The sequence below is a fragment of the Paenibacillus sp. FSL H8-0048 genome, assembly GCF_038002825.1.
Taxonomy (GTDB): domain Bacteria; phylum Bacillota; class Bacilli; order Paenibacillales; family Paenibacillaceae; genus Paenibacillus_AQ.
Genome location: NZ_JBBODF010000001.1, coordinates 4,033,005 through 4,090,675, shown reverse-complemented (window position 1 = coordinate 4,090,675; position 57,671 = coordinate 4,033,005). Strand labels below are relative to the sequence as shown.

Annotated in this window: 42 protein-coding genes, 1 tRNA gene, 1 pseudogene and 2 riboswitches (2 of these 46 cut by a window edge); of the genes and pseudogenes, 31 read left to right on the top strand and 13 right to left on the bottom strand. The window is 54.3% G+C overall.

What is annotated here, in order from left to right:
- Nucleotides 1-233: the 5' portion of a hypothetical protein gene (locus NSU18_RS17320; protein WP_341014947.1), read on the bottom strand. 223 nt of this gene lie to the left of the window's left edge; the window shows 233 of its 456 coding nt (coding positions 1-233); its start codon is at nucleotides 231-233; its stop codon lies beyond the left edge, outside the window.
- A gap of 67 nt (nucleotides 234-300) precedes the next feature.
- A pseudogene (locus tag NSU18_RS17315) lies at nucleotides 301-593 on the bottom strand (SDR family oxidoreductase); the annotation flags it as partial.
- 126 nt (nucleotides 594-719) lie between these two features.
- Here NSU18_RS17315 and NSU18_RS17310 point away from each other — a divergent pair.
- The 3 genes from NSU18_RS17310 (at nucleotide 720) to sdaAA (ending at nucleotide 2,872) form a co-directional block, all read left to right on the top strand.
- Nucleotides 720-1,130 (top strand): GNAT family N-acetyltransferase, encoded by a 411-nt coding sequence (locus NSU18_RS17310; RefSeq protein ID WP_341014945.1) that lies wholly within the window; start codon nucleotides 720-722, stop codon nucleotides 1,128-1,130.
- A gap of 150 nt (nucleotides 1,131-1,280) precedes the next feature.
- Complete coding sequence (gene sdaAB / locus NSU18_RS17305) at nucleotides 1,281-1,997, top strand: L-serine ammonia-lyase, iron-sulfur-dependent subunit beta (RefSeq protein ID WP_341014944.1); 717 nt, start codon at nucleotides 1,281-1,283, stop codon at nucleotides 1,995-1,997.
- Nucleotides 1,994-2,872 (top strand): L-serine ammonia-lyase, iron-sulfur-dependent, subunit alpha, encoded by an 879-nt coding sequence (gene sdaAA, locus NSU18_RS17300; RefSeq protein ID WP_341014942.1) that lies wholly within the window; start codon nucleotides 1,994-1,996, stop codon nucleotides 2,870-2,872. Before sdaAB ends, sdaAA begins: the two co-directional genes overlap by 4 nt.
- 38 nt (nucleotides 2,873-2,910) lie before the next feature.
- Here sdaAA and NSU18_RS17295 read toward each other — a convergent pair whose 3' ends face one another.
- Nucleotides 2,911-3,213 (bottom strand): hypothetical protein, encoded by a 303-nt coding sequence (locus NSU18_RS17295; protein ID WP_209877347.1) that lies wholly within the window; start codon nucleotides 3,211-3,213, stop codon nucleotides 2,911-2,913.
- Nucleotides 3,214-3,285: 72 nt separating this feature from the next.
- Between NSU18_RS17295 and NSU18_RS17290 the strand changes: the two genes are divergently transcribed.
- Nucleotides 3,286-3,483 carry a YwbE family protein gene (locus NSU18_RS17290; protein WP_036732721.1) on the top strand — a complete coding sequence of 66 codons (198 nt, stop codon included), beginning with the start codon at nucleotides 3,286-3,288 and terminating at the stop codon, nucleotides 3,481-3,483.
- Here the strand turns inward: NSU18_RS17290 and NSU18_RS17285 are convergent.
- Nucleotides 3,470-4,285 (bottom strand): HNH endonuclease, encoded by an 816-nt coding sequence (locus NSU18_RS17285; protein WP_341149634.1) that lies wholly within the window; start codon nucleotides 4,283-4,285, stop codon nucleotides 3,470-3,472. The genes NSU18_RS17290 and NSU18_RS17285 overlap by 14 nt on opposite strands.
- A gap of 295 nt (nucleotides 4,286-4,580) precedes the next feature.
- Between NSU18_RS17285 and NSU18_RS17280 the strand changes: the two genes are divergently transcribed.
- The 11 genes from NSU18_RS17280 to NSU18_RS17230 all read left to right on the top strand — a co-directional run bounded on the left by NSU18_RS17280 (nucleotide 4,581) and on the right by NSU18_RS17230 (nucleotide 21,097).
- Nucleotides 4,581-5,594 carry a LacI family DNA-binding transcriptional regulator gene (locus NSU18_RS17280; RefSeq protein ID WP_341014939.1) on the top strand — a complete coding sequence of 338 codons (1,014 nt, stop codon included), beginning with the start codon at nucleotides 4,581-4,583 and terminating at the stop codon, nucleotides 5,592-5,594.
- Between the two features lie 109 nt (nucleotides 5,595-5,703).
- A complete protein-coding gene (locus NSU18_RS17275) occupies nucleotides 5,704-7,047 on the top strand; it encodes a glycoside hydrolase family 30 protein (protein WP_341149633.1) in 1,344 nt (447 codons plus the stop codon).
- Nucleotides 7,048-7,518: 471 nt separating this feature from the next.
- On the top strand, nucleotides 7,519-10,746 hold the full coding sequence (locus NSU18_RS17270) for a cellobiose phosphorylase (protein ID WP_341149632.1): 3,228 nt from the start codon (nucleotides 7,519-7,521) through the stop codon (nucleotides 10,744-10,746).
- Nucleotides 10,747-11,307: 561 nt separating this feature from the next.
- Nucleotides 11,308-11,973, top strand: coding sequence for a hypothetical protein (locus tag NSU18_RS17265; RefSeq protein WP_341149631.1), 666 nt, complete (start codon nucleotides 11,308-11,310; stop codon nucleotides 11,971-11,973).
- Between the two features lie 161 nt (nucleotides 11,974-12,134).
- Nucleotides 12,135-13,124 (top strand): ABC transporter permease, encoded by a 990-nt coding sequence (locus NSU18_RS17260; protein ID WP_341014930.1) that lies wholly within the window; start codon nucleotides 12,135-12,137, stop codon nucleotides 13,122-13,124.
- Between the two features lie 18 nt (nucleotides 13,125-13,142).
- Nucleotides 13,143-14,033: a carbohydrate ABC transporter permease gene (locus NSU18_RS17255; protein ID WP_340757437.1), complete on the top strand. Its 891-nt coding sequence runs from the start codon at nucleotides 13,143-13,145 to the stop codon at nucleotides 14,031-14,033.
- Nucleotides 14,034-14,132: 99 nt separating this feature from the next.
- Nucleotides 14,133-15,815 carry an extracellular solute-binding protein gene (locus tag NSU18_RS17250; RefSeq protein ID WP_341014928.1) on the top strand — a complete coding sequence of 561 codons (1,683 nt, stop codon included), beginning with the start codon at nucleotides 14,133-14,135 and terminating at the stop codon, nucleotides 15,813-15,815.
- A 65-nt stretch (nucleotides 15,816-15,880) separates the two neighbouring features.
- On the top strand, nucleotides 15,881-17,779 hold the full coding sequence (locus NSU18_RS17245; protein ID WP_341014926.1) for a cache domain-containing sensor histidine kinase: 1,899 nt from the start codon (nucleotides 15,881-15,883) through the stop codon (nucleotides 17,777-17,779).
- Nucleotides 17,776-19,359, top strand: coding sequence for a response regulator transcription factor (locus tag NSU18_RS17240; protein WP_341014925.1), 1,584 nt, complete (start codon nucleotides 17,776-17,778; stop codon nucleotides 19,357-19,359). The genes NSU18_RS17245 and NSU18_RS17240 overlap by 4 nt, the downstream gene beginning before the upstream one ends.
- Nucleotides 19,360-19,564: 205 nt before the next feature.
- Nucleotides 19,565-20,368, top strand: coding sequence for an aminoglycoside N(3)-acetyltransferase (locus NSU18_RS17235; protein ID WP_341014923.1), 804 nt, complete (start codon nucleotides 19,565-19,567; stop codon nucleotides 20,366-20,368).
- Between the two features lie 93 nt (nucleotides 20,369-20,461).
- Nucleotides 20,462-21,097 (top strand): histidine phosphatase family protein, encoded by a 636-nt coding sequence (locus tag NSU18_RS17230; protein ID WP_341014921.1) that lies wholly within the window; start codon nucleotides 20,462-20,464, stop codon nucleotides 21,095-21,097.
- A gap of 778 nt (nucleotides 21,098-21,875) precedes the next feature.
- Here NSU18_RS17230 and NSU18_RS17225 read toward each other — a convergent pair.
- The 4 genes from NSU18_RS17225 to serS all read right to left on the bottom strand — a co-directional run bounded on the left by NSU18_RS17225 (nucleotide 21,876) and on the right by serS (nucleotide 31,438).
- Nucleotides 21,876-23,144 (bottom strand): MFS transporter, encoded by a 1,269-nt coding sequence (locus NSU18_RS17225; protein WP_341014919.1) that lies wholly within the window; start codon nucleotides 23,142-23,144, stop codon nucleotides 21,876-21,878.
- 5 nt (nucleotides 23,145-23,149) lie between these two features.
- Nucleotides 23,150-24,055: an ArsR/SmtB family transcription factor gene (locus tag NSU18_RS17220; RefSeq protein ID WP_341149630.1), complete on the bottom strand. Its 906-nt coding sequence runs from the start codon at nucleotides 24,053-24,055 to the stop codon at nucleotides 23,150-23,152.
- A 255-nt stretch (nucleotides 24,056-24,310) separates the two neighbouring features.
- Entirely contained in the window at nucleotides 24,311-29,440 is a 5,130-nt protein-coding gene (locus NSU18_RS17215) for an S-layer homology domain-containing protein (RefSeq protein WP_341149629.1), read from the bottom strand.
- A 717-nt stretch (nucleotides 29,441-30,157) separates the two neighbouring features.
- Complete coding sequence (gene serS, locus NSU18_RS17210) at nucleotides 30,158-31,438, bottom strand: serine--tRNA ligase (RefSeq protein ID WP_341149628.1); 1,281 nt, start codon at nucleotides 31,436-31,438, stop codon at nucleotides 30,158-30,160.
- A 406-nt stretch (nucleotides 31,439-31,844) separates the two neighbouring features.
- On the opposite strand from serS, the gene ssuE reads away from it, so the two are divergent.
- The gene (ssuE, locus tag NSU18_RS17205; protein WP_341014913.1) at nucleotides 31,845-32,414 is read left to right on the top strand and encodes an NADPH-dependent FMN reductase; all 570 of its coding nucleotides are present in this window, start codon (nucleotides 31,845-31,847) and stop codon (nucleotides 32,412-32,414) included.
- Between the two features lie 89 nt (nucleotides 32,415-32,503).
- On the opposite strand, the gene nrdG is transcribed toward ssuE, so the two are convergent.
- Together nrdG and NSU18_RS17195 are read right to left on the bottom strand one after the other, a co-directional pair.
- On the bottom strand, nucleotides 32,504-33,031 hold the full coding sequence (nrdG, locus tag NSU18_RS17200; RefSeq protein WP_341149627.1) for an anaerobic ribonucleoside-triphosphate reductase activating protein: 528 nt from the start codon (nucleotides 33,029-33,031) through the stop codon (nucleotides 32,504-32,506).
- On the bottom strand, nucleotides 33,028-35,013 hold the full coding sequence (locus NSU18_RS17195; RefSeq protein WP_341149626.1) for an anaerobic ribonucleoside triphosphate reductase: 1,986 nt from the start codon (nucleotides 35,011-35,013) through the stop codon (nucleotides 33,028-33,030). The genes nrdG and NSU18_RS17195 overlap by 4 nt, the downstream gene beginning before the upstream one ends.
- Before the next feature lie 308 nt (nucleotides 35,014-35,321).
- Nucleotides 35,322-35,552: riboswitch (cobalamin riboswitch) on the bottom strand.
- A gap of 341 nt (nucleotides 35,553-35,893) precedes the next feature.
- Between NSU18_RS17195 and NSU18_RS17190 the strand changes: the two genes are divergently transcribed.
- The 3 genes from NSU18_RS17190 (at nucleotide 35,894) to NSU18_RS17180 (ending at nucleotide 37,190) form a co-directional block, all read left to right on the top strand.
- Nucleotides 35,894-36,202 (top strand): MTH1187 family thiamine-binding protein, encoded by a 309-nt coding sequence (locus tag NSU18_RS17190; protein ID WP_341014908.1) that lies wholly within the window; start codon nucleotides 35,894-35,896, stop codon nucleotides 36,200-36,202.
- A gap of 48 nt (nucleotides 36,203-36,250) precedes the next feature.
- Nucleotides 36,251-37,030: a sugar phosphate isomerase/epimerase family protein gene (locus NSU18_RS17185; protein ID WP_341014906.1), complete on the top strand. Its 780-nt coding sequence runs from the start codon at nucleotides 36,251-36,253 to the stop codon at nucleotides 37,028-37,030.
- Between the two features lie 88 nt (nucleotides 37,031-37,118).
- Nucleotides 37,119-37,190: transfer RNA gene (locus tag NSU18_RS17180), tRNA-Thr, on the top strand.
- 188 nt (nucleotides 37,191-37,378) lie between these two features.
- Here NSU18_RS17180 and NSU18_RS17175 read toward each other — a convergent pair.
- Both NSU18_RS17175 and NSU18_RS17170 read right to left on the bottom strand, forming a co-directional pair.
- The gene (locus NSU18_RS17175; RefSeq protein ID WP_341014904.1) at nucleotides 37,379-38,092 is read right to left on the bottom strand and encodes a hypothetical protein; all 714 of its coding nucleotides are present in this window, start codon (nucleotides 38,090-38,092) and stop codon (nucleotides 37,379-37,381) included.
- 537 nt (nucleotides 38,093-38,629) lie between these two features.
- Nucleotides 38,630-40,189, bottom strand: a complete 1,560-nt coding sequence (locus tag NSU18_RS17170) for an IS1182 family transposase (protein WP_341149625.1) — start codon at nucleotides 40,187-40,189, stop codon at nucleotides 38,630-38,632.
- A 514-nt stretch (nucleotides 40,190-40,703) separates the two neighbouring features.
- On the opposite strand from NSU18_RS17170, the gene NSU18_RS17165 reads away from it, so the two are divergent.
- Nucleotides 40,704-41,126: an ASCH domain-containing protein gene (locus tag NSU18_RS17165; protein WP_341014903.1), complete on the top strand. Its 423-nt coding sequence runs from the start codon at nucleotides 40,704-40,706 to the stop codon at nucleotides 41,124-41,126.
- A 376-nt stretch (nucleotides 41,127-41,502) separates the two neighbouring features.
- On the opposite strand, the gene NSU18_RS17160 is transcribed toward NSU18_RS17165, so the two are convergent.
- A complete protein-coding gene (locus tag NSU18_RS17160; RefSeq protein ID WP_341014901.1) occupies nucleotides 41,503-41,880 on the bottom strand; it encodes a hypothetical protein in 378 nt (125 codons plus the stop codon).
- 748 nt (nucleotides 41,881-42,628) lie between these two features.
- A riboswitch (cyclic di-GMP riboswitch) is annotated at nucleotides 42,629-42,721 on the top strand.
- An 81-nt stretch (nucleotides 42,722-42,802) separates the two neighbouring features.
- On the opposite strand from NSU18_RS17160, the gene NSU18_RS17155 reads away from it, so the two are divergent.
- The 11 genes from NSU18_RS17155 to NSU18_RS17105 all read left to right on the top strand — a co-directional run.
- Entirely contained in the window at nucleotides 42,803-45,946 is a 3,144-nt protein-coding gene (locus NSU18_RS17155; RefSeq protein ID WP_341149624.1) for a choice-of-anchor A family protein, read from the top strand.
- A gap of 802 nt (nucleotides 45,947-46,748) precedes the next feature.
- The gene (locus NSU18_RS17150) at nucleotides 46,749-47,714 is read left to right on the top strand and encodes an alpha/beta hydrolase (protein WP_341018484.1); all 966 of its coding nucleotides are present in this window, start codon (nucleotides 46,749-46,751) and stop codon (nucleotides 47,712-47,714) included.
- Nucleotides 47,715-48,229: 515 nt separating this feature from the next.
- Nucleotides 48,230-49,744, top strand: coding sequence for an HD-GYP domain-containing protein (locus tag NSU18_RS17145; RefSeq protein ID WP_341149623.1), 1,515 nt, complete (start codon nucleotides 48,230-48,232; stop codon nucleotides 49,742-49,744).
- A gap of 301 nt (nucleotides 49,745-50,045) precedes the next feature.
- Nucleotides 50,046-50,435 carry a NusG domain II-containing protein gene (locus tag NSU18_RS17140; RefSeq protein ID WP_036700638.1) on the top strand — a complete coding sequence of 130 codons (390 nt, stop codon included), beginning with the start codon at nucleotides 50,046-50,048 and terminating at the stop codon, nucleotides 50,433-50,435.
- Entirely contained in the window at nucleotides 50,419-50,982 is a 564-nt protein-coding gene (locus tag NSU18_RS17135) for a Gx transporter family protein (RefSeq protein WP_209994599.1), read from the top strand. Before NSU18_RS17140 ends, NSU18_RS17135 begins: the two co-directional genes overlap by 17 nt.
- Nucleotides 50,983-51,001: 19 nt before the next feature.
- Nucleotides 51,002-51,868 (top strand): ATP-binding cassette domain-containing protein, encoded by an 867-nt coding sequence (locus tag NSU18_RS17130; RefSeq protein WP_341149622.1) that lies wholly within the window; start codon nucleotides 51,002-51,004, stop codon nucleotides 51,866-51,868.
- Nucleotides 51,844-52,752: an energy-coupling factor transporter ATPase gene (locus NSU18_RS17125; RefSeq protein ID WP_341014895.1), complete on the top strand. Its 909-nt coding sequence runs from the start codon at nucleotides 51,844-51,846 to the stop codon at nucleotides 52,750-52,752. Before NSU18_RS17130 ends, NSU18_RS17125 begins: the two co-directional genes overlap by 25 nt.
- On the top strand, nucleotides 52,739-53,536 hold the full coding sequence (locus NSU18_RS17120; protein WP_341149621.1) for an energy-coupling factor transporter transmembrane component T family protein: 798 nt from the start codon (nucleotides 52,739-52,741) through the stop codon (nucleotides 53,534-53,536). The genes NSU18_RS17125 and NSU18_RS17120 overlap by 14 nt, the downstream gene beginning before the upstream one ends.
- Nucleotides 53,537-53,557: 21 nt before the next feature.
- On the top strand, nucleotides 53,558-55,483 hold the full coding sequence (locus tag NSU18_RS17115) for a peptidase U32 family protein (RefSeq protein WP_341149620.1): 1,926 nt from the start codon (nucleotides 53,558-53,560) through the stop codon (nucleotides 55,481-55,483).
- A 168-nt stretch (nucleotides 55,484-55,651) separates the two neighbouring features.
- Nucleotides 55,652-56,935: an aspartate aminotransferase family protein gene (locus NSU18_RS17110; protein ID WP_341014891.1), complete on the top strand. Its 1,284-nt coding sequence runs from the start codon at nucleotides 55,652-55,654 to the stop codon at nucleotides 56,933-56,935.
- Nucleotides 56,936-56,952: 17 nt separating this feature from the next.
- On the top strand, nucleotides 56,953-57,671 hold the 5' portion of the coding sequence (locus tag NSU18_RS17105) for a UbiA-like polyprenyltransferase (protein ID WP_340990868.1). The gene runs 166 nt beyond the window's last position; the window shows 719 of its 885 coding nt (coding positions 1-719); it begins with the start codon at nucleotides 56,953-56,955; its stop codon lies beyond the right edge, outside the window.

Below are 57,671 nucleotides of genomic sequence, written 5' to 3'. Positions count from 1 at the left end.
CGGAACATGCGCAGCAGCGCATCGGCCAGGATGGCAGCCGGCAGGCCGTAGGCGTAGATGGCATAAGGCACCGATACCGGCCAGCCGGACGGAATTCCGTTCTCATAGCCATGGATCAGCATGAACAGGGAGAGCAGGATGAAGGTCAATCCGGCGGCCGACAGCTTAGCTAGAGCGTACATGCCCGCATTCAGGCGGACAGAAGGCAGGTTGAAATCGTTGTGTTGATTCATCGCTATACATCCTTTCGGGGTGGGGGATGAACACGGCCGGAGTGACCGGCTGAAGCCTGGACATAGATCAACTGGCAACCATGTCCCCGCCGTTAACATGAATGCAGGTGCGGGTTACATAAGAAGCATCGCCGCTGGCCAGGTACACATAGGCTCCTGCCAGTTCGTAAGGCTGTGCCGCACGCTTGAACGGAATCTCTGTGCCGAAGACACTGACCTCCTCCGCAGAGAAGCTGGCAGGAATCAGGGCGTCCAGACCGGACCGGGAGCTACGCTGTTGACGCGGATGCCGCTGGCGGCGAGGGACAAGGCGAGAGAACGGGTGAAGGAGACGATAGCGCCTTTGGTGGACGAATAGTCATACACAGGGTTGATCGGGGGTTACTCCTCCTTGCTGGCTCATCTCTTCCGTATATGGGTATGCATGCGCCCAGAAAAGCGTGCGGCGTGAAGCGGAGTCATTAACATAGAAATGGGGGAGAATGCATGATATATAGAGCAATGACAGGGGACGATTACGAGGCGGCTTACCGGTTATGGGAGAATACGGACGGAATGGGTCTCAGTGAAGCCGACTCGCGTGAGCATATTATCCGTTATCTGGAGCGGAATCCGGGGATCAGCCAGGTGTGCGTGAAGGAGGACGGCACCCTTATGGGCACAGCGATGTGCGGGCATGACGGACGCAGAGGCTATATGTATCATGTGGCAGTCGACAGTGGCAGCCGGGGAAGCGGTACAGGCCGTGAGCTGGTGAGGCGTTGCCTCGCGGAACTGCGGGAAGCGGGCATAACGAAATGCCATCTCATGGTGATCGAAGATAATGCCCTTGGCCGCAGCTTCTGGACAGGTATCGGCTGGCAGGAGCGGGACGGGCTATTGCTTTTCTCAAAATAAAAGAACAGCGGATAATAGATCACAATTCATGTAATAGTGTAGCTTTGGTGCGGACGCAGTATAATATATAGGTGCTGTATAATGAACAGATGTACATCAATACATCATTCGCTGTACATGGCCGAATTTAGATAGCGGGAGACCAGAACTATGAGATTTAAAGATGTATTCTCAATTATAGGTCCGGCCATGGTCGGGCCTTCCAGTTCTCATACAGCGGGAGCCGCGCGGATCGGACGGGCGGCAAGGCAGGTGCTTGGTGAGCTGCCGGGAGAGGCCGAGGTTACGTTCTTCGGTTCTTTTGCCGCGACTTATCAGGGACACGGGACAGACCGGGCGATCGCCGGGGGGCTGCTTGACTTCGCCACGGACGACCACCGGCTGCCGGATTCCATTGAGCTTGCGGCCGAAGCCGGGATGAGTATCTCCTTCGGTCAGGGAACGGGGCTGTTTCCCCATCCCAATACGGTCCGTCTGCGTCTTACAGGCAGGGAGAGCGGGACGGAGATGACCCTTACCGGCACATCCATCGGCGGCGGCAATATTGAGATTGTGGATATTGACGGCTTCAGTGTGAAGCTGACCGGCATGTACCCGACGGTACTTATTCAGCATATGGATTATCTGGGTGTGCTGGCCAGTGTTACGGATGTCATGCGGGAGGGACAGTTCAATATTGGACATATGTCACTCGACCGGAAGAACCGCAGCGGGGCGGCCTTGACGGTGCTGGAGCTGGATGAGTCAGCCACGGCGGAGCTGCTGGAGAAGCTGCGGGCGCTTCCGGCAGTGAAGAGCGTCAAGGTAGTCGATTTGAACGGCAATAGACAAGAACAGACACAGAAGGGGAAGGACATCACAACATGAATTTTCAAACACTCAGCCAGCTGGCTGTACTATGCGGGGAGCGGGAGCTTGGGATCGGCGCTCTGATGCTTGAGGAGCAGAGCGCCGAATCCGGCCGTTCCAAGGAGCAGGAGTTCGCCACCATGCGCGAGTATTACGGGGTGATGAAGGAAGCGGTGCAGCGCGGCATGACCGAAGACACCACCTCACGCAGCGGCCTGACAGGCCTGGATGCCCAGCGGGTGGCCGCCTATAATGCAGCGGAAGAGCCTTGTCTCGGGGGGCCGGCAGGCCAGGCGATGGCGTATGCCCTTGCCGTCTCTGAAGTGAACGCCTCTATGGGCCGGATTATTGCGACACCGACTGCCGGCTCGTGCGGAATTATCCCCGGTGTGTTCCTGAGCTGTCAGGAGCGCTTCGGCTGGGACGATGACTATATGGTTTCCGGTTTGTTCGCGGCCGGAGCGATAGGGTATGTTATTGCTAATAATTCTTTTGTATCGGGTGCGGAGGGCGGCTGTCAGGCCGAGGTGGGTTCAGCGATCGGCATGGCCGCAGGAGCGTTGACCGAGATGCGCGGCGGGACTCCGGCACAGGCTGTACATGCGGTAGGTCTCGCGCTCAAAAATACACTGGGGCTGATCTGTGATCCGGTAGGCGGACTCGTGGAGATTCCATGCATTGTCCGCAACGGCTTCGGTGCCGTTACGGCGCTTGCAGCGGCGGATATGGCCTTGGCCGGCGTCCGCAGCGTGATTCCGTCCGATGAAGTGATTAAGGTTATGCTGGAGGTCGGCTCTGCGATGCCTGAGAAGCACCGGGAGACGGCCGGAGGCGGGCTGGCCCAGACCCCGACCGGCCGCCGGATTATGAAGGATCTGCGGAACCCGAAATAACCGACCGGTCACAGGCGCTCCGCAGTCTGTCGTTGAATTCAGAGCATGCGGAAACGTTCCAGGTGCTCCCATAGGCCCTCCTGCCGGAGAATCTCTGCCTGCTTCGGGCCCATGAGGTCGAAGTGGGGGAACGGCTGGCGGTTATGAATATACCGCGCCGGGAGACCGTGCTTCCTGCACCACTCCCGCAGGCGGGGCAGATCGCTGCAGCCCACCTTGGTGACTGTTGTGATCTCAGGGTATCGTTTATCGATCCAGTAATGGGTCAGGAATGCAATTTCCCCTGCGGAGACGGCCTGTTTCCAGCGGGTTAATTCCGCCCGGTTGATTCCAAAAGCCATGGCTATTCATCCTTATCTGTAAGAGTAAGTAGACGATATATTACGCAAATATTAACGGAAGGAGAGTGTATTATGAACGGACAAGTAAGAGCGGATATCCGCCCCGGCATTCAAGTAGACATCGTGCTGAAGCAGGATCAGGCGACCGGCAAGCTCACGCACGGCACAGTGAAAGACATCCTGACCAACTCGCCCCGCCATCCGCACGGGATCAAGGTGCGGCTCTCGGACGGCCAGGTTGGACGGGTCAAGAACATTACCGGCTCATGAATTGCTCCACCGACTGGTCGGCCTTCGTCTGATTGCATAAATTGCAGGCGCAGACGCAGTTATCCGGCGTAGTATGCCCGCCCTTGGCGCGGGGAAGCAGATGGTCGATGGTATCCCCGTATTGGCCGCAGAAATAACAGGTATAGCGGTCCCTCGTCAAAATATAGACGCGGAAGTCCTTGTTGCTGTACAAGCGGCGGATCGTACGCCGGTTCACGACGACGGCCGCATGCTCCTTGACCAGCGTCACGGCAAGCTCAAGGTCGATCTCCTGATGCCAGCGGCGGCCTTTATCGCTGTGTCCGCGCATGAGAATCATGCCCTTGGCCGAAGGGATCAGGGCAGAGGCATCCTGCGGATCGGGCTTCGGCCCGCGCTGCTGTGGAAGGCTGCGCCCGGTCTCGGCGGCATGGCGGGGCCGTGGCTTGCCCTTAAGGCCGGCCGCGCCCGCGCTGCCTCTGGCGTCCCGGGTACGTTCCGGCCGGGCGGCTTGCCGTGGCTGGCCCATGGGCGGCTGTGTCTTCCCGGGAGCAGCTGCCCCGGAGACAGCGGCCGGCCCTTTGTCCCGCTTGAGGGGACCGGCCGGTCCGGCCTGGCGCTCCGGCAGGGCAGGCTCTAGGCTTGCCCGCACCGGCGGCAAGGAAGCCTCGGCCTCGCGGAGCTTGCGGCATTCCCGGCAGGCTCCGCGCCGGGACAAGCCCTTGGCGCGCTTGCCTGTGCGCCTGCGGAATTCAGCGAGCGGCTTAAGCTGGTGGCAGTACGCGCATTTTTTGGATGGAGGTAGAGTTGTCGTCTCAGTCATAAGTGTACTTGGCAGAAGCAGCCTTAAGCCGCAACCGTCCAATCCTTTCTGTATTGTGAATGATAAATGATTCAGTAGTTGTCCTAATTGATACTAGTATAGCGTAAACCGCAGACATTCACACAGGCAGGCACATCATGCGGATTTATCGGAGGGTGAACTGGGCTGCGGATTCAGACTGTGACGCTGCTGCCTGAGGTCCAAGGATATTTTATGCTGGACGGCTGTGCCGAAAGAAGTTAGAATGTCAGTGAACATAAAAGGGCTTTCATTGAGCTGCGGGAGTGAACCGGAAATGACCACAATATACGACATTGCCAAAAGGACCGGCTACTCGCCAACCACAGTGTCCAAGGCGTTCAATAACTATTCCGATGTGCGGGAGAAGACGCGTGAGGAGATTCTGCGTACCGCCCGGGAGATGGGGTATCTTCCCAATGCGCATGCACGTACACTGACGACCAAGAAATCCTGGACCATCGGTGTGCTGTTTGTGGAGAATACGGGGGCGGGGATCCGCCATCCTTTTTTCAGCGCAGTGATTGAGAGCTTCAAGCAGGTTGCCGTAGCCAAGGGCTATGCCCTCATGTTCATCTCGAAGGATGTCGGCGGCAAACAGAGCGGATATCTGGAGAACTGCCGGATTCGCGGCGTCGACGGGGTGGTAGTATTCCTCTCCGATTACGATGACCCGTATTTCCGGGAGCTGCTGGAGAGTGATATTCCGACCGTGGTGCTCGATTTCGAGACAGAGCTGTCGCATACCGTCTGCTCGGATAACATGACCGGTGCCCTGCAGGCTGTGGAGTATCTGGTCAGTCTTGGACACCGCCGGATTGCCCACATCTCTGGAGGCGGGAACACCTATCCGGGACAGCAGCGGGAGCTGGGGTACAGAACGGCGATGGAGCAGCAGGGACTTGAGGTGCCGGATGAATATGTGGCAGAGGGAGCCTTCTACGCGCTGGAGAATGGTTATGGTGCAATGAAGCGTCTGCTGGCGCTGCCGGAGCGGCCGACGGCTGTTTTTGCTTCGGGTGACTTGCTGGCCTTGGGTGCGGTGATGGCGGCTAAGGATCAGGGGCTTGCGGTACCGGAGGATGTCTCGGTGATGGGCTATGACGACATTGAGCTTGCCGGATACGTCACGCCTGCGCTGACCACTGTGCGCCAGAACACCGAACTTCTGGGGACCCGGGCGGCGGAGCTGCTGCTGGCATCTATGAACGGTCCAGGTACGGCTCAGGAAGCACTTGTGCTGCCTGTAGAGATTATCGTGAGGGATTCCTGCGCACCGCCGCGCATGTGATGAAGATGCGTTCATTCAGGAATACCTTTTTTTTCGGCAAAATCGAAACCGGTTTCGATTTCTTTCGTCCCTGATGCCGCTTGGCCAAAATAATAAAGGAGCGATGAACATGACAACAGTACAAACCGTAGTGACCGCCAAAGATACAGGGGATCGCCTGAGTCCCAAGGAAGGCATTCAGTTTAGTGCAGAGGGCGCCGCGGCAAAAGCAGATATCGTGCTGCGGCCGGAGCAGGCGTATCAGACCATTATTGGTTTTGGCGGCGCATTCACAGAAGCAGCGGCGTATACCTTGTCCCGGATGAGTCCCGCGAAGCGCACAGAGGTCATCCGGCGGTATTTCGACCCGGTGGACGGGCTGAATTACAGTATGGGCCGTGTGCATATTCATAGCTGCGACTTTGCACTCGGTAATTATACGTATGTGGAGGATGGGGATACGGAGCTTAAGACCTTCGATATCTCGCGTGATCATAAGTGGGTTCTGCCGCTGATTAAGGATGCCATGGAGGTGCGGGGCGGACCGTTCACCATGCTGGCCTCCCCGTGGAGCCCGCCTGCCTGGATGAAGACCAACGGAGAGATGAACAACGGCGGCTCACTGAAGCCGGAGTATGCGCAGGTCTGGGCTCGGTATTACACCAAATTCATCGAGGCTTACCGCAAGGAAGGCGTTCCGGTCTGGGCGGTCTCTGTGCAGAATGAGCCGGCAGCGGTGCAGACCTGGGATTCCTGTGTGTATAGTGCTGAGGAAGAGTGTGATTTTGTCAAAAACCACCTCGGCCCCGTGATGCACGAAGCCGGAATGGACGATGTGAACATCGTGATCTGGGATCATAACCGCGACATTATGGTTGAGCGCGTGACCCCGATTCTGTCGGACCCGGAGGCTGCCAAGTATGTCTGGGGGACCGGTATCCACTGGTACGGCGGCGAGGAGTTCGGGAAGGTGGAGCAGGTGCATGAGCTTTTCCCGGATAAGCATATTCTCTTCACGGAAGGCTGCCAGGAGGGTGGCGTGCGTCTAGGCGAATGGTTCACGGGCGAGCGCTACGGCCGCAATATGATCGGTGATCTGAATGCCTGGACCGAAGGCTATCTGGATTGGAATCTGGTGCTGGATGAGACGGGCGGGCCGAACCATGTGGGCAATCTCTGCGATGCTCCGGTGATTGCGGATACAGCTACGGACGAGGTCCACTACAACAGCTCGTATTACTACATCGGGCATTTCAGCAAATTTATTGCTCCGGGTGCGGTGCGGATCGGCCTGGACTCGGCAGCGGCAGAGGTGCTGTCGGCAGCGTTCCGCAATCCGGATGGCAGCCTTGCTGTGGTGCTGATGAACGAAGGCGGGGAAGCCCGTACGCTGACGCTGGGACTGGGCGCTGAAATCGCCGAATGCACGCTGCCTGCGCACTCTATTGCGACCCATGTGATTACACAGGCTTAGGCCTGCGGGCTTGTGAAAAGGAGGAGTGGAGGGTGGGAGCGGTGGCTGCACCAGTGTATAGCACCAGTGCTATCACATCGCACCTGTGTCACATACCTGTGCACTTCTTACCTGCGCCGCTTACCACACTCGCATCTTTGAATCTACGAGCAATCCCTTCCTGTGGCTGTATGAACTGTTGTACTTTGTACACTAGATGAACGCTGATTATGCCGAAATGAGTAATCTAATGTACTTTGTACAGCAGAATGTGGCGGAAGGGGCGTTTTTGGGCTGTAACCTGGAAATCTGGTGTACGAAATACAACAGAATGGTGTACGGGGCAGAGAATAGCACCTTCTGTTGTATGTAATGCAATTGCCCTGCAAGTTAAATCCCATAAGCAAGCTCCGCACTTAAGCATTGGTTGCTATAGCAGATCGATGAAGCGGAGGCACATAAGTATTCATAGATATTTTAGGAGGAGTAAAGATGAGCCATTATACTTTTGATTCAGGGAAATTTATTATTGAGCAGTTCCACGAAGGTAAGCCGTTCGCCAGCTTCCTGCCCGGCCTGGCCGGACTGAAGGGAATCCCGATGTGGACGTTCTATGTGAACCGCGGCCAAGGGATCAGCAGCTTCGGCGTGCGGGACAAAAACTCGCCGATCATGGAGTTCTCGCCGGCCAATATCTCCTACAAGAATGTAACATCGACCGGCTTCCGTACCTTCATCAAGCTGAAGGGGGCAGCAGAGATCTATGAACCGTTCCAATCGGCCCGCCCGGACCCTGAAGCCAAGCGGATCATGACCATTCTGCCCAACGGATTAACCATTGAGGAGACGCATCCCGGACATGGACTGAAGACAACGGTCCACTACTTCAACCTTCCGGGCGATGATTATGCCGCGCTGGTCCGCCAGGTGGAGATTGAGAACATCGGCGGAGCCGAACTTGAGCTGGAACTGCTGGACGGTCTGCCGGAGGTACTTCCGTTCGGGGTGGAGAACGGCAACTATAAGGAGATGGGGAACCTGCTCCGCAGCTGGATGGATGTGTTCAACCTGGAAAACGGAATCCCGTTCTACAAGCTGCGCTCCGGCACGAATGACGATGCCGAAATCGGTAAGATCGAGAGCGGGCATTTCTATCTCTCCTCCACAGCGGAAGGGGAGCTGCTCCGCCCGCTGGTAGACTATGAGGTGATCTTTGGCGGGAATACTTCACTGACCTATCCCGACCGCTTTGCGGCGCATCCGCTGGCAGAACTGCTGGCACAGGCGCAATATCCGGTCAACAAGGTGCCGTGCGGCTTCAGCGGCACAGCCCGGACCCTGGCTCCGGGGGCTTCGCTGAAGCTGAATACCATCATCGGGCATGTGAATGATATTGCCCGGATTAATGAACGGACGGCGGAGCTGTGCCGTGAGGAGTATTTTGCCGCCAAGTCCCTTGAAGCCGCTGCGCTGACCGAGGAGTTAACTGCCGATATCGCTACCCGGACATCCTCGCCGGTCTTCGACGCGTATTGCCGCCAGTCTTATCTCGACAATTTCCTGCGCGGGGGGTATCCGTTTATCTTTGACAATGGAGAAGAGGGCTTCGTCGTCCATCTCTACTCCCGCAAGCATGGCGATATGGAACGGGATTATAACTTCTTCTCGCTGGCCCCCGAATATTATTCGCAGGGGAACGGGAACTTCCGCGATATGAACCAGAACCGCCGCAACGACGTCTTTTTCCATCCCAAGGTGGGCAGCTTCAATATCAAAATGTTCTATAGCCTCATTCAGGCAGACGGCTACAATCCGCTCAGTGTACAGGGCACCAGCTTCGAGATTCTGCCGGGTGCGGAAGAGCAGCTTAAGACCTGGCTGTCCGGGGCGCTTGCGGAGCAGCATGCGGGACTTACGCAGCTCTTGGCTGGACGCTTCACCGCAGGCAGTCTGATTAACTATATTGCCGATCAGCAGATTGCGTTAACCCTGAGCGAGCAGGAATTCCTCAGCGGGGTGCTTGCGTTGTCGCAGCAGAACATTGAAGCCGCCTTCGGCGAGGGGTTCTGGTCGGATCACTGGACGTATAACCTGGACCTGGTGGAAGGATATCTGGATATTTATCCTGAGCGCCTTGCGGAGCTGCTGTTCGGGGATGAGACGTATGCGTTCTACGATTCTCCGGCCTATGTCCTGCCGCGCAGCGAGAAGTATGTGATCAGCGGCGGCAAGGTGCGGCAGTTCGGAGCTCTGCTGGAGGACGAGGAGAAGCTGCACAAGCTGAAGCGAAAGGCATCCGACACCGAGTGGCTGCGCACGCAAGGCGGGCACGGGGAGATCTACCGGACCAGTCTGTTTGTGAAAATGCTATCGCTTGCCCTGAACAAATTCGCCACGCTTGATCCGTACGGTATGGGTGTGGAGATGGAGGCGAACAAGCCGGGCTGGAACGATGCAATGAACGGGCTGCCGGGCCTGATCGGCTCGGGGATGAGCGAGACGCTGGAGCTGAAGCGCATGCTGGTCTTCATGGCGGAAGCGCTGGAGAACAGTGCCGGGCTTCCTTCCGCAGTGGCGCTTCCAGTGGAAATGGCGGGGCTGCTGACACAGGTAGGCCAGGCTGTAACAGAGGTGCTGGACGGCTCGCTGGCTGATTTCCTGTATTGGGACCGCGTTGCCTCGGCGCGTGAGGCTTACCGGGCGGAGATCCGCTTCGGGATTACAGGCGAGACCCGTGATGTTGCCCTTACGGTGATACGCGGCATGCTGGAGCAGTGGCTGCGCAAGACGGATCAGGGGATATTGCGTGCGGTGGAGATGGGCGGCGGCCTGGTGCCAACCTATTTCCGTTTCGAGGCTACGCGCTTCCGGCCGGTTACGGATGCTGCCGGCGAGCCGGTCATCAGCGGCTATGGACTGCCGAAGGCCGTCGTAGAGGAATTCGAGGCTTCGGCGCTGCCGTATTTCCTCGAAGGTCCGACCCGCTGGCTCAAAACTCTAGATGATCTTGAGACGGCCAAGGATATATACAGCCGGGTGAAGCAGAGCGGGCTGTTCGATCCGGTCACCTCGATGTACCGCACTTCGGTATCGCTGGAGGAAGAGGGGCATGAGATCGGACGCATCCGGGCGTTCACCGCAGGCTGGCAGGAGCGGGAATCGAACTTCCTGCACATGTCCTATAAATACTTGCTTGAGCTGCTGAAGGCGGGGCTGTATGAAGAATTCTACAGTGAGCTGAGAACGTCGCTGATTCCGTTCCTTGACCCTGAGGTCTACGGACGCAGTACGCTGGAGAATTCGTCGTTCATCTCTACAGGCGGCAACCCTGACCCGCATACACACGGACGGGGATTTGTGGCCCGGCTGAGCGGCTCCACGGCCGAGTTCCTGAGCATGTGGAGAACGATGATGGCAGGCAGCAGCCTCTTCGCTATGGAGGATGGCAAACTAACCCTCGCGCTGCATCCGGCCCTTCCCGGCTGGCTGTTCGACGGGCAGGGAGAGGTCTCCTTCAAGCTGCTGGGCAGCACGGAAGTGACCTATGTGAATCCGCGTCATGCGGATACCTTCGGCGACAGCAAGGCGGTTATCCAGCAGATGAAGCTGGAATTCCGCAGCGGCGAGGAACGGAGTGTATCCGGCGGCTTGCTGCGCGGCGCAGATGCCGAGGCCTTGCGGCGCGGGGAGATTGCCGCGATCCGTGCGGTGATGGACTAACGGTTATAGAATGTATGGAGAGGAGGTCCTTGGGGGCCTCCTTTCTGTTTGTCTGGTACGTATGCGAAAAACCGAACACAATCGGCTCGCAGGATGGTCCGTGGCCCAATGTAATCGAAAAACCGATCACATTGGGCGGGCGGAGGGTGTGCGGGCCAAATGTAATCGAAAAACCGATTACAATGGGCGGGCGGAGGGTGTGCGGGCCCAATGTAATCGAAAAACCGATCACAATAGGCGGGCGGAGGGTGTGCGGACCCAATGTAATCGAAAAACCGATTACAATGGGCGGGCGGAGGGTGTGCGGGCCAAATGTAATCGAAAAACCGATCACATTGGGCGGGCGGAGGGTGTGCGGGCCAAATGTAATCGAAAAACCGATCACAATAGGCTCGCAGGATGGTCCGTGGCCAAATGTAATCGAAAAACCGATTACAATGGGCGGGTGTGGAGGAGTGCAGGCTGGCGCAGACTCCTACTTAGGCGCAAATTCACCAGGCCCAAAGTTAGTTTATAATAATGGGTATACGTCTGTTAACAGGAGAGGAGCAGGATGAAGGAATGAGCGAGCTTAAGATGGGACTGATTGAGAAATACTCTATAATTGTTCCGGCCGCGCAGCGGGAGGCGTGGGAGTCGAAGGGCTGGTTGGAGGAACCTGCGTTCAGGGATTTCCACTATGAGGCGGAAGAAGGCGAGGCGATGATGACCGCCAGACCCCGGACCCTTGCGGAGATGGACACGGACTCGCTGCTGGGCAGCAGGGCCGTGGGATTCTCTGCCCATCTGGGAACCTATGGCATGGGCGGTCCCGGGTTCTTCGGATTGTTGCTGGAGAAGGAGGGCATTAGGCAGTATCTTGTGTATGCCGTCTGGGCATCGGGCCAATATATTCTGCTGGATGGGAGAGTGATTGAATGCCACCTGAGATATAACGGGAGCCACCGGCCGTGGTTATCCAGCTGGGCAGGGGAGCCTGAGGAAGAGAACTGGGATGAGCTGACGGCAAAAGTAACGGGGAGCGTGGTGTCCGCTGTCCAGCTGACGGATGAGGAGCTGCGGCTTGAGCTGACGCAGGAAGGCATGCGGTCCCGGCTTATTTTCTACAAATACCATCAGGATCTGCCGCCGCTCGGTAACGGCCAGCCGCGCAAGCCTGCCTACGAGGACGGTGTGATCGGTGATTATATTGTACTATCGGAGGAGCATGCGGTTCTGCATGTGTAACTGGCCCCGGCTTGGGGAGTTCAGAAGAACGCTCCAAGCCGAAAAATGAGCCCCTAAATACGAAAAATGAGGCCTTTAACCATATACCTAAAACGCATACAATACATACATAGAGATGAAAACGCTTCACAATAAAGATAGGTATTTTGGAGGTCCATACGATGGAGAACAAACGTAACACCAAGCCGAATCCGGCCATGGGGCCGCTCATTCCGGCGTCAATCGAAACCGGTTCAGGTCGCAAAAACACTCTGTGGAGGAAGTTTGTAGCCCAGCGTCATTTGCAGACCATGGCCCTGCTCGGCGTAGTCTGGATGATTATATTCAACTACATCCCGATTTATGGCTTGATTATTTCCTTCAAGGAATATAACATCGTCAAGTCGATTGCCGAAGCCCCATGGGTAGGGCTGGAGCATTTCAGGGAGCTGTTCGCTGACGAGGATCTGCCGAATGTCATCCGCAATACGCTTGGCATCAGCTTAATCAAGCTGTTCATCGGTTTTCCGCTGCCGATCATATTCGCTCTGTTCCTCAATGAGGTCCGTTCCATAAGGTACAAGAAGGCTATTCAGACGATCTCCTATCTGCCGCATTTCCTGTCCTGGGTTGTGCTTGGCGGGATTCTGGCTACCTGGCTGGCTGATGTAGGGATTATCAATAATATTCTGCTTGCGCTCAATCTGATTGACAAGCCGATTACCTATCTGGCTGAGCCCAGTTACTTCTGGACCATTATTATTACTTCCGACATCTGGAAGGAGCTTGGCTGGTCCGCCATTATCTATCTCGCGGCCATTGCCGGCGTATCTCCGGAAATGTATGAAGCGGCAACGATTGACGGAGCGGGACGCTTCCAGAAAATGTGGTTTGTCACACTGCCGGCAATCCGGGCAACGATCAGCATTCTGTTCGTTCTGGCCGTCAGCGGGGTGCTGAATTCCAACTTCGACCAGATTCTGGTCCTGCGGAACTCGCTCAATGACAGTGCTTCTAATGTAATTGACTACTATATCTATCAGACGGGTATTGTCTCCAACCGCTTCTCCTATTCTGCGGCGGTCACCCTGGTCAAAGCGGTCATAGCACTGATTCTGCTTCTGATTGCCAACCAGGTATCCAAAAAAATCAACGACACGTCGCTGTTCTAGGACAAGGAGGACCTATATATGTTCGCTCTAAAACGTAAAACCAAAGGTGAAGCCATCTTTGATATCGTCAATAATCTGGTCATGCTCTGCGTCTGCTTCCTGACGCTGTATCCGATCTGGTATGTGCTGGTCAATTCCTTCAATGACGGGAACGACGCCATGCTGGGCGGCATCTACTGGTGGCCGCGGATGATCACGCTGAAGAATTTCGAGGCGGTATTCGCAAGTCCCGGCATTATGCTCGCCATGGGGATTACGGTAGCCAAGACCGTGCTTGGTGTCGCTGTCCATGTATTCTTCACCGCAATGGTGGCGTATGCTTTATCCCGCAGGGATCTGGTAGGCGGCAAAATCTACATCCTGATCGGGACCATTACGCTGTTCTTCAACGGCGGTCTGATTCCGACCTTCCTGCTGAACCGCGACCTTCATCTGCTGGATAACTTCCTGGTCTATATCATTCCGGTGATGTTCAGCTTCTTCGATCTCATTATCTTCATGACCTTCTTCCGGGAGATCCCCGAGGGTCTGGAGGAAGCAGCCCGGATTGACGGGGCCAACGACTGGTCCATCTTCCTGCGGATTATCCTTCCGGTCTCCATGCCGGTCATTGCTACCATTGCGCTGTTCCACGGCGTGTATCAATGGAATGATTATTTTGCCGGAATTATCTATATCAACAATGTGGATCTGCAGCCGATTCAGACGTATCTGTTCCGTGTAGTCGCCCAGTCCAGCTCCAATACCATGATGGTGGCTGTCCAGGGTAACGCGGCAACAAGATCCGTAACGTCCCAGTCCATCAAGCTGGCAACCATGGTTGTCACTACACTGCCTATCGTATTCGTCTATCCGTTCCTGCAGCGTTATTTCGTCAAAGGCATGATGATCGGCTCCATCAAGGGCTGATGATCTGCGTGTTATCAGGTAACTCCTCCAGCGCCCGGGTGTCTTATGGGCAACGGGGTTGAGCTTATAATTATTATTTTCTAGAAAAGGGGTAAACAAATGGGCATGAAACATAAGCCAAAAAAAATGGGTCTCCTGCTTGCAGGACTAATGCTGACCTCCTTGGCGGCAGGCTGCTCCAGCAGCAATAACGCAGCAGGGAGCAACACACCGGCGAATGCGGAAGCTACCAAAGCACCAGCCACAGAAACAGCAGCACCTGCACTGAATGCAGATGAGCCGGGCTGGAAAAGCGATACTTCACCAATCACCTTCGACTGGTACCTGAACTTTGCCTGGTTCGCCAACAAGTGGGGCGTTGACCCGACTTCGCAATATATTACGAAAAAGACCGGCGTTAACGTGAACTTCATCGTTCCTGCCGGCAATGAGAATGAAAAGCTGAATACGCTGATTGCTTCCGGCAAGCTGCCTGACTTCATCACCCTCGGCTACTGGGAAGATGCGATCAAAAAAATGGTGGAAGGCGAGCTGGTGCTTCCGCTGAACAAGCTGGCTGAGGAATATGACCCGTACTTCTTCAAGGTCTCGGATAAAGATAAGCTGGGCTGGTACACACAGCCGGACGGTAACGTCTACGGCTATCCTAACTCCTCCTCTTCTCCTGCCGACTACGAAAAATATGGTGATACTTATATTTCGAACCAGACCTTCGCTGTCCGCAAGGATATCTATGAAGCGATCGGCAGCCCGGATATGCGCACACCTGAAGGCTTCCTCGGCGCTCTGAAGGCAGCCCAGGAGAAATTCCCTGAAGTGAACGGGCAGCCGCTGATTCCGCTGGGTCTGCATGAGTTCACCGAGAACGGCAATGATTCCCTTGAAGGCTACATTCAGAACTTCCTGAACATTCCTTGGGAAAAAGACGGCAAGGTCTATGACCGTGAGACAGACCCTGAGTATGTCCGCTGGATGAAGACCCTCCGCCAGGCGAACCAGGACGGCTTGCTCGCGAAGGATATCTTCATTGACAAGCGTGCTCAAATGGAAGAGAAAATCGTACAGGGCCGCTACTTCGCAATGCTCTATCAACGTACAGACTTTGCTTCCCAGCTCGGAACGATTTTCCAGAAGAACCCTGAGCAGGTGTACATTGCAGTAGACGGTCCGGCTAACACCAAGATGGATCAGCCTGCACTGAACGGCCCCGGGATCTCCGGCTGGACCGTAACCCTGATCTCGAAGGATGTTAAGGATAAGGCGCGTGCGATCAAATTCCTCAGCTATCTGAACAGTGAAGAAGGCAACAAGGATCTTTATCTGGGCGAAAAAGGGGTCAGCTATGATACAATTGACGGTAAGGACCAGTTCCTGCCTGAAGCGAATAAGCTCATGAACTCCGACCGTGCAGCCTTCGATAAGCAATACGGCTCTTCCTTCACCTTCTGGATGCTGCAAAATACGAATATTACCGACCAGTGGAAGCCGGAATCGGTTGAGCCGTTCAAGCAACTGGAAGACTGGACCAAAGGCAAGTCGATCAATACTTCGGAGTTCCAGTTAATCGATCCTACGGGTAACTCACCGGAAGGCATTATCGCTACCAAGCTGAAACAGCTCCGCGGCAAAACGATGCCGAAGCTGCTGATGGCTGATTCCGATGCGGAATTCGACAAGATCTGGACGGAATATATTGCGAAGAAGGAAAAGGAAGGCCAAGCGACCTTCGATGCCTACCGCCAGACGAAATATGAAGAGAACAAGAAAAAACTCGGAATGTAAGTTTTTAAATATCAGACCCAAATGCCCGCGACTGCGGGCTTTTGGGTTATTTTCAAGAGGTGAGCATGCGAGAGAGAACAGGGGCGTTATGGCACTCCTTCCACTACTGGTGGGGGCGGAGGTCACTGCAGAGCCGGCTGATTGCGGCCTATATCTTCATTATTCTGGGACCCAGCCTGCTGGTGTCCTTCTATTCGTATAAGGAAATCAACAACACCTATATGCGGGATTCAATTGAGAAGAACAGCTATCTGCTGCAAATGGAGAGAATGCATGTACTCAACCAGATTGAGGCCATGGAACGGGCGCTTCAGATGGCGTATAGCGATAAAAGTGTGCGGGATTACCTGATCAGTGAGGATGATCCAACCCTGCGTGAGCTGATTGATTTCAATACGACTACCTTTTTGAATTTCAGCCAGATTCAGTTCAACAATCCGAATATCGAGCATCTCTATCTGTTCTCTGCCAGTCCGAATGTGTATGAGATATGGCCGGTTATTTTCCGTGAATCCCGGGTGTCGATGGAGCCCTGGTTCCAGCAGGCCATGAAGCTGGAAGGAAGGCGGAATCTCTGGTCCTTTCAGAATACGGACATCGATCTGATGCAGCGCTCCTCGGGGGGAGGCGGGCAAGGTCAGCCGAAGGTATCCGTGCTGCGGGAAATCAGTATTCCGGCAGGGAATCATATCGGGATGGTCCAGGTGGATATGCTGCTGAGCAAGTTCACGCCCAAGACTTATACCTCTGTGCAGGATAACGAATCCCAGATGGTCATTGTCGATGATGCGCTGAATCTGTTCACGCGTACCGACAACTCCTTCCTGACCACTGATTCCGGGCTGAGCGCAGCGATTAAGGAGCGGCTGGCTGTCTACCGCAAGACCGGGGAATGGGAGATGGATTACAAGGAGAATGGGAATTCGTACCTGCTGATTCAGGCACCGGTGGAGCAGATTGATGCCTCCCTGGTCACGGTGGTCTCGATGAAAGGCCTGATGAAGGATATTTCGCGGACCCGCAATTTGATTATCGGGGTGAATATCGGTTTTATTTTCCTGGTTACGGCGATTACGTATGTGCTGAATGCATTCATTCTGAAGAATCTCCGCCGCCTGACAGAGACGATGAAGAAGGTACGCCGGGGCGAGCCGTATGGCAGTATTAAGGTCAGCGGGGGCGGGGAGGTCGGAGAGCTGGCGCATCATTTCTCCAAGCTCATGAATACGATCAATACGCTGGTTGCCCAGGCGGTCTATAAGCAGGCGCTGTCCAAGGAAGCGGAGCTGCGGACGCTGCATAATCAGATCGATGCCCATTTCCTCTACAATACGCTGGAGAATATCAAGATGCTGGCCGAAATTGAGAACCAGCGGACCATCTCGGATGCACTGACCCGGCTGGGCGGGATGATGCGTTATAATTTCAAGTGGACCGGGGAATATGTGAAGCTGAGAGACGAGCTTCGCCACATCGAGAATTATATAGAGGTCATGAATATCAGGTTCGAACACACCATTCAATTGGAGCTTCATATTGACAGCGCTTATCTGGAAGTGGAGGTGCTTAAGATGTCATTGCAGCCGATTGTTGAGAACAGCGTGAAGCATGCCTGGAATGCAGACGGCGTGGAGTTAACGGACCGGATTGTGAAGATCGAGCTTACAGAGGCGGAGGGGGATATCTTCATTGTCCTGCGCGATAATGGGCTGGGGCTGACGCAGGAGCAGCTGGTAGAGCTGCATGAGGCGATTTATGCGAAGGAGGAGCCTGGAGCGGACGCCTCCGGGATCAGCAGCGGCGGATATAAGGCGGGAGGCGTCGGGCTGCGCAATGTGCATCAGCGGCTGCAGCTCTTTTACGGGGAAGCCTATGGACTGGAAGTGCAGAGCGAAGCAGGGAAGTGGACAGCGGTGTATATGTCTCTGCCCAAAGTTCTATTGACGGGGGATAATCAGCGATGACAAATCTGATGATTGTGGATGATGAGAGAATGATCCGTCAAGGTCTGAAGGCGATGATCGAACGGGAATATCCGTCGGTCTACAATATATCGATGGCAGGAAACGGTGCAGAGGCACTGGAGCAGTACAAGCGGGAACGGCAGGATGTGATTATTACGGATATCCGGATGCCGATCATGGACGGGATTACGCTGTTGGCGCGGCTGTCTGCGGAAGCAGGGGCGGGCGGAGCTCCGGCTGTCATTATTCTCAGCGGTCATGATGATTTCGAATATGCCAAAAGCGCGATCCGCTACCGCGTCAAGGACTATCTGCTGAAGCCGATCCGCCGCGAGGAGCTGTTCGAGATTCTCGAACGCATAGCCAAGGAAGTGGCGGAGCGGGAATCCAGCAGCCATAAGCAGCTGCAGGAAACAGAGGGCTACCGCCGCGAGCTGCGGGCGGCCCGTCTGCGCAGTCTGCTGATGCAGCAGGAGGGCGAGGTATCGGCGGCCCAGCAGGAGGAGCTTGCGGGGCTGACGCTGCCTTTTACAGTAGGGGTGCTGAACTATCATCACAGTGACGGTACACGGATGAAGCCGGCAGAAGTGCAAGGGCTGCTGGAGCAGCTGAGCGGACCGCTGGAGCACAAATTCACGGAGATTCTGACAGACGGGGACGGCAAGCTGGTGCTTGTCGGAGAGGGGGAGAGCTTCCTGGAGCTGGCCAGGAAGGCAGAGTCCAAGGAGCTTACGCGGCTGCTGCTCGGAATCAGCAGGGAGAGCCGCAGCGCCGACCAGTTCCGTACCTGTTATCTGGAGGCTTGCCGGGCGCTGCAATACACCTTCCTGTCGCCGCAGGCCAGCTTCGTGGACTATGCGGATATTCAGGCCGGACGGCTGAGCTTCCCGCTCCCGGAGGAGGAGCTGCGCAAGCTGCTCAATATGCTGGGAACCGGGCGGGAGAAGGAGATCAAGGCGCTGCTTGGGGTTATTTTCCAGACGGAGCATCTGCTGAGGCTGGATCTGAGTTACCTGGAGAATGTAGGGCGGAGTATGAATGAACGTGTATTGGATGAGGTGTTCCGTACACACGGCGAAGCTTCGGTGGAGGTACTGAAGCTCTACCGCCAAGTGGGCAACCTGCATAATTTCCGCCATTTCCACGACTATTACCGTGCGCTGGAGCATCTGCTTCTAAGCGTTAACGATTATATTATAGGCATCAAATCTGCTCATACTGAGCATGCCGATATGGAGGAAGCCATGGCCTATATCGAAGCGAACTACGCCCGCCCGCTGAACATGGCGATGGTCAGTAATTACGTGTCTCTCAACTATTCTTATTTCAGTGAGGCGTTCAAGGCTTATACCGGGGAGAGCTTCGTGCTGTATCTCAAAAAAGTCCGCATCGGCCACGCCAAAGAGCTGCTGGCCGATAACCGGGTCAAGCTGGCCTCCGTCTCCGAGTCCGTCGGCTTTGAGAACAGCAAGCAGTTCGCGCGGGTATTCAAGGAGCTGGAGGGCATCTCTCCCGGGGAATACCGGGCGAAGCTGCTGATGGGACGTTATCCCGGACAGGCTGAGGATAAGGAGTCTTAGGGTTAGGGCAGAGGCAGGAATGATGGCAGGCATAGGATTAGGTCCGGGTAACAAGACTTGCGGTTCAAATATAAGAATTCATATGTTTCACATGATAAATTATCCTTCTATTTCTCACTAGAACGATACCGTCCTTAAAAGGACGGCAAAGTCGTTTCCACTTGTGATCTATGATAGGATAGATGGAAGGTCTGGAGGTATTTGTATGGAAGAGATCCAAGGAACACTGATTACGGCAGATAGGCTGGCCGCCGATTTCCGGCGGCTGGGTGTGCAGGAGGGCATGACGCTGCTGCTGCATTCCTCCTTCAAGTCACTCGGGCAGTGGGTGGCCGGCGGACCCGTTGCCGTGATCCTCGCGCTGGAGCAGGTGCTGGGCGAGGAAGGGACACTGGTGATGCCGACGCAATCCTCGGATCTGACCGATCCGTCAGGCTGGAGCAGACCGCCGGTGCCGGAGGCCTGGTGGCCGGAGATCCGGGAGCATATGCCGGCGTATGACCCGGACCTGACGCCTATTCGCGGCATGGGGATTATCCCGGACTGCTTCCGCAAGCAGCGGGGCGTGCGGCGCAGCAGCCATCCGATTGATTCTTTTGCCGCCTGGGGGAAGCACCGGGATGTCATTATTGACGGCCATGGCCTGGAATATGCCTTCGGAGAGCGTTCGCCGCTGGCCCGGATCTATGAGCTGGGTGGAAGCGTGCTGCTGCTGGGCGTGGACCATGGGAACAACACCTCGCTGCATCTGGCGGAGCACCGGGCGGATTATGCCGGGAAGCAGGAAGTGATCGCAGGCGCTCCGATGCTGGTAGACGGTGCCCGGCAATGGGTAGAGTTCAGCGATTACAACTGGAATTCGGATGATTTCGCTCAGCTTGGCGCGGACTTTGACAAGGAGACCGGGCAGATTGCCAAGGGCTTCATTGCAGCATCTGCGGCGCAGCTGGTCCCGCAGCGGGAGATAGTCGATTATGGGGTGAAGTGGCTGGAGCGCAGCCGCAGGTAGACCTTGCGGATACGGCGGGCAGAGGCTGGTGTGATGCCGGAGCGGCATGATGTAAACATCGATACATAATTGGGTAAAGGGGAATCAGAGTTCATGACTACTACGGTGTATATTACAAGACACGGGCAGACGGAATGGAATGTGCAGAAGCGGATGCAGGGCCATCAGGATTCGCCACTTACACCGCTTGGGGTGCAACAGGCAGAGTGGTTAAGTCAGGCTATGCAGGATGTCCATCTGGACGCGGTCTATGCCAGCTCCAGCCCCCGGGCGCTGCGGACGGCAGAGATTATCCGGGGCGGCCGGGAGATCCCGCTTACCGCCTATGACGAATTCAAAGAAATTAACCTTGGCGTCTGGGAAGGCCGGGAGGCCGGTGAGCTGGAGGAGCAGTACCCGGAGCAGCACCAGCTATTCTGGGGTGACCCGGCGCTGTTCAGCATCAAGGGCGGCGAGACCTTCGCCGCCGTGCAGGAGCGTGCACTCGGCAAGCTGCGGGAACTCATCCACCGGCATGAAGGCGGCACGATTCTCATTGCCACCCATACGGTAGTAGTGAAGGTGCTGATGGCTTATTTTGAAGACCGTGCCATGGAGAAGCTGTGGGATCTGCCCTACATCCACCCTACCTGCCTATGCAGAATTGATATTACAGACGGCGTGCCGGAGATCGTGCTGCACGGAGATACCAGTCATTATGTGACTAGTGAGGGCGGCCTGGAGTCCTAAGCGGCAGTTACTGGATAGCAGCACAGCAGGTGCAGTTACGATAAACAGGCGATGCGCATGTGGCATCGCCTGTTTGGCATGGGGCGGGGCAAGGCCTGGGCGGAAGCGCTGCATAAAGTGCAACAATGCAGCACGATAGGAGCGACGAGGGCGGAGATCCTGCATGAAGTGCAACACTGTCGGCTCTAGAGGGGCGAGCTGGGCGGAAATCCTGCACGAAATGCAACAATCCAGCTCCCGATAGCCCGTAATCGTTCGAATTCCTGCAAAAGTTGCAACAATGTGCCGTATCCAGTAACAAATTTAGAAAAATCCTGCATGAAGTACAATACTGCTAGTACCTCATCAGATTTAAAATAATGGAGTAGAATAAATCACTCTTAAAATTACATATTTTTCAATATACAGTTTTTATCTTTTTTGGGGGACGTTTGGCTTGGCGTAACGGACTGAGGTGCTCTTATCCGGGAAGAAAGTCATCACTTGGGCGATTAGCGGACCGTAAGGACCTTATCCCCTGCAATTCAGCTCCAAAACGTCTCGCAGAAAGACGATAAGCTCCACTGAGTCCGTTACGCTGCAAAAGGTGGCGTTCTCGTGAGGATAAGGTCTCTTCGGTCCGTTAGATTTTTTGGGATGATAGGGTTTCATTACACGAACACCTGAGTTTCAAAAGCTTATCCACCCTTTTAAATCTGGCACTGTACTAGGACTCCATAGGAGTAACCTGCGCGGAGATCCAGCACAAAGTGTAACATTGCTAGCTCCTTGGGCTCATCTACACAGAGACATTACCCGTCAGCGCAGCCTCCTGGCGCTGGCGGTCCCGCTGCTCCAGCACAGACAGGTCGCCATCCAGCGCTTTCAGGCCGGGCAGGCGCAGGGCCACTCCGGCATACAGCGCCGGAAGCAGGCCTGCAGCAAGCAAAAGCACAGGAACTCCATACAGCTCGGCGACCGTACCCGCTGCCAGGGCGCCAATCGGCGACAGGCTCCCGCCAATCAGGAAGCGGACCGAATTCACCCGGCCCTGAAGCTGGCCGGGCACGAGCCGTCCGTGCAGGGACGAGCTTAAGGAGCTGAAGAAGGGCCCCATCAGTCCCGCGGCGAATACGGCGAACAAGGCGAAGGCATAGCTGGGGATGAAGCCCCACAGCATGGTGACGATGCCCGATAAGCCCAGGCTGCCAAGCATGACGGCACGCCGCTGTTTAATCTCACCCATGATGGAGATGGCCCCGAGTCCGGCGAGATAGCCAAACGCAGACACTGTAGATAGCGTGCCTACAGCCGCCGCATCGCGGTGCAGCACCTCGCGGACATAAGGGACCATCATCGTCCATATAGCTGTGGAGCTAAGGTTGCTGACGGCAGCCATCATCATGATCGTCAGCATGGCCGGGAAGCGCCGGTAGAACGAGAAGCCTTCGGCCACCTCCCGCAGATAGCCGGACACGGAGACGGCAGCAGGCGGACCGGCGGGCTTGCTCATCCGGGGCAGCCACAGCAGCATGGCGATTGCAGCCATATAACAGACGGCATTGACCCCGAGCGCCGGCAAAGCCCCGCTGGCCGCGGTCAGGATGCCGGCAAGCGCCGGTCCAAGCAGTGCGGCGGCCCCCTTGCAGCCGTCAATGATGGCGAAGGCGCGCATCAGCTTGCCGGTCCCGGCGATCCCGGGGATAATAGCCATAGCCGTCGGCAGGAACAGCGCGGAGCAGGCTCCGCTCAGGCTGGCGGCCGCGAACAGCTGCCAGAGCTGGAGATGGCCGGCGAGTCCCATGCCAAGCGGAAGCAGGAGCGCCAGCAGCCGCAGTACGGCAAGACAGGCCATGAAGCGCACGCGGGGCAGCCGGTCGGACAGCGGCGAGCCGAGCAGGCGGAGCACCTGCTCAGGAATCATGGAGCTGAGCGCAAGCGCCCCCATCGCAACCTTGGAGCCGGTCAGGTCATAGACCAGCCACTCCATGGCCAGCAGCCCAAAGGCATCGCCGAAGGCGCTGAGTGAAACCGTGGATAACAATCCGTAATAGCTCCGTTTCTGCAACCCGCTCACCCCTTCAGGTAATCCTCAATTTGCCCGGGCAGATCATCCAGAGCCTCCAGCCGCAGGCTGTAGGAGACACTTTTGCCGCTGGTGTGAACGATGACCAGACCTGCAGCGCGCAGCGCGATCAGGTGGTAGTGAATCGTGCTTTTGGACAGCTTAACCGCCTTCACAATCTCTGTGAAATTCATCTGTCGTCCGGTAAGCTGCCGGAGAATGAACAGCCGGGTCTCATCTGATAACGCCCGGGTAAGCCGCAGGAGCGCGGCAGCAGGACGTCCTTCTCCGGGTGGTAGCGCATCGCAGGAGTAGCTGGTGAACACAAACTCATCATATTGAGAGGAGATGACCAGCGGACGGGCATGATACTGCGGAGTGATAATAACCCGCTTCAGCGTCTCCGACGGATAGAGCCGCATCCCTTCGGTAGCTGCTTCGTAGACGTCCATATCATTCGTGCCGTTCAGCATCGCTGTCCGTGCTCCGGCCTCCTGCCGCAACCCTTCTAGGATGGCCGGATCAATGCTGCTGAAGTAGCTGTCATTCCACACCCGGATTACTTCAGCCGCAGCATCCCGCAGTCCGGCAAGATTCGCAGGCACACTCTGCCCGAACCTCCCGGCAATGTCGTAGAGCTCCCCCGGAGACAAGTCTTCGAACCAATGCAGGAATTCCTCCGGCGTACGCTCTCCGGGACAGCTCCAGATGTAGGGGGATAGACTGAAATTATCGGTGAGCTTCAGCACCTCCTTCATACGCTGGAGCATGACAGGGGCGAACTGCGTCTGGACCAGACGGACCCAGGGAGTACCGGCATCCATAGCCGTATGATTTTGCTTGCCGATAAAAGCGTTGAGGCTGGTAATACATTCATAGATAGGCGCGAAGTCTACGGTTAATTTATATTCCATAAGAAATTCCTGCTTTCTGGTGTGGTAAAGGTGTTGGTTCTATGTATATAGAACATTTATTAGTTTTATAATAAACGAACATTTCTTCTTTGGCAAATGATTCTTTTGACGGAGGATGTGGCTCAGGCGCTTTGCGGGGACTCCAAAACATAAAAATACTTATCTATCAAAAAAGGCGGTTCCCGCAGCGCATCATGCGCCTTGGGAACCGCCTTTACTGATTTAAACCTCGTATAACGCTGTGGCGTGCGTGTGTTAGTTAATGAATTGCAGCGACTTCAAGGTCTTCTCCAGCATCGTAGCTGCTTCCGCACGGGTAGCCAGCTTCGCCGGAGCGAACGCACCATCAGGGGTTCCCTGAATAATGCCTGCGGCGGCGATCTCTGCTACCGCTGCTCTGGACCAGGCCGGGATGCTTGAGGCATCGCGGAATTTAGCCAGTACAGCCGGATCGGACGTCAGGGTCTTGCCGGTGTATTTCATGGCTTTGGACAGGACGGCTGCCATCTCCTGCCGGGTAATCGGGCTGCCCGGCTTGAAGCTGCCGTCGGTATATCCGGTAATCAGACCTGCGGAAGCCGCGGTCTGTACAGCATCCGTGTACCATGCGCCTGCACGGACGTCACTGAAGGCCGTTGCTGTTGCTGCCGGGGCAAGGCCCAGGGAACGGGTAATCAACGCTGCGAACTCGGCCCGTGTTATGGACTGGGCAGGCGAGAAAGCGGTACTGCTGGTGCCGGTAATCACCAGCTTCGAGGCCAGCAGCTCAATAGCGGATTGTGCCCAGTGTCCGGTAGTGTCACCGAAGGTCTTGGATGACTTCACCACAGTATAATAGCTGTTGCTGTTGCGCTTGATCGTTACTTCCGTATGTCCGTCTGCCGGACTAGCGAAGACCGAAGGCACGAAGGATAGCTTACCTGTGGCCGGGTCAAAGGCGACACCGGTCGCGCCCTTGGCATCAAGTGCACCTGTAGCCGTGAGGGTCCGCTTCACATAAATGCTGCCGAAGCTGTTCAGCGGAACGCTTGTAGTGCCTGCCTGGGCAGTAACACTGAATTCAATGACTGGTGCAGCAACAGTGATCGTACCTGCCTGCGCGGCGATAGCTTTGTTCAGGCTGTCCAGTATAGCGGTATCTGCCTGAAGCAATGATACGGTAATTGTGAAATCACTGGTGCCAAGCCGGGCGGCCAGAGCCGTCCCGTTGATAAGACTCAGCGGCAGGGAATAAGAAGCACCGCCGGTAGAGATGAAGGTCAACACTGTGTCCGGTTGTGCCGCCGCCTGCTGCACCAGCACGCTGCCTGGCAGCACAGCCTGGGCGCCGCCTGCTGAAGCCGTGAGCGGAAGCTTCAGCTCATTCGTACCGGCAGGCAGGGCTGCAAGCTTAGCGGTGAGATCCGCTGCAGTAAATGTGGTAATCTGCGGCGCTGCTCCCGCGCTTGGAGCAGGGGTGGCCGATGGCGTTGCCGTAGGCGTCACTCCCCCGGAGCCTCCCGGATTAGATCCTCCCGGATTCGTGGTTGGTGCCGGTGTTGTAGTCGGACTTGGATTTGGAGCGGCTCCCTTCAGATCAGTGATCCGTCCTTCAAGCTTGGAGGTGACCGGTTTATGGTTCTTCAGATAAGCCAGCAGCACCTCAAAGTCAGGCAGGCCCAGCTCATAATAACGTCCATCCGCCTTGGCTGAAGCCAGTGCACGGTAGAAGTCTCCGCCGCCAGCCATGAAGGAGTTCGTGGACAGAATATAATAGCCTGCCGGATCAACCGGCAGATAAGTCCCGTCCGCCTGCTTGATCTCAACGGAGATGATGCGCTCCCCGGTCTGGGTCACCTGACCGGTCAAAGAACTCACAATCTCCGGCTTTTTGGTCGAATCATACGTGTATTTCATCCCTGAGACATGAGCGAACCGTCCCTGGTCGGACTCCAGGCCGCTGACTGCGTTCTCCAGGGAAGAGATGATCTCTGCGCCAGTGACCTTCAGGGCAACCAGGCTGTTATTGAATGGGAGTGTGGTCAACACCTCGCCCATCGTAATATCGCCCTTGTCAATCGCTGCGCGAATGCCTCCGCCGTTCTGGATGGCGACGACGCCTTTGATCGTACTCTGGTCCTCCTTGGACACGAAGTTAGGCATTAGCTCAGTTACTTTCTCCGCAACACTGTCAGCAATCATGTTGCCGATTGGGGTCTCTTCCTTACGCACCACGCGGACGGATTTCCCGTCAATGTCACGGTTGGTGTAGAGATCAACGTCCGAGCGGCCTACAACCTGGCTACGGACTGTTTCCAATTCAGCATCGTATGGGGCAAGAATTTTTTTGGCAGCAACATCTTCACCGAACAGATTCACATCCAGCAATTTGCCTTGATAAGCCTTAACCTCGCCTTGGTCATTAAAGGTCACATCCAGCTCACCGAGGAACTGGCTGTATTCGCCGGTCTGCACAATCAGGACATTCTTGTCCGTACCTGCAATTACCACAGGAGTTGGCGGGTTATCGATCTTCGTATGGGAATGTCCGCCGACAATAATGTCGATCCCCGGAACGGCCTTGGCCAGCTCCTGATCCACGGTGTACCCCAGATGTGTGACGGCGATAATCTTGTTGATGCCCTGGTCTTCAAGCGCCTTGACGGTACGCTTCGCGCTGTCTACATGATCCTTGAAAATAATCTTGTCGCCGGGAGACGCCAGGCCAACGGTATCCTCAGTTGTCAAGCCGAAGATTCCGACCTTCTCTCCATAGACGTCCTTGATGACAGAAGGGTAAATATGGCCGTCTTTGGCCGTACTCTTGGTCTCATCTGTCTCAAGAATACCGGTCATCTCATGATAGAGATCGGCAAGCTCGCTGCCCTTCGTAGTGAAATCAATATTGGAGCTGGCGAACGGGAACTTGGCCGCCGTCACGAAATTCCGCAGGATTTCCGGATTCTCCTTATTCATGTCAAACTCATGATTGCCGAAGGTCATCGCATCATAGCCGATATTGTTCATGAATTTGATGTCTGCCTGACCCTTGAACTGGTTGAAATACAGGGTTCCGGAGAAGACGTCACCCGCATCCAGCAGCACCGTATTGCCTGTCCGTTCACTGCTGATGGCGGAGGTACGCTTGGTGATATTCTCCAGATGGCTATGGGTATCGTTCGTATGCAGGACGCGCAGATTGAAATCTGTAGTACCGAAGTCAATCTGTGCGAGCAGCGGGTCATGGTCGCTGATCCGGATGCCGTCGGCATCAGATACAGTGCCCTTCGGATAATCTCCCGGATCTGCAAAATCGGCATTAATATGCACGATATCAAGCTTGCTGGCAGAAGCCAGCCGGTTATTGACGAGGATATGATCCAGCGTCTGGGAGTTGCCCTGGAAATTGTAGGAATACCGTTCATTCAGCGGCAGGGTATTTACAAGATTCGTAAGTGCACTGCCCTTGAGGATATTGAGCGTATCTGAGAACTGGAAGTCATTCAGATCGCCCAGCACGACAAGATTGGCCTTAGGGTTCTTCTGAAGCACATCCTCAGCGAAGCTGCCTACCACCTTGGCAATCTTGGCCCGCTGAATTTCAGTCGAGAAGACCGGAGGCTGAACGGAACCGAACAGATAGCTGTCGCTGCTCTTGGAGTTGAAGTGATTAGCAATGACGATAATTTCTTTACCCCCGAAAAGGAACTCGGCAGCCAGCGGCTTGCGCGACTCTTTGAAGGCTTCATTCTCCGGATCAATGCGGCCCGGATTCAGGCTGAGGCCAGAGCCTGCGGCATAGCTCACAGCGTCTGTAGCTGTTCCGGGTGTGCCCGGTTTCAGAGTGACGCGGTTCATATTGTACAGGAAGCCTGAGCGGATATTGCCGTCTGGAACGCCGCCATCCTGGTTGTTCTGCGGGGCGATATCCGTGTAACCATAGTTAGATGCACCGCCGTCAATGGCTGTAATGGCAGCGATCAGGGCTTTGTAGCTTTCGCTGGCATCTGTTCCGCCTTTGCCGGTTCCATCGTTATCCTGCACTTCTGTCAGGCCGATAATGTCCGGTGTTTTGAGATTGACGACGATGTCCTTAGCCACGTTGGTGATTTTGGCTGGATCATTGTGCTGGGAGAAGTTCTCTATATTAAAAGAAGCAATATTGAGCTTGTCCGCTTCTCCCGAAGAGAGGGAGGTTACTTCCCGCTTCAGCTTGCTTGGGGAGACATCCGGCAGGCCGTCTGTTTCCGTAGAAATCAGGAATTTGCCGTAGTCATAGGTCAGAATACCGGTGACATTGCCCAAGAACTGCTGGCCTGTAGTGAGTACCGGAGCGGTCTTCACCGAGAGAATCAGGCGCTGCGGGTTAAAGTCGGCACCCGTCAATACCAGTCCGCCGGCAGGGGAAGTCACTTCAGTCGTGTTGCCCGTACCGTTGACGGTCACCACCGGGATTTCAAAAGTACTGCTGGAAGCATAGTAGACTGCCGGGCCCACGGTGGTCGGCTTGGCAAGCTCCAGCCGCATCCCTTCCAGGCTCTCATAGAAGTCGATGGCATCGGTGGCTGGCTCGAACTTGGCCGGATTCAGGCCATCATCGTCGATTACAGCCGTTGGGATGAGGCGTCCGCCGGTGCCCAGCAGGGTGGGGGCCGGAAGCGGATTACCGCTGCTGACAACCGTGGTTTGGCTGGCGGTAATCTGTGTGGCAGATAATTGTCCGGTGCGGCCAAATTCCTTGACAACTCCGTCTACCGTGACTGCATCGCCTGGTTTAACGGCACTGCTTTTTCCCTTCTGATAGATTTGAATGGCTTCCGAGGTCTTGATATCGTTATCCATATCAGCGGCCGCAGACTGGATATAGAAGCTGTCTGCATCCTTAATGTAGGTAACGATTCCCTTAACGTCAGTGACCATAGCATCCACATAAGGGGAGATATGTCCTGCGCCTTGAATCTGGTTAATCTTCAGACCTGCGAGTGCAGGGGCTACGCTGTATTCAAAAGTGGATGTTGGACCTTTCTCTGAATCGGGTAATAAGGAATAAGCTGTAATCTTAAGAGAGGTAATACCGGAATGAACGCTGATTGGGGCAGTATACAATTGGTCTGCAACTTCTGCGGTAGTGCTGTTGTCAGCATAGACGCTGTAGTACACGCTTGCCGTTACAGAGGTGTTTAAAGTAATCTTTGACCCTGTAGCGATCTTAGTGCCTGCGGCAGGGGATGCCGTAACCGCTGGAGCTTGGATGGCGGCAGTGACCGCAGCAGTGTCGGCTGCTATGATCGGCTCTGCCGAGGCCGTCCCTGAGCCTGTGGACAATCCCGGGAAGATCCCGGTTAATAGCAATGCTACCGCCAGGAACAGACTGAGCGGCTTCCTGCATTGTGAAGAAAGTTTCATGTGAGTATACCTCCCCATAAAATATCATTCGTACTCTATTATAATAGAGATAATATGAATCTAGCGCAATTTTTCGTCAATATTTGTTAAAGTTGCATAAAATCTTAGCTGGAAACAATGAATAATATAAAATTTTAATAGATTTTAGGCGAAGGTAGTTATGTTTTCTGAAAATCATGTAAACTACATGTTATTTATATGCTGATAAACGGCGTCTCCCTCTTGGGCGAGGGAAGCTCCGTTTATTGTTGTTTTGTTGTTAAGGAAACTATAGTCATCTTTCCGCTTCCCCTCAACTCTTCTACACGCACCTTATCCACCACAAACGTAAATGTGTGGGCGGAATGTATGCGAAAAACAGTATACAATTGGGTTGTGTGGGGACGAGCGGAATGGATGTATACGGAAAACAGTATACAATGGGCCTGTACGGGGCTGTGCGGGCTGGATGTATGCTGAAAACAGTATACAATGGGCCTGTACGGGTCCGAGCGGGCTGGATGTATGTGGAAAACAGTATACAATGGGCTTGTATGGGGCCGAGCGGGTGAATGTAGGCGAAAAAACGATTACAATGTGTTGGCAGGAGGGTGCGTATGACGGGTGGAGCTCAAAAAAGGGCAAAAATCAGGAGCAGTATTACTCCTGATTTGGCTGAATACCCTAGGGCAGGGTACCCCCGAATGCCCCCAGAAGGGGGCGATGGGTAAGGGGAAGTCACTTGAGTTCAATCCGCTCCGCCCCGCCCATATAAGGCCGCAGCGCCTGCGGAATATAGATCGAACCGTCCTCCTGCTGGTGGTTCTCCAGCAGCGGAATCAGAATGCGGGGCGTGGCCACCGCTGTGTTGTTCAAGGTATGGCAGTATTGCAGCCGCCCGTCTTCATCACGGTAGCGGATGCCTGAGCGGCGGGCCTGGAAGTCGAGCAGATTGGAGGCCGAGTGGGTCTCCCCGTAAGCTTCTCTGCCCGGCATCCAGGTCTCGATGTCGTACTGCTTGTGGGTCTTCATCGCCATGTCTCCGCTACAGACGGCGACCACCCGGTAAGGCAGCTCCAGCAGCTGGAGAATATGCTCGGCATTGCCGAGAATCTCCTGGAGCATCTGCTCCGATTCTGCCGGATCATTCTTGCACATGATCACCTGCTCGATCTTCGAGAACTGGTGTACCCGGTACAGCCCGCGCACATCGCGGCCTGCCGAACCCACCTCGCGGCGGAAGCAGGCCGACATTCCGGCCAGCCGCAGCGGCTGGTCCAGCTCCAGAATCTCATCGCTGTACAGCGAGACCAGCGACACCTCCGAGGTCCCGGCCAGCCAGCGCTTCTCGCCAGTCAGCTCGTAGGTCTGATCCCGCCCACCGGGGAAGAACCCGGTCCGCTCCAGCGCCTCCGGGCGGACGATCACGGGCACGTCCATCGCGGTGAAGCCGCGCTGCATCAGCACATCCAGCGCCAGCCGCTGCACGGCAAGGTGCAGCAGCAGTCCGGCCCCCTTCAGCACATAGCTGCGGGGCCCGCCTGCCTTGACGCCGCGCGGAATGTCAATCATGTCGTGCAGCTCTCCGAGCTCGACATGGTCCCGCGTGCGGAACCCGAACACCGGCGGCGCGCCATGCCGCCGCAGCTCCACATTCGCGCGCTCATCCGGTCCGATCGGCGTATCCGCCGACACGGGATTCGGCGCGAGCAGCAGCAGCTCCCCGCAGCGGCGTTCTGCCTCCAGCAGCTCCGCCTCCAGCAGAGTCAGCTGGCCGTTGATCACCCGCACCTGCTCCTTGGCCAGCTCGCCACCCGAAACGTCGCCCCCGCGCAGCAGGCGCTCCACGTCCTTCGTCAGCGCGTTGCGCTCCGCCCGGCGTTGCTCGGTCTCCCGGCGGGCCACCCGCCGCCGGTCATCCCATTCCAGAAGTTCCTCCAGGGGGAACTTCAATCTTTTCCACTCGGCCGTCTTCCGTACAATGTCCTCATTCTCCCTGATCCAATTCATATCCAGCATCTGCATCCGCTCCTTAAGTGTGGGTAAAAAAACGCAAAAAACGCCCTCATCCATGGGACGAGGAGCGTCAGCTCGCGGTGCCACCCAGGTTGACCTCATTCACATCATGCAACTAAAATGTGCGGAATAAGGCCCTCTTTGGTCTTCGCGGTAACGGGCGAAACCCGGTAAACTTAGGGAACAGGAAGCTGCTCCGGTCGCAGACGCCTCGCGGTTGGATGCCGGTCGTTGGCCTGGTCGGGATATAGGTTTGCCGTTTATTATAACCAGAGCGGTAGCAGTTTGCAAGCAAATTGAGGTTTGACAATATTCCGTGTAGTCTGCTAGGATTATTACTAATTTAAAGTATTGATGCCCGGGAAAGTAACCCGGTTTATCCTATTATACGGACAAAAGAGGTGCGGAAATGGCCAAAATAGTCGTAATTAACGGAACACCCTCCCTGGTCTCACGGATCAATGCCGTGATTGAGTATGCAGAGAGTGCCCTGCGGGAGCGCGGGTATGAAGTGGAGCGGATCAATGTGGCAGAGCTTCCGGCGGAGGATCTGATTCACACGAAGTTCGAGAGCGAAGCGATCGTCAAGGCGAATGGTCTGGTGGCGGAGGCCGACGCGGTAATTGTAGTTAGTCCGGTGTATAAGGCCTCCTATACCGGAGTGCTGAAGACCTTCCTGGATCTGGTGCCGCAAAAAGGGCTGGCCGGTAAAATCGTCCTGCCGCTCTTCATGGGCGGAAGTCTCGCGCATCTGCTGGCGATAGACTATGCGCTGAAGCCGGTACTGTCCGTGCTTGGCGCCCGCTACATTCTTGGCGGCGTCTACGCCGTAGACTCCCAGGCGGTGCGTAACGACCAGGGCGTCGTTGAGCTGGCGGAAGAGCTGAAGCTGCGCCTGGACAGCGTGCTGGAAGAGCTGGCGGAAGAGACAGAGCATAAGGTGGGGCGCAAGGCAGGGCAATCAAGAGACGCAGAATAGCGGATGCTGGCGGTTCAATCTGTCCCGTTTCACAAAAAGGCACTAAACCACCCGCTTTCGGGCGTTTAGTGCCTTTTTACATTTAAATTTCATACCCCTTGAAAGCTCAGCTCCGGCTCCCACAGAACAACCGAATCTCCCGCCAGACTCGCCGGAATATCGATAATGCGCTGGTTGCTGCTTCCCCGGTAGGAGAGGGTAAGGTCTTTGAGCTCTTCGACGAACCGTCCGTCGATCACGACCTGGCACAAGGCCAGCAGCTTCCATTCCGCAGAGCCCGGCGAAGCCGTAAGCTCCTCGTACGTATAGCCGGTATAGATCCAGACCGGGAAGCCCGGCAGCTCGGTGCGCAGCTCGTGAATGAAGTCTACGGCCTCCTCAGCCGAGAAAAAAGGGTCCCCGCCCGCCAGCGTCAAGCCGTCCAGCAGCGGATTGCCTGCAATCTCCTCTATGATCTCGCGCCGCCGCTCCGGGGTGAAGACTTCCCCGAAGCTAAAGTTCCAGGTCTTCGGGTTGAAGCAGCCCGGGCAGCGGTGGCGGCAGCCGCTGATGAAGAGGACGGCCCGCAGGCCCTCGCCTTCATTAATCGACTCCGGGTAATATCCGCAGATGTTCATAGATGCTTAACACGGTCCCGGACTTCGGCTTGCTTGGCAGCATTGAAGCGGGTCTGATAGTCGCCGGTCAGATACCCGGTAACCCGGCGCAGACGGCGGATATGGGTGGTATCCTCATGGGCATTGCAGGTCGGGCAATTCGTGCCGATGACCCCTTCATAGCCGCAGCCGGAGCAGCGGTCAATCGGATGGTTAATGCTGAAGTAGCTGATATCCTGCTCCAGCGCGTATTTGATGATTTTGACGAAGGCTGACGGGTTGCTCCGGGCATTGCCGTTCAGCTCGACATAGGAGATCGCTCCGGCGTTGCAATATTCATGGAACGGAGCTTCCAGGCTGATCTTCTTGGCTGCGCTCAGTTCATGGTAGACCGGAATGTGGAACGAATTCGTATAGTATTCACGGTCGGTTACCCCAGGGATAGAGCCGAGCACCTTGCGGTCAATCTTCGTGAACTTGCCGGAGAGACCTTCAGCTGGTGTTGCGAACAAGGTGATGTTGAGATTAAGCTCCTCGCTCTTGCGGTCACAATATTCACGCATATGGCGGACGATGGCTACAGCCTTGGCATGGATCTCCATATCTTCGCCGTGGTGCTTGCCGTACATGGCTTTCATGCATTCTGCCATTCCAATGAAGCCCAGCGACAGACTGCCGTGCTTCAGCAGTTCGCCTACACTGTCATCGGGGGCAAGCTGCTCGCCGCCCTCCCAGACGCCTTCCCGCATCATGAAATCGGAGGCTTTGGCCTTCTGGGAAGCCTGGATGCGGAAGCGGTGCAGCAGACCGTCGAGCGCAATATCCATATAGTGATTGAGGTCGTCGAAGAACCCTTCTTCATCAGCAGCGAGGCGGCGGCCGGTTATCGTGCCGTGGGCCAGTCCAAGACGCACCAGGTTGAGTGTGTTGAAGGACAGGTTGCCTTTGCCGGAGCAGTGATTGCGTCCGAAGCGGTCTCCAAGCACACGGGTGCGGCAGCCCATCGTAGCGAACTCGGTATCCGGGTCAGCCGGATCATAATATTGCATGTTCAGCGGAGCGTCCAGGTTGGCGAAGTTCGGATACAATCTGCGCGCCGAGCACTCCGCTGCCTTCAGGAACAGCTCGTAGTTAGGATCACCCGGCTGCTGGTTGATGCCTTGCTTGCATTTGAAGATCTGAATCGGGAACACCGGCGTCTCCCCGCTGCCCAGTCCATTCATCGTGGCCGTCAGCAGCGAGCTGATCACAAGCTGCCCCTCCGGGGAGGTGCAGGTGCCGTAGTTGATGCTGGTAAAAGGAATCTGGCCGCCGGAGCGGCTGGACATCGTATTCAGGTTATGTACCATACTCTCTGCGGCTTGCAGGGTCTCGCTCTGCGTCTCCTTAAGGGCAAAACGGAAGGCGCGCGGATACTGCTCGGCCAGATCGCTGCGGCTCATCGTAATCTCCCCAAGCCCAGACACCTCTGCATTCTCCTCGAAATACTCCAGACCTTTGCGGAAGAGCTTGGAGAAGGATTTGGTGACATAAGGGGCCAGATCATAGTCCAGCTTGTTGGCGGATACGCCGCCGTATTGCGCATTCTGCTGCGACTGGAAAATAATCGCCACCAGCGACATCGCCGTCATAATCGAGTTGGGAGGCCGTACGCTGCCGTTGCCGGTATTGAAGCCTTCACGGAGAAGCCGTTCAAACGGAATAAAGATGCAGTTCGTGGTTCCAATGGCGTATTGATCAAGGTCATGTACATAGACGACATTATCCAGGGTAGCCTGTACCAGCTGTGGCGGCATGGTGAAGTTGCGGGCATACCATTTGGAGTACTCACTGCCGAACTTGCTCATTTTGCCGGAGAAGCTCTCCCCGTTCAGGTTGGCGTTCTCGCGCAGCAGATCCAGATCCCGGCTGTCGATAATATCCCGTCCCAGATGAATGACCTCTTCCAATAGAACCTCTTGTGCAGCTTGTCCTTCGTTATAACGTTTCTCCAGCAGCGTCATTATATAACTCTCTCCTCTCGGGTATTGTAAGCGTTAAAAAAGCACCCCCGGCCGGGAAGGCCGGAAATGCCCGAATGCAGGATGCAAAGCTCCGGAAAGCGGAAATTTGCCTGTGGTCTGGGTGGAACATACGAGCAGAAACGGGGCAATAGCTTACGCCAGTTCTTGTATATTCCGCAGAGCCGATACCTGAAGATAATCCGCGATCGTCCTCAGGTATCGGCAGCCTCTGGCCCGATTGACGGAAGGCTAACTCTGCAATAGCAGGCCGCATACGGGCACCTCCCCTGTTCCTCGCAGGAGTCTAAGCGGTGCCGCCGAAACAGGCAGGTCTCCTGGCTTCCGGCAACTCCTCCAGCGCCTTCCCGGGGGGCTTATTCCGCCCCTTAGTGGCAATTAGCCGGAGAATGCGGCCCTGGGTATCGCACCCTGGGAGCATCCGGTTACAGTGGCGGGACCGCAGCGGTTTTGCACCGCGCTTCCCTATTAAGTCTCACCTCTATTACTAGGGGTGAAACACCTGTTTCTACTATATTTTGTTGTTATCTATTAAAGCTACCGCAATATATTGTGTTTGTAAATGTTTTTTTGCAATCCCGCACGGGGAGCGGGTTCGGCGCTTTTACTCACAGCTGATCCACAGTTAGTCCACAGGTAATCCACAACTTTCCTCTAAATCTGCCTTGAATTTTTCATAAAATCTCCGAAAATACGCCACAAAGAATCCATAAATAGAGTGCGTCTAATCCTGGTAATCATTTTGACGGATATTAATAGAAAAGAGAGGGTGCAGGTGATTTGTGGCGAGCCTGGCGAAGCGTTACAATAAGGGAATAAGTAAGCGGCAGGCACACCAGATACTTTAGGGAGGGAAATAGCAATGGCAATTGGCGAAGTGACCGTTATTCCGATTGGGACAGGCAGCACCAGCCTTAGCAGCTATGTGGCCGAGATGCAGCGCGTGCTGGAGACGGTGGAGGGCATTACGTATGAGCTAACTTCTATGGGTACGATTATTGAGGGACCGGTGGGGCGGATTCTGGCTGCGGTAGAAGCGCTGCATGAGTCGCCGTTCACCGCCGGGGCGCAGAGAGTCTCCACCTCGCTCAAGATCGACGATCGGCGCGACAAGACCTCCACCAGCCGCAGCAAGCTGGAATCCGTAGAGCGCAAGCTTCAGGGGAAATAGAGTGAATATAGTATCCAACCAGAAATGATGATAAGGAGCGGATTCTTCATGGCAGAAGCAGCGCGGCAGATCGGAATTCAAATGTATACACTGCGTGACCAGACGGAGCGGGATTTCCTTGGCACACTGGGCAAGGTAGCAGAGATGGGATACCAGGTGGTGGAATTCGCCGGATATTTCGGCGTAGCTGCCGGGGTACTTCGTCGCAGGCTGGATGAACTGGGTCTTGCAGCGCCTTCGGCGCATGTGGGTCTGGACTTCAGCAGCCTGGAACAGATGGAGCGGGCATTGGCCAGGGAGATCGAGTACGCGGCGGAGCTGGGAATTCAATATATTATCACCCCGTCAGCGCCGCTTCCGCCCAGCCCTTCCATCGACGATGTAACGAGGTTAATTCCATTCTTTGAGAAGGCTTCCGCGATGGTCCGGGCAGCGGGAATGCAGTATGGCTACCACAATCATGATTATGAATTCGCTGAGGTTGACGGCAAGGCGGTCATTGATATCTGGCTGGAGCAGATTCCTGCGGAGCATATGCTGGCAGAGTTCGATCTGGGCTGGGTATACAGGGGCGGAGCCAACCCGGCTGATTATGTGTCACGGTATGCCGGACGTGTTCCGCTGGTCCATATTAAGGATTTTGGAGCCAACCAGGAGGAGACCGATCTTGGAAAGGGAGAGGTCGATTTTCAGAGCGTCTTCGAGATAGCGGAGCAGAGCGGAATTCTCTACTATATTGTGGAGCAAGAGGCCTACGAGGAATCCTCTCTTGCAAGCGCTAAGCTCGCGCTGGATTATTTCCGCAGGCTGGGGCTCATGCACGGCTGATGACACAGCTGCCAGCGGAAAAAGGGGTTGCGTTTTCCGCTGGAAGAGTTATAATATTTTTTGTTTGGCAGGCTAACAAAGCCTGTAGGCTGGTGTAGCTCAGGGGTAGAGCAACGCACTCGTAATGCGTAGGCCGGGGGTTCAATTCCCTTCACCAGCATATTTGTGAAGTTGATAGTGGCGCGGGTTCCTGGAGTTTTGGGAACCCGCTATTTTTCGTTGAATTGCTGATAGGGATTTCCTAGTAGTAACCTTGGTGCAGTCCAAGGTTTAGGCCTGGTACAAAAAAAATTACAGTATACATAAAATAAACCTGCCAGACAAAGGTCCGGCAGGTTTTGCTGTTATTTATTGACCAAAAGTGATGTTATAAGCTGCGTTTCTTACTGTGTATCTGTTATATCCGTCTGCACCTAAAGTGAATGAAAAGGCTCCAAGTGAAATCCCAAAAGCAGAACTTTTATGTGTAGAAAATACTACAGTTCCTGTTGTTGTGATTTTATTAGTAGGGAAGGTGTTAGTGTTTCCAGTTGGTTGCGATTGTTGATGTGGAGCCTCTAATGTGAAGTCTGCATTACCAGGCATTGGGGACCAGTATGTATCAGATACAGAATTGATTTGACCAAAAGATCCACTCTGCCAGCAGTTATATACTGTGTATAAGTCAGCTCCTGCAAAGTGTTGGCCGTTAACTCCTGGATCCGTGAATGTTCTGTAAGCAGTTCTGGTAGTATAGGTACCACTTGCCATGATAGACACTCCAGCCGGTTTCATGTGAGCTTCGATTTTTTCACCGATAGTCTCTACAATACGACCGGAATTCATGTCAACCACTTTAACAATAACTTCGCTAGGCGATTCAGATCTTTGGAAACTGTAAAGTGAAGGATCATAAGGGGTAGAAATTGTAGTAAGTTCATCAAGTTGTAGTGGGAATTCTTGTTGGACGGATTGAGCTACTCCTGTGGGAGCTGTTGCTGTATCAGCAGAGGCAACAGCTGTAGATGTGAGCAGTAAAGCAGCGGCTAAAGAAGTGGAAAGAATTTTCTTTAATTCTAACATATTAAGTATACCTCCATAAAATGAATTTTATTACAAATAAAATATTACCATTGGAAAATTATTCTTTAAGTGAGAAAAGTTATGGTATAAAATTAAATATAAAAACATAATAAGATATTAAAACTGTTTGAGGAGGAAAAGATTTGAATTCAAATGATTTAGTTCAACCAATTAATAATGTAGCGAATCAAGTTAGCAATCTAAATTCGACAATGGTATACACCAGCAACGAAACCGCAAAAAGTATAGATAAACTAATTTCATCATTAGCAATGACTAATATTCTTCTTGTTGTACTCGTTCTTTTTGTTATAATTCGTTCTATTGTAAAATGGAGACGTAAGTCATAATAACCATTTGATTTACGAAAATTTATAATTTCCTGGACACACAGTTGGGGTCCGGGCTTCTTTCCTTAAATGGATAATGAAAACATCTCAAGAAAAGGGGCTGTCCCAAAAGTAAATATTCTATAGGTGGAAACAAAACCTGCAACTTTTTCAAAGCTTACCAAGTAAAAAAAGGAGCGATTCTCCGTTATTGGAGGACCGCTTCTTTGCGTTTCTGGTCGTTCGCTGCTTGCTTCAGCAGGTTGTGGGCGAGCGAAAGCCAACCGACCTCCAGCGTCACTTTTTCCAAGCCGCGAAGCAGAAAGCGCCGGAAGCCCCGGTTATTCTTTAATTGTCCAAATACACTTTCCGGCTCCGTCATTCGACGTACGGCCAATAGATAGCCTTCCTCGCTTCGGAGGATTTCTTTCGCCTGTTTCTGGTATCTAAGCCGCTCCAAACTGACTGCGATTTCCCGGTTTCCGCTTCCCTTCGTGCAGTTTTCTTTTAGCGGACAACCTCCGCAGCTTTGACTTTGGTAGTGACGCTTCTTAATTTCGTATCCACTCTCTGTGGTTTCCTTGCTTTCTCGTTGGAAATACAGCGGGTGTCCAGCTAAACACGTCCAACGATCCTCGGATCCGTCGTAGGTCCAGTTCTCGATTTTTCCGACGTCGGCTTTCCAGGCTTTGCTCTTTTCTTTGTGGTAGGTGCTGTATTTCACGACGGCCTGTATCTCGCTCTTTTCCAGATAGGCGTAGTTTTCTTCACTTCCATAGCCGGCATCTGCAATGATCGTCTTTGGAAGTTTCCCGAGGAATTGCTTTGTTTTTTCCAGATGTGGTTCTAAACAGCGGGTGTCACCCGGTCTTTGATGGAGACTGTAGGCCAAAATAAACTGGTTTTCGGTCCCGATCTGTAGATTATAACCTGGCTTCAGTTGGCCATTTCGCATGTGATCTTCTTTCATCCGCATAAACGTTGCCTCTGGATCGGTCTTGCTGAAACTGTTACGGTCCCCAAGCAGCTTTTGATATTGTTCGTACTTCTGCAGTCGAGGGAGCAAATCCTTACGCAACTTCCGAACCGTCTTTTTTAGGGGCGTGTCTTTCGGTTTTTCGGCAAGCTGAGCTTCAAGCTTTTGTACGGCTTGTTCGAGTTTCTCACTGTCCATTTCTGAACCCGTGCGGAGTTCAGCCAGATCTTTGCCCTGGTTCTTTTGTTCTTCCTGCTCTTCCGCTACGTCAATGTCAGCGAATAGGGCCTGTACCTTATCTTGCAGTTTCGCTTTGTGTTTGCTGACCGCTTTGCTCCAGACAAAGGTGTAGCGATTGGCATTCGCCTCAATCTTAGTGCCGTCCACAAAATAATGCTCCAGAGACACGTATTTTTCGTTAGCCAGAAACTGAAGCACGGCGGTAAATACCGTTTCGAGGACATTTCTCATCCGCTGGGAACGGAAGCGATTCAGCGTGCGGAAGTCGGGTCGCTGCCGTCCGGCCAGCCACATGAAGGGAATGTTCTCCCGGACCGCTTTGGCGATTTGGCGAGACGAATAGATTCGCTGAGTGTATGCGTAGATGATGACTTTGGTAAGCATTTTAGGATGGTAGCTGTCACGGCCGCCGCCGGGATAGGCCGCGTCAAAAATGGCGTTGTCCAGCCGGTTGACGGCAGCATTCACGACGCGAACGAGGTGATTTTTCGGGATATCTTCTTCCAGATCCATTGGCAAGCAAAGTTGGTCCATGGTATATTGAATGTACAAAGAAACCTCTCCTTTGAAATGGTTGTGTGGTAACTCCATTTTAACAAAAGAGAGGTTTCTTTGTGTGATTTTAGAAAGATTTGAAGAACCTTTTCCCGCTTAAACAGCGGAGAGGACGGAACGATTGTGGAAAAGCGGCAGCGGTCGCCTTGGTCTCCGGATTTTCACCGTTAAGGGGAATGAAAAAAATCTGGAGAGCACAGCGATTGGAACAACGGTCCGTTCGCGCAGCGTTCACCCAAGTGCTCACGTTGATCCTACTACAAAATAAAGAGCTGTCCCAAGCAGCCACTTCATGGCTTTTGGGACAGCCCCTTTTCTTGATCTTCAAACAGTTCAATATCAATTCTTCTAACCTGGACATGATTATATTTGACACCTAGCTTATATGTGGTATCCTCATTGAATAATTTTCATTTTTAATACCCCGTACTCTTGATCTAATTTGTTACCTATATTTTATCTGTCTTCCTTCTTAACTATTATTCTATCACCAGAGGAGGCAAGCTACATTATGAAATGCCTGACCATTCGCCAGCCGTGGGCCACGTTAATTGCGCTGGGAGAAAAACAAATCGAAACCCGGACCTGGCGGACTGCCTACCGGGGAGAGTTAGCCATTCATGCCGGGATGCAGGTGAATAAGGCGATCTGCCGGACGGAGCCGTATCAGTCGTTGCTGGCCCGTCATGGCTACACTGCGGACAATCTGCCAACCGGCAGGATCATTGCGGTCAGCCGCATTGCGGATTGCTGTGAGGTGACGCCGGAGCTGGCGCAGCAAGGCTGGCCGGACGGCAATGAATATATATTCGGCAATTATGCCGAAGGAAGGTATGCCTGGAAGCTGGAGGAGGTTGTTCCGCTGGTACATCCCATCCCTGCCAAGGGACGTCTGGGGTTCTGGGAATATCCTGTGCTGGAAGAGGAAATGTGAATTTTCTGACGGCATTGTTGAAGAAATAATGCTCCGGATTGGCTGTCAGCTGGTATAATTGGGATATTCGGCGGGGAATCTTCCTATATAAGTATATAAGGATAGTTGTGCTCTGAGGCGGTCTACCGCTGGAGAGGGGCAGGAATGCCGGGAAGGAGCGTATGCATAATAGATGGGAAGCCTTCTAATTGCATGGCTTTGTATGCTTTGTTTGTTTCTTGCGTTCAGGGATCAGGTAAGCCGTAGAATCCTGTACCCGGTAGCTGTGGTGGTTATATGCGGCACGCTCGGGTATTGGACGTTGTTAATGTAACCGCATCCGGGTGATCATTTAATGCAGAAGTCTGCCGCTTGCGGCAGGCTTCTTTTGTTAACCTTACTTCGAACCGCCGCCCTGCTCCGTCTTCTCCATACCCAGATATCTCCGCATATGCAGAGTGGCCTGGGCGGCAATCACATCATCCAGCAGCAGCATCCGCTCGTGATAACCTCTGCAGACGAATCTGGCTTCAACGCCCGCCTCCAGCCGCTGCTGTTCATAGACCTTCAGACCACGGGCGCGCATCCCGGCACGAATCTCCCGCAGATCGGCAGAAGCGGCATGGACGGCCCTCTGGATCACCTCCAGATAAGGCGCGGGCGTGCGCAGCTCTGAGGATATAGCAGAAGCATCGCGCTCAAAGGCGGATAGTATAAGCGGCAGCAAAATATAGGATTTGACCAGCAGGTTATCCTGACTCTCTGCTCTATGCATCTCTCTCAACCCCTCGAAGAGAACGTATATTCGCATTGTAACTCATTTTTCAAAAAATAATCAATGGGTTTAATAAATTACTCAAATAATGTGATTTTTTTCGCAATAAAATAAAACGAATTATTATATATTAAAATTGAAATAATAAAGATTGAAAAATAAATCAGCTCAAAGGAGAATGGCAATGAGTCATGAAGGAAGTCTCCGCCGTGGTTTGGTATTCGGGATTATTCTAAGTGTTCCGCTCTGGGTATCGATGATTGGCTGGGTTCAGCTGTTCGGGTCTGCCTAGGCGACATTTTTATTCAAAATATATGAATTCTATTAGCAGGTGTCGTCCTTATGGGCGGCACTTTTTTTCAGTTGAGATGCCTATAAATAGGTAAAATTGCTTTGAACAGGAGCAGATGATGAGTGGAGCTGGGCTGAGGGTGATGAAATAGGACAAATGCATCAAATTTTAATAATATAAATTGATACAATTGTAGAGAGAAGAGATAAACGGCTACAGCCGATTCTCTGATTTCTCGACTTTTTTCGTCAGCAGATAAACAAGAGACTCGCCCGTTAAGCCTTATGGTACAAGGGTTCAATAAGAAATCATTGCGAAAATAATTTCAAAAAATATACTGGGAATGGATTGACAATAGGGTGGGGGAGCGGATAAACTAAAATTAGTACAAAAGTAACAAATGTCATAGACTCAACCATGAATTTACATAAGCGAATCTCAATTTCATACCGAAATCATGTACAAACGCAAACCGTATCGAAAGAACGGGACGCAAAGTCAGGAATCTACTGTCTCTAAAGTTGAGGCTAGGGTCGTCCGGCCGCCGTGAAGCTAACCCTTCGTGGCGGTCTTTTTGTTGTTATAGTCGCGTGACAGATTCATAGAATAGTAACTAGGAGGTGTGGACTATTGAAAAAAAGAGTACGTAAAACAGCCGCCATCATTATGGCGGGCCTATTGACTTTATCCAGTGCCTTTACATGGGGGACGGATGTTAGAGCAGCTTCAGGGGTGCCGTATACGCCAACACCGGTTTTAGGAGTTGCAGGGAATTTTAATGCTTTTATTTTCGGGGATTTTGTGCAAGGCAATGATCAGATTGAAGGCCGCCTGGCAGCGGCAGGGAACATTACCCTCACCGGAGGCTACGGAGTAGCCAGAGCATACAGGGATGCTGCTCCGACGGATGTACTTGTGGCCGGTAAGGATTTTGTACATTCGGGCAGCGGAGAGATCTATGGAAATGTGGTATTTGGGAATAGCTTTACAGCCAATGAGCCTAGTGTCAGCATTAAAGGCGGGAAGAAAAATGCCAGCCCGATTGATTTTGCAGCCGAGCAGCAGATGCTGATCTCCCGATCCACAGAGTATGGAGCCTTAGCCGGCACGAATGAGATTGGCGATAATCATTATGGGCAGCTTACAATCAATGCACCGGATGCCTTCAATGTCGTTCATCTGGATGCCGCTACTCTGGCAAAAACGAATTACATCCAATTCAATATTGCCCCGAACGCAACGTTGATTATTAATATTAGCGGGTCTACAGTCAATGTGCCAAGTTTTGCAATGAATAATGGCAGGGCCAGTCAAGTATTGTTCAACTTTTACGAGGCTTCTGAGGTGAATATCGAGTATACGTCCTTCTACGGGACGATTCTCGCACCCAGAGCGGATATTCATTATAAGGGAGCAGAGCTGTACGGGACCCTGATTGCAAAATCTTTTAGCGGCGGTGTTGAGATGCACCTTGGAATGTACGAGGGAGAGGGGCCGCCGCCGAGTCCGACGCCGACCGTAACGCCGACACCCACAGTGACACCAACGCCGACGGTAACGCCAACACCCACAGTGAAACCAACACCAACGGTAACGCCGACACCCACAGTGAAACCAACGCCGATGGTAACACCAACACCAACAGTGACACCAACACCAACGGTAACGCCAACACCCACAGTGACACCAACGGTAACGCCAACACCTACAGTAAAACCAACACCGACTCCAACTGTGAAGCCTACACCGACTATAAAACCTTCACCTACACCTCTGTGCACCCCAACTCCAAAGCCAACCGTGAAGCCGACGCCAACGCCGACCGTGAAGCCGACGCCAACGCCGACTGTGAAGCCGACGCCAACGCCGACTGTGAAGCCGACACCAACGCCGACTGTGAAGCCGACGCCAACACCAACAGTGAAGCCGACGCCAACGCCGACTGTGAAGCCGACACCAACGCCGACTGTGAAGCCGACGCCAACGCCGACCGTGAAGCCGACGCCAACACCGACAGTGAAGCCGACGCCAACGCCGACAGTGAAGCCGACGCCAACGCCGACAGTGAAGCCGACGCCAACGCCGACCGTGAAGCCGACACCAACGCCAACAGTGAAGCCGACACCAACGCCGACAGTGAAGCCGACGCCAACGCCAACGGCAGTGCCAACACCGACGCCAACGGCAGTGCCAACACCGACGCCAACAGCAGTACCGACACCGACGCCAACGGCAGTGCCAACACCGACGCCAACGGCAGTGCCAACACCGACGCCGACAGCAGTACCGACACCAACGCCAACGGCAGTACCAACACCGACGCCGACAGCAGTACCAACACCGACGCCGACAGCAGAGCCGACACCAACGCCAACGGCAGTGCCAACACCGACGCCAACGGCAGGACCGACACCAACGCCGACAGCAGTGTCAACACCGACACCAACGGCAGTACCGACACCGACACCAACGGCAGAGCCAACACCGACGCCAACGGCAGTGCCAACACCGACGCCAACGGCAGTACCAACACCAACGCCAACGGCAGTACCAACACCAACGCCAACGGCAGGACCGACACCAACGCCGACAGCAGAGCCGACACCAACGCCAACGGCAGTGCCAACACCGACGCCAACGGCAGTACCAACACCAACGCCAACGGCAGGACCGACACCGACACCAACGGCAGTACCGACACCGACACCAACGGCAGGACCGACACCGACGCCAACAGCAGAGCCGACACCAACGCCAACAGCAGAGCCGACACCGACGCCAACGGCAGTGCCAACACCAACGCCAACAGTAGAGCCGACACCGACACCAACGGCAGAGCCGACACCAACGCCAACAGCAGAGCCAACACCGACGCCAACAGCAGAGCCGACACCGACACCAACGGCAGAGCCAACACCGACGCCAACGGCAGAGCCGACACCAACGCCAACAGCAGAGCCAACACCGACAGCAACGCCAACAGCAGAGCCAACACCGACACCAACGGCAGTGCCAACACCAACGCCAACGGCAGAGCCAACACCAACGCCAACAGCAGAGCCGACACCGACACCAACGGCAGAGCCAACACCGACGCCAACAGCAGAGCCGACACCGACACCAACGGCAGAGCCAACACCGACGCCAACGGCAGAGCCGACACCAACGCCAACAGCAACGCCAACACCGACAGCAACGCCAACAGCAACACCGACAGCAACGCCAACAGCAACACCGACACCTACAGCAACGCCAACAGCAACACCGACAGCAACGCCAACAGCAACGCCAACAGCAACACCGACACCTACAGCAACGCCAACAGCAACACCGACACCGACAGCAACACCGACAGCAGATTCAACACCAGTAACAACGCCAGCGCCAACATCGCCGCCGTTCAGTTTCCCTCCAGTGCCTACGCCGACTCCGATTATCGGATTTATCGTGAGCAATGATGTGGCTGTGAATGATGATCCGCTACCGCTGGGACCTGTGGTTGCTCCAACAGCAACAACAGTACCGGCACCAACGCCGACACCTGCTGTTGCGGTTGAGCCAATAGCAGCAACACCGGCGCCAACGCCGTCAGCGGAACCGGCACCCGATGTAGTCCTTATTGATGATGAAGTTCCTCTAGGCGGTGTGCCTGTGGATGGAACCTTGCCGAAGACGGGCGAATCCAGTCCTGCCCCTTATTACTTTGCCGGTTTGGCACTCGCGGGTCTGGGCTTGATTCTTAGAAGAACCACCAGAAACAGCAAGCGTAAGTGAGTCGCCGGAACTGAGATGTATATAAACAAACGATGACCCGGTAATATGACAAGGGCTGCTTTCGGAGAAGACGTTCTCCTGGAGGCAGCTCTTTTTTCGTTGTTTAGGAGATTATGATTTACGTCCGATGAGGATAAATTGTGCATAAAGTTGGGGTAGATGTCTTGGAGCATCGGCAGGATGACTATATTCTGGATCAGTAATAGGAATGACTTCGCTAATTTCACCGAACACATGGACAGGCGTGTGGAACCGAATATGGTCGAAAAACCGATTACATTCGGTGCGGAGGAGGCGTGTGGAACCGAATATGGTCGAAAAACCGATTACATTCGGTGCGGAGGAGGCGTGTGGGCCGGATATGGTCGAATAACCGATTACATTCGGTGCGGAGGAGGCGTGTGGGCCGAATATGGTCGAAAAACCGATTACATTCAGTGAGGCAGAGGCGTGTGGAACCGAATGTGGTCGAAAAACCGATTACATTCGGTGAGGCAGAGGCGTGTGCGCCGAATGTGGTCGAAAAACCGATTACATTCGGTGCGACAGAGGCGTGTGGAACCGAATATGGTCGAAAACCCGATTACAATGGCGATACCGCAAGCCTTTTGTTCCTTTTGATACTTAAACAGCGGAGTGTGCTCCTAAGCGTCGCCGTATTTCATACTCCATCACAAAAAAACAGGGCGCCCCAGCTGTATTTTCAGTTGGCCTAACTCCCGTGCTATACTAGGCTCAAATTACACTAAGCAGTTCCCTGGCTAGGGAAGGGTTGCTTACTGAAGGAGGAACGTTGATGTGGATGATAACCCTGCTTGTGGTGCTGATCGTGGCGGCCGCAGGGGTGGGATATGCCGGCTTCTATTTTTATGGAGTAGCCATTAAGCGGGCCCCTAAGGAATTCCTGGCTAAGACCCCGGACCTTAAGATAGATCCGCCGCCGGTGGCTGGAGCCTCGTGGGGAGAAGGGGCGGAGTGGGTGTCCCGGCAGACCTTCCGTGAGGTGGAGCTGGTGTCTGAGGATGGGCTCAAGCTGCAAGGCTATTATCTGGCGTCAGAGCGTGCTGCCGGACGGACGGTCATTGTTGCCCACGGGTATTCCGGGAAGGCCAAGGATATGGGGGCGACGGCTAAAAACTATTATGAGAACCTGGGGTACAATGTGCTGCTGCCTGATGCCAGAGGACACGGGCGGAGCGAGGGGGATTATATCGGCTTTGGCTGGCCGGAGCGCCGGGATTATCTGAAATGGATCGGATTTGTCCTGCAGGAGAACGGTCCGGATGCACAAATCGTGCTGCATGGCGTATCTATGGGCGGAGCCACGGTGCTGATGACGTCCGGCGAGGAGCTTCCCCCGCAGGTTAAGGCGATTGTCGCAGATTGCGGCTATACCTCGGTTAAGGCGCAGCTGTCCTATCAGCTGAAGCGGATGTACCATCTGCCCAGCTTTCCGTTTGTGCCGGTTGCCAGTCTGGTGACCCGGATGAAGGCAGGTTATTCCTTTGGAGAGGCGTCTGCGCTGAAGCAGGTTCGCAAGGCCAGGGTGCCGATTCTGTTCATCCACGGGGATGCGGATAAGTTCGTGCCTTATGCGATGATGAATGAGCTGTATGAGGCCTGCCGGAGTCCGAGGGAGCAACTGGTGGTGCATGGAGCGGGGCATGGCCTATCCTATGATACGGATAAAAGCACATATATCCGCACAGTAGGCGAATTCGTAGAACGCTATGTACACAGCCCGGCTGCCGCTGAATCTGTAAAATAAAAGCCTCTAGAACGTAGACGCGCCCGATATCCGCAAACAGCGGTTATCGGGCGCTAATTATGTTCCACACATGGGACCTTTCCCTGAAGAACAGGGAAGCAGCAAACCATGCCTTATCGGTATATAAATCCCCCGCCGTTTGTGAGCGAAACGGGTGTCGTTATTCCTTGTTATTTCCAGCAGCCGTGTGGCGAGAGAAATCCTTCCAATACGACAAAAGCCCTACCTCTCTTTTGTCCTTGCGGCTCCGTGGCCGCGCCAGTGTGAATCGGAATGCTATGTTCGAATTTAGTCTCATAAAAAGGAAAAGTACTGCAAGAAAACGTAAGATATTGTGTCCAAACCGCCGATAATATAGAGAAGTGATTCATCGGCCTGACATCTTCTTGATGGGGATATACATACTCGAAAACAAATATTATTTAATTATAGCACGGGTATAATAAATATGCAACTGACATTGGGCTGCGGCCGGGATGGAAATGAGGGGACAGATGGAACTATACAGAATTTTTTTGAAGAAACAGATCCGGAACTATATCTTCGGTTCAACTGTAGCGGTACTAGCAGTCGGGAGTCTGCTTATGTTATCTTCCCTGGAGATCAGCCGGGTTGAATATTACCGGCTCCTGCTGGTGCTTCTTTGTTCCTTTGTGATTATGGCATCCCTAGAGATTACTGTCTTTCTCAGACAGATCAGACCTATACGGGCTGCGCTGGTTCAGAAGAATGCTGCGCTATCGATGCTGGAAGAAGCATATCTGCACACGCACCAGCTGCCCCAACGGGCCATTCAGCGAATCATGGGGCCGCATCTGCTCGGATTATCCGTTCCGGCTCTGCTGCTGACCTTCTGGATGATTCATGCCGGCTGGGTTACGTTCCCTTATTTCTATCTGATCCTGGCCATGTGCTGCGCTGTGCTTGTGGCCTGCATGCATTCCCTGATTGAATTCTTCCTGACCTGCACCTCCATTATTCCGCTGATCAAGGAGTTCAGGAACCGTGCGCTGGAGCAGTACGGTGTGGATTTTTCCCTGGAGGGCCATGTGTTTGTGCCGATACGCCCCAAATTCCTGGTGAGCTGTATGCTGATCGGCACCTTCCCGCTGTTCCTGTTTATTATGGCGACACATATCCGTATGAACGGTGAGGGGGATTCGATAGTCGTCGTCGGACTTCAGAGCTACTGGGCCTGGGCAGGGATGGTGCTGCTGATTGGCACGCTGTTCTCCTCCATTGCGGCCTGGCTGCTGACGAACAGTGTACAGCATCCGATCCATGAGCTGTATCAGGCGATGAACCAGGTGAAGGACGGCAATCTGGTCCAGGTGCAGGATGAGTACTCCGATGAGTTCTCGAAGCTGGTGGCAGGCTTTAACATGATGGTCCGCGGGCTGCAGGCACGGGAACAGCAGAGCCGCCAACTGCTGGACAGCTACTTCTCCACCCTTGCCGTGGCGCTGGATGCCCGCGATTCATATACGGCAGGACACTCGCTCCGTGTAGCGGAGTATTCGGTGATTATCGGCCAGCTGGCCGGCCTAAGGGGGCAGGAGCTGGATGATCTGCGCAAGTCAGCCCTGCTGCACGACATTGGTAAAATCGGTGTGAGAGACAGCATCCTGTTCAAGGAAGAAGCCCTAACGGATGAGGAATTCCTCCAGATTCAGAGCCATACAGTGCTGGGGGAAAATATTCTGCGGCAGATTGAACCGGCGGACAAAATGGCCCCCTTTCTCGGCGGCGTCCGCTCGCATCATGAGCGTTATGACGGCAACGGCTACCCGGATGGTCTTGCCGGTACGGATATTCCCCTGCATGGCCGGATCATTGCGGTAGCAGATGCTTATGATGCAATGACATCCAACCGGCCTTACCGGAAAGGGATGGACCATGAACGGGCGCTCGGCATTTTGGAGCAGGGCAGGGGCAGCCAATGGGACCCTGAATTCGCCGGATTATTCCTGGGGTACTTCGGCCGGAAGCCGGAAGCTCCTAAAGACCCTCATCCCGTCCAAGCCGGGTAATACTTTAAATGCTTGCACATCCTTATATTCCTTGAATATAAGAATTTATATGTTTCAACTGATAAACTGTCCTTCTATTTCTCGCTGAAACGGTACCATCCTTTAAAAGGACGGCAAAGCCGTTTCCACTTACCGAAGCGGATGCTATCCAGTTTATGGAGGTTCCGCTTCAGCTTTGCGTGCCTATTTTGTGAACTGACAGGGAATTGCGACAATTAACGACTACATTCATTGAAGGATTGAGGGCAGACCGTTATAATTATTAAGTCTGGATTTTAATTAAAAAATAAGGGAGATTTCTATGAAACGCGCAGATGTGCTGCTGATTTCTATCGTTCTGATTGCTGCGCTCGCTTTTCTCGTGCCAAGATGGCTGTCAAACGATGCTGATAAAGGTGGGCCAGGCAAAGAACTCAAGGCCAATATAACAGTAGATGGTAAGTTATTCAAAACGATAACCCTGACCAAAGAAGAGCAGACTATTGAGGTCCGCACCGAGCGGGGCTATAACATTCTGAAGGTGCATGATTACGGGGTTGAGATGTTTGATGCGGATTGTCCGGATAAGGTATGTCTGGGCTTCGGCTTCATCACACTGCCCAAGCAGACGATTGTCTGTCTTCCGCACCGGGTATTGGTTGAGATTGCAAGTGCGGCCGGGGAGGATGAAGTAGATGGCTATGTCCAGTAGTGAATCGGCTACAGCGCTGAAGCGGACCGTAATTATTGCTATATTCGCTGCCGTTGCTGTGGTGCTGAGTATTGTGGAGGCGCAGATCCCGCTGGCCGGTGTGGGGCTGATGCCCGGGGCGAAGCTGGGCTTCGCCAATATTATGATTTTGACCTGTATTTACTTTTTGCGCGGACGCGATGTTCTGGTGCTGGTGATCCTGAAGACGCTGCTGACCGCCTTCCTGCTCGGCACGCTGTCCAGCCTGTTGTTCAGCCTGTTCGGTTCCCTGTTCAGCTTCATTGTGATGTTCGCGCTGGTGAAGCTCGGCCGCAAGAAGTTCAGTGTGATCGGCATCAGTATTGCGGGCGGACTGGCTCATAATACAGGACAGCTTCTGGCAGCCTCGTTCGTATTTAATTCAACCAGTATTTTCTATTACCTGCCGGTTCTGCTGATTACCGGTATTATTACAGGCATTGCTGTCGGCTTCGCCGTCCGGTATGTGGTTGACTCGCTATCCAAAATATCCTTGTTTGAAGAGTTCCTGAACGGACCGGGTCACTAGCTGCGGAAGGATGAGTAACATGAATCAAGCGTACAACGATACAAAAGCCGGTGAAAAGCCGGCGGTGATTGCCCTAGAGGGCGTATCCTTCGGCTATGACCCGGAGCATCCGATTCTCCATGATATCAACGTGTCGATCCCGCAGGGTCAATGGGTGAGCATTGTGGGGCCTAACGGCTGCGGGAAATCAACACTGGTCAAGCTGCTGAATGCACTGCTTCCGAAGAGTGCCGGCCATATCTCTGTCTGCGGACATACGCTGCAGGAAGAGACGGTTCAGTCCATCCGGCAATGTATCGGAATGGTCTTCCAGAACCCCGATAACCAGTTCATCGGGCAGACGGTGGAGGAAGATATTCTCTTCGGCCTGGAGGGGCTGTGCCTGTTCTACGAAGAGATGAAGGAGCGGCTTGAATTCTATACCGGTAAGCTTGGGATCAGCCATCTGCTGTCCAAGCATCCCGGAGAGCTGTCGGGCGGGCAGAAGCAGCGTGTAGCCATCGCCTCGATTCTCGCCATGAAGCCAGGCATCGTCATCTTCGACGAGGCCTCTTCTATGTTGGACGAGGGCAGCCGGGATGAGCTGATGGGGATTCTGCGCGACATGCAGGCAGAAGGCAGCTACACCATTCTGCTGATTACTCATGATGCCGATGAGATTCTGGCGTCGGACCGGGTGCTGGCGCTGCACGGGGGAAGCATCGCCGCAGATGTATCACCTGCGGAGCTGTTCCGGGATACAGAGCTGCTGGAGAAGTGTCATTTACGGGAGCCTTATACTTGGCAGCTTGCCCGTGAACTGGAGAGCCGGGGAATCACGGTGGATGTACCCGCCAGCGAAAAGGAGCTTATAGACACATTATGGCAATACAACTACAGCAAGTAAGCTATACATATGCTGACCGCAGCATGTGGAAGCAGACGGCACTGCACGGGATTAATCTGGAGATTGCCGGGGGTTCGCTGACCGGGATTGCCGGGGCCACCGGCTCCGGCAAATCTACACTGCTCCAGCTGTTCAATGGCATTCTTAAGCCGACGGAAGGCACGGTGCAGGTGCTGGATGTAACGATAACTGCCGGGGAGAAATCACCGAGGCTGCTTCCGCTGCGGCGGAGGGTAGGCCTCGTCTTTCAATTCCCGGAGCAGCAAATGTTCGAAGATACAGTGGAGAAGGATCTCTGCTTCGGGCCGCTGAACTTTGGAGTCAGTCTGGAGGAGGCCAAGGAACGGGCGCGCAAGTCGATGACGGATATGGGACTGGATCTGGCGCTGCTGGAGCGCAATCCCTTCCGGCTCAGCGGAGGACAGATGCGCAAGGCAGCCATTGCCTCAGTGCTGGCGATGGACCCGGACGTTGTGGTGCTGGATGAACCGACAGCCACCCTGGACCCGGTAAGCCGCGCGGAGCTGATCGCGCTGCTGGAGCGGTTGTGCCGCGAGCAGGGCCGCACGATCATCATCGTAACGCACCGGATGGATGAACTGCTGCCTTATGCCGACAACTGGGTCTTGCTCAAGGAGGGTGAGCTCGCCTTCCAGGGCAGCGGCGGCGAGCTGGCCGCTGATCCGGTGATTCTTGAGCGCTGCGGACTGCGGGTTCCACAGTCTCTGCGTTACTGGCAGGCTGCCGCCGAGCGCTTTGGCCTTAGCGGCGAGAAGCCGCTCCTTACAGCAGAGGGCCTCGCGGGGCGGCTTGCGGCCTTGCTGGAAGAGCGCCGCAAGCTGAATGCTTCCGGCTCGGAGGAAATGGGGAATGGCCATGAATGAGCGTCTGCTGCTGGGCCGCAGCATTGATACGGGCTCCTGGGTCCATAAGCTGGATGCCCGGTCCAAGATTACCGGAATGCTGCTCTATGTAGCGATCATCCTGCTGTCTACTTCCTGGATATCCATTGGGCTGGTTGCGGTCTTCTCCATCGTGGTGATGGCGACGACCCGCATTCCACTGAAGTATTTCATTAAGGCTGCGAAGCCTTTACGTTATCTGATGTTGTTCATCTTCATCGTACAGGCGCTGTCCGTGAAGGAAGGGGAGGTGCTATGGTCGCTGGGCTCCTTCTCGTTGCATGCGGGCGGTCTGCGGCTGGGGGCATTCTCGGTCATCCGCATGCTGTTCCTGCTGACCTTCACCGCACTGCTGACCTTCACGACAACGCCGGGCAAGCTGAACCAGGGGCTGGAGGGAGTGCTTGCCCCGCTGAAGAAGCTCAGGCTGTCACCCGACCGGATTACGCTGATGATCAGCATCGCGCTCCGCTTCATTCCGACGATTCTGGATGAGGCGCAGATTATTCTGAAGGCGCAGGCCTCGCGCGGAGCGGACCTGAAGGAGCTGCCGCTGAAGGAGAAAGCGCGGATGCTTGTGTCGCTGCTGGTTCCGGTCATCGCCAGTGCGTTCCGGCGGGCCCAGGACCTGATCTATTCCATGGAAGCCCGGGGCTTCCGCATGGATGCGCCGCGCAGCCGGTATCACCGGCTCAGGTGGGGCGCGGCGGATACGCTGTTTGTTGCTATGTTCGTTGTACTGGGAGTTGCAGTAGCATTATTGTAAGACATTTAGGGGGATACGGAAATGGCACGTTATTTTAATGGTAAAGAAGTAGAGTTATTGGCACCTGCGGGAACCTTCGAGATCTTCAAGGCGGTCATTGAATCGAAGTGCGATGCGGTGTATTTCGGCGGTCCGGTGCTGAACATGAGAATGATGCGCAAGGGCTACAACTTAAGTCATGAAGAGATTATTGAAGCTCTGAATATCGCCCATAGTATGGACAAAAAAGTATATATCACGGTAAACAATCTGTTCAGCGAAGAGGATGTGGAAGAGGCCAGAACGTACCTGAGCTTCCTGGACACGGCCCGCCCGGACGCGCTGATCGTGCAGGATATGGCTGTGCTGGAATTGATCCGCGAGATGGGGCTGAATCTGCCGGTTCATGCTTCCGTGATGATGAATGTGCATAATCTGGAGATGATCCATGCGCTGAAGGAGCTGGGCGTCAGCCGGGTGGTTACCTCACGGGAGATGGATCTGCAGACCGCCAAGCTGCTGGGTGCAAGAAGCGGCATGGAGCTGGAATATTTCATTCATGGCGATATGTGCTCTGTACACGGGGCGAACTGTTATTTCAGCTCCCAGGTGTTCGGAATGAGCAGCAACCGGGGCAAATGCATGAAGCCTTGCCGCTGGGATTACCGGATCAAACGTGACGGCTATGTCTTCCCGGCGGAATATCCGCTGGCGGTGAAGGATATGTTCATGTATGAGCATCTTCCGGAGCTGATTGAATCCGGCATTACTTCCTTTAAGATTGAAGGCCGTATGCGCGATAAAGAATTCATGGTCATGCTGTCCAACAGCTACGGCGATGCGATTGACCGTTATATCGATGATCCGCTGGGCTTCGACCGCACCAAGGATTCCAAGGAGCTGTATAACAACCGTAAGCGCGATTTCTCCACGGCGTATGCTTTTGGCAAACCGGGATTATCGAATATCAACCGCCGTTATGAGGGAACAGGCAAGTTCTACAGCACCGGTAAAGTGTTCAGTACGCCGACTGCGGAGCGTGAGCTGTCTGCGGAGCGGGTGACAGAGCTGCGCGGGCGGATGGCTGAAGACAGACGCAGCACCCTTAACAAGCCTGAGCTGGCAGTACGTGTGAATAATATGGAACAGGCGCGTCTCGTACTGGAGATGGGAGTAGACAGCTTGTATCTGCCGGGTGATGTGTTTGAGCCGGACCGTCCTTTTACGAAGCAGGATATCAAGGATCTTGGAGCGGTAAAAGGCCATACCAAGCTATATCTGGGCCTGCCGCGGATGATGAATGAGCTGCATTTCGACCAGTATGATCATCTGCTGAACGGAGAGCGGCTGCCGATTGACGGGCTGATCATTACGAACCTGGGGGCAATCCGCCGCTACCGCGCGACCGGTTACCCGATGATGGGCGATGCTAATCTGAATGTCTACAATCATCTGTCTGCCGGACTGTACGCCGGATTGGGCCTTACCAAGCTGACCGTTTCGCCGGAGATGACGCTGGAGCATTTCGCCTCCTTCACCTCACGCAGCGACCTGCCGCTGGAGGTTGTGGTACACGGAACGCCAGCGCTGATGTATATGGAGCATGATCTGTTCGAGAATACGGAAGTGATGGAGCCGATTGGGGAAGAAGACAACCAATATGTCCGCAATGATGTGCTGGTGCTTAAGACCGACAAGGGCGAGAACCCGGTCTACCGTGACCAATACGGCCGCTGCCATCTGCTGTTCGCCAAGGAGCTATGCTATCTCCCGATGCTGGAGGAAATGAATGGCCTGGGGATTGCCAGCTTCCGGATTGAAGGCGCGACATACAGTATCAAGGAGCTGCGCACTATTATTGCTGCTTATCAGGCTGCGATAGAGGGAACGAAGCCGGAGGATGATCTGCTGGGCGGACTGAAGCCGGTATACGCGGGGTACACCCTCGGTTCACTGCAATTTAACTAAGGCTAATAATTCAATTTTAAAATAACGCTAGGGCGAGTATAATAAGGGCATATGGCGCCATTATAAGTACCTTTTTTCACAAACTCATAGACAGGTGTGCCTGATGTGTCACCAGCCTGCTTGGCCATTATTATTAAATCATCAGCGATTGGAAGCGAGGGGAATCTCATGGAACAAAGCGTTATCATTGGAAGAGAAGCGGTAGCTGCCAAAAGAAAGCAGTATTTCTACCCGTGCACCGCACATTTTTACCGGGATGCCCCGCAATTGGTACGCGGAAGCATGCAATATGTCTACGATGAAAACGGCAAGCAATACACCGACTTCTTCGCGGGAGTCTCCGTGGTTGCCTGCGGCCACTGTAATCCGGCTATTACCTCACGTACGATAGAGCAACTGCAGCAATTGCAGCACACCTCGCCGATCTACCTGACCCAGCCGAATGTAGATTTGGCGGAACGTCTGGAAGAAGTGCTGCCGGGTGCACTGCGCAGGACATTCTTCGTCAACAGCGGTTCAGAGGCGAATGAAGGGGCGCTGCTGCTGGCGCGGATGCATACCGGCCGCAAAGGCTTCATCGCACTGGAGGCCGGCCTGCATGGCCGGACCAACCTCACCATGAGTGTGACCGGGCTGCAAATGTGGAGAACCGATGCCTACCTGGATGGGGATGTGACATTCATTAAGCGCCCGTATCATCCGGAATTGACGCTGGAGGATGCTGCGGCGCAGTCCATCCAGAATCTGAAGGAGGTACTGGCTGCCCAGGGAGACACCATTGCCGCCATGATCGTGGAGCCGATTCAGGGGAATGGCGGGATCGTGATGCCTGCGCTGTCTTACTTCCGTGAGGTGAAGGCGCTGCTTGAGCAGTACGGTGTACTGCTGATTGATGATGAAATCCAGACCGGCTACGGCCGGACGGGGGCTATGTTTGCGATGGAGCATTTCGGCGTCGTGCCGGACATTATCAGCATGGCTAAAGCACTGGGGAACGGAGTGCCTATCGCCGCCTTTTCCACAACGGATGAGATTGCGGCTTCGCTGAACAAGCCTTCCGCCTCAACGTTCGGAGGGAATCCGGTCTCTGCGGCTACCGCGCTGGCGGTCCTGGACTACATCCGTGATGAGCGGCTGGCGGAACGTGCGGCTGAGCTCGGCGGGCAACTGAAGCAAGGCTTGCTTGCTCTCCAGAAGCGGTATCCTGCGTTGATTACCGATGTACGGGGCAGCGGACTCATGCTGGGGGCCGAGCTGGCCGGTACCAAGACTGAGGATGCCGCGGCTGTGACAGACTATGTGCTGGAAGAACTGAAGGACCGCGGATTCCTGATCGGCAAAAACGGCATAGGCCGCAACGTTCTCGCCTTCCAGCCGCCGCTTGTTGTTACTTCCGGGAATATCGATGCCCTGCTGGATGCACTCCATGAAGTGCTGCAAGCGATCCACTAAGAAAGAGGCCTAACATTATGGTTATCATTAATGCTTTTAAACATACGGCACTTAAAATGAAAATGTTCAGCGAGCTGGTGATGTTCTCCCATACGCTGTTCTCCCTGCCTTTTGCCATCATCTCGATGGTATGGGCTGCGGGAGGCTGGCCTTCCGGACATATGATGTTATGGGGACTGATCGCGCTGATCGGGGCGCGCAACGGGGCGAATGCGTTCAATCGTCTGGTGGACCGCACCTTCGACGGCAACAATCCGCGTACCGCCCATCGGCATCTGCCGCAGCGTCTGCTCGCCGAGAAAGAAGTCATTCTGTTCATTATCATCAATTATGCCCTGTTCATTGTGGCTTCCGGGATGCTGAATCTGCTCTGTCTGGTGCTGTCCCCGGTAGCCATTGTACTGATCTCATCCTACTCTTACACGAAGCGCTTCACCTTCCTGAGTCATCTGTATCTGGGCTTCGTAATTGCTTCGGCGCCGATTGGTGCTTGGTTTGCGGTTACCGGGAATATCGCGTTCACGCCGTTCGTCATCGGAACCGTGGTGATGCTCTGGATTGCCGGGTTTGATATCATCTACGGGACCCAGGACATTGAGTTTGACCGCAAGAACGGTTTATGGTCCATACCGAGCTTTTTCGGCTTGGAGAATGCGCTGCGGATCTCCAAAGGGCTGCATTTCATTATGGTTATGCTGCTGTTGTTCCTGTACCTCTGGCGTGATCTCGGCTGGAT

Bases quoted from the DNA above. Each gene is read 5' to 3' on its own strand.
- NSU18_RS17310 (WP_341014945.1), top strand. From the start codon at position 720: ATGATATATAGAGCAATGACAGGGGACGATTACGAGGCGGCTTACCGG.
- sdaAB (WP_341014944.1), top strand. From the start codon at position 1,281: ATGAGATTTAAAGATGTATTCTCAATTATAGGTCCGGCCATGGTCGGG.
- sdaAA (WP_341014942.1), top strand. From the start codon at position 1,994: ATGAATTTTCAAACACTCAGCCAGCTGGCTGTACTATGCGGGGAGCGG.
- NSU18_RS17295 (WP_209877347.1), bottom strand. From the start codon at position 3,213: ATGGCTTTTGGAATCAACCGGGCGGAATTAACCCGCTGGAAACAGGCC.
- NSU18_RS17290 (WP_036732721.1), top strand. From the start codon at position 3,286: ATGAACGGACAAGTAAGAGCGGATATCCGCCCCGGCATTCAAGTAGAC.
- NSU18_RS17285 (WP_341149634.1), bottom strand. From the start codon at position 4,285: ATGACTGAGACGACAACTCTACCTCCATCCAAAAAATGCGCGTACTGC.
- NSU18_RS17280 (WP_341014939.1), top strand. From the start codon at position 4,581: ATGACCACAATATACGACATTGCCAAAAGGACCGGCTACTCGCCAACC.
- NSU18_RS17275 (WP_341149633.1), top strand. From the start codon at position 5,704: ATGACAACAGTACAAACCGTAGTGACCGCCAAAGATACAGGGGATCGC.
- NSU18_RS17270 (WP_341149632.1), top strand. From the start codon at position 7,519: ATGAGCCATTATACTTTTGATTCAGGGAAATTTATTATTGAGCAGTTC.
- NSU18_RS17265 (WP_341149631.1), top strand. From the start codon at position 11,308: ATGAGCGAGCTTAAGATGGGACTGATTGAGAAATACTCTATAATTGTT.
- NSU18_RS17260 (WP_341014930.1), top strand. From the start codon at position 12,135: ATGGAGAACAAACGTAACACCAAGCCGAATCCGGCCATGGGGCCGCTC.
- NSU18_RS17255 (WP_340757437.1), top strand. From the start codon at position 13,143: ATGTTCGCTCTAAAACGTAAAACCAAAGGTGAAGCCATCTTTGATATC.
- NSU18_RS17250 (WP_341014928.1), top strand. From the start codon at position 14,133: ATGGGCATGAAACATAAGCCAAAAAAAATGGGTCTCCTGCTTGCAGGA.
- NSU18_RS17245 (WP_341014926.1), top strand. From the start codon at position 15,881: ATGCGAGAGAGAACAGGGGCGTTATGGCACTCCTTCCACTACTGGTGG.
- NSU18_RS17240 (WP_341014925.1), top strand. From the start codon at position 17,776: ATGACAAATCTGATGATTGTGGATGATGAGAGAATGATCCGTCAAGGT.
- NSU18_RS17235 (WP_341014923.1), top strand. From the start codon at position 19,565: ATGGAAGAGATCCAAGGAACACTGATTACGGCAGATAGGCTGGCCGCC.
- NSU18_RS17230 (WP_341014921.1), top strand. From the start codon at position 20,462: ATGACTACTACGGTGTATATTACAAGACACGGGCAGACGGAATGGAAT.
- NSU18_RS17220 (WP_341149630.1), bottom strand. From the start codon at position 24,055: ATGGAATATAAATTAACCGTAGACTTCGCGCCTATCTATGAATGTATT.
- NSU18_RS17215 (WP_341149629.1), bottom strand. From the start codon at position 29,440: ATGAAACTTTCTTCACAATGCAGGAAGCCGCTCAGTCTGTTCCTGGCG.
- serS (WP_341149628.1), bottom strand. From the start codon at position 31,438: ATGCTGGATATGAATTGGATCAGGGAGAATGAGGACATTGTACGGAAG.
- ssuE (WP_341014913.1), top strand. From the start codon at position 31,845: ATGGCCAAAATAGTCGTAATTAACGGAACACCCTCCCTGGTCTCACGG.
- nrdG (WP_341149627.1), bottom strand. From the start codon at position 33,031: ATGAACATCTGCGGATATTACCCGGAGTCGATTAATGAAGGCGAGGGC.
- NSU18_RS17195 (WP_341149626.1), bottom strand. From the start codon at position 35,013: ATGACGCTGCTGGAGAAACGTTATAACGAAGGACAAGCTGCACAAGAG.
- NSU18_RS17190 (WP_341014908.1), top strand. From the start codon at position 35,894: ATGGCAATTGGCGAAGTGACCGTTATTCCGATTGGGACAGGCAGCACC.
- NSU18_RS17185 (WP_341014906.1), top strand. From the start codon at position 36,251: ATGGCAGAAGCAGCGCGGCAGATCGGAATTCAAATGTATACACTGCGT.
- NSU18_RS17175 (WP_341014904.1), bottom strand. From the start codon at position 38,092: ATGTTAGAATTAAAGAAAATTCTTTCCACTTCTTTAGCCGCTGCTTTA.
- NSU18_RS17165 (WP_341014903.1), top strand. From the start codon at position 40,704: ATGAAATGCCTGACCATTCGCCAGCCGTGGGCCACGTTAATTGCGCTG.
- NSU18_RS17160 (WP_341014901.1), bottom strand. From the start codon at position 41,880: ATGCATAGAGCAGAGAGTCAGGATAACCTGCTGGTCAAATCCTATATT.
- NSU18_RS17150 (WP_341018484.1), top strand. From the start codon at position 46,749: ATGATAACCCTGCTTGTGGTGCTGATCGTGGCGGCCGCAGGGGTGGGA.
- NSU18_RS17140 (WP_036700638.1), top strand. From the start codon at position 50,046: ATGAAACGCGCAGATGTGCTGCTGATTTCTATCGTTCTGATTGCTGCG.
- NSU18_RS17135 (WP_209994599.1), top strand. From the start codon at position 50,419: ATGGCTATGTCCAGTAGTGAATCGGCTACAGCGCTGAAGCGGACCGTA.
- NSU18_RS17130 (WP_341149622.1), top strand. From the start codon at position 51,002: ATGAATCAAGCGTACAACGATACAAAAGCCGGTGAAAAGCCGGCGGTG.
- NSU18_RS17125 (WP_341014895.1), top strand. From the start codon at position 51,844: ATGGCAATACAACTACAGCAAGTAAGCTATACATATGCTGACCGCAGC.
- NSU18_RS17120 (WP_341149621.1), top strand. From the start codon at position 52,739: ATGGCCATGAATGAGCGTCTGCTGCTGGGCCGCAGCATTGATACGGGC.
- NSU18_RS17115 (WP_341149620.1), top strand. From the start codon at position 53,558: ATGGCACGTTATTTTAATGGTAAAGAAGTAGAGTTATTGGCACCTGCG.
- NSU18_RS17110 (WP_341014891.1), top strand. From the start codon at position 55,652: ATGGAACAAAGCGTTATCATTGGAAGAGAAGCGGTAGCTGCCAAAAGA.